This is a genomic window from Acidithiobacillus sp. HP-2, assembly GCF_015100155.1.
Taxonomy (GTDB): domain Bacteria; phylum Pseudomonadota; class Gammaproteobacteria; order Acidithiobacillales; family Acidithiobacillaceae; genus Acidithiobacillus.
In genome coordinates, this window is record NZ_JACKZA010000008.1 from 57,672 (window position 1) to 114,211 (window position 56,540).

The 56,540-nt window shown below is 53.3% G+C and carries 58 protein-coding genes and 5 pseudogenes (2 of these 63 cut by a window edge); 23 read left to right on the forward strand and 40 right to left on the reverse strand.

Going from position 1 to position 56,540, the window contains the following annotated elements:
- The 7 genes from H7F11_RS07770 to H7F11_RS07800 form a co-directional block, all read right to left on the reverse strand.
- A protein-coding gene (locus H7F11_RS07770; protein WP_227485346.1) for an efflux transporter outer membrane subunit crosses the window boundary here: on the reverse strand, positions 1-700 show its beginning. 767 nt of this gene lie to the left of the window's left edge; only the first 700 of its 1,467 coding nucleotides appear in the window; the start codon lies at positions 698-700; its stop codon lies beyond the left edge, outside the window.
- A complete protein-coding gene (locus tag H7F11_RS07775) occupies positions 690-2,312 on the reverse strand; it encodes an MFS transporter (protein ID WP_242947746.1) in 1,623 nt (540 codons plus the stop codon). Before H7F11_RS07775 ends, H7F11_RS07770 begins: the two co-directional genes overlap by 11 nt.
- Before the next feature lie 533 nt (positions 2,313-2,845).
- Complete coding sequence (locus tag H7F11_RS07780; RefSeq protein WP_075322794.1) at positions 2,846-3,073, reverse strand: protoglobin domain-containing protein; 228 nt, start codon at positions 3,071-3,073, stop codon at positions 2,846-2,848.
- A gap of 212 nt (positions 3,074-3,285) precedes the next feature.
- Entirely contained in the window at positions 3,286-3,654 is a 369-nt protein-coding gene (locus H7F11_RS07785; protein WP_075322795.1) for a hypothetical protein, read from the reverse strand.
- Positions 3,651-4,454, reverse strand: a complete 804-nt coding sequence (locus tag H7F11_RS07790) for an MBL fold metallo-hydrolase (protein ID WP_075322796.1) — start codon at positions 4,452-4,454, stop codon at positions 3,651-3,653. The genes H7F11_RS07785 and H7F11_RS07790 overlap by 4 nt, the downstream gene beginning before the upstream one ends.
- A 118-nt stretch (positions 4,455-4,572) precedes the next feature.
- Positions 4,573-5,103, reverse strand: a complete 531-nt coding sequence (locus H7F11_RS07795) for a protoglobin domain-containing protein (protein ID WP_075322797.1) — start codon at positions 5,101-5,103, stop codon at positions 4,573-4,575.
- Between the two features lie 48 nt (positions 5,104-5,151).
- Positions 5,152-5,514, reverse strand: coding sequence for a roadblock/LC7 domain-containing protein (locus tag H7F11_RS07800; protein ID WP_075322798.1), 363 nt, complete (start codon positions 5,512-5,514; stop codon positions 5,152-5,154).
- A gap of 320 nt (positions 5,515-5,834) precedes the next feature.
- Between H7F11_RS07800 and H7F11_RS07805 the strand changes: the two genes are divergently transcribed.
- A complete protein-coding gene (locus H7F11_RS07805; protein ID WP_075322799.1) occupies positions 5,835-7,151 on the forward strand; it encodes an MFS transporter in 1,317 nt (438 codons plus the stop codon).
- Here H7F11_RS07805 and H7F11_RS07810 read toward each other — a convergent pair.
- The 9 genes from H7F11_RS07810 to H7F11_RS07850 form a co-directional block, all read right to left on the reverse strand.
- A complete protein-coding gene (locus H7F11_RS07810; RefSeq protein WP_075323612.1) occupies positions 7,033-7,959 on the reverse strand; it encodes a LysR family transcriptional regulator in 927 nt (308 codons plus the stop codon). The genes H7F11_RS07805 and H7F11_RS07810 overlap by 119 nt on opposite strands.
- A 146-nt stretch (positions 7,960-8,105) precedes the next feature.
- Positions 8,106-8,879: a DUF2202 domain-containing protein gene (locus H7F11_RS07815; RefSeq protein ID WP_077218299.1), complete on the reverse strand. Its 774-nt coding sequence runs from the start codon at positions 8,877-8,879 to the stop codon at positions 8,106-8,108.
- A gap of 33 nt (positions 8,880-8,912) precedes the next feature.
- Positions 8,913-9,350 (reverse strand): PadR family transcriptional regulator, encoded by a 438-nt coding sequence (locus H7F11_RS07820; RefSeq protein WP_207650571.1) that lies wholly within the window; start codon positions 9,348-9,350, stop codon positions 8,913-8,915.
- Between the two features lie 502 nt (positions 9,351-9,852).
- The gene (locus H7F11_RS07825; protein ID WP_075322800.1) at positions 9,853-10,539 is read right to left on the reverse strand and encodes an MBL fold metallo-hydrolase; all 687 of its coding nucleotides are present in this window, start codon (positions 10,537-10,539) and stop codon (positions 9,853-9,855) included.
- A gap of 100 nt (positions 10,540-10,639) precedes the next feature.
- Positions 10,640-11,356, reverse strand: a complete 717-nt coding sequence (locus tag H7F11_RS07830; RefSeq protein ID WP_075322801.1) for a Crp/Fnr family transcriptional regulator — start codon at positions 11,354-11,356, stop codon at positions 10,640-10,642.
- A 12-nt stretch (positions 11,357-11,368) separates the two neighbouring features.
- Positions 11,369-11,584: a hypothetical protein gene (locus H7F11_RS07835; protein ID WP_010638922.1), complete on the reverse strand. Its 216-nt coding sequence runs from the start codon at positions 11,582-11,584 to the stop codon at positions 11,369-11,371.
- Positions 11,585-11,661: 77 nt separating this feature from the next.
- Positions 11,662-11,979 (reverse strand): hypothetical protein, encoded by a 318-nt coding sequence (locus H7F11_RS07840; RefSeq protein ID WP_075322802.1) that lies wholly within the window; start codon positions 11,977-11,979, stop codon positions 11,662-11,664.
- Positions 11,980-12,060: 81 nt separating this feature from the next.
- Positions 12,061-13,143: a cytochrome d ubiquinol oxidase subunit II gene (locus H7F11_RS07845; protein ID WP_193651283.1), complete on the reverse strand. Its 1,083-nt coding sequence runs from the start codon at positions 13,141-13,143 to the stop codon at positions 12,061-12,063.
- A gap of 89 nt (positions 13,144-13,232) precedes the next feature.
- Positions 13,233-14,687 (reverse strand): cytochrome ubiquinol oxidase subunit I, encoded by a 1,455-nt coding sequence (locus tag H7F11_RS07850; protein ID WP_193651282.1) that lies wholly within the window; start codon positions 14,685-14,687, stop codon positions 13,233-13,235.
- A 317-nt stretch (positions 14,688-15,004) separates the two neighbouring features.
- Between H7F11_RS07850 and H7F11_RS07855 the strand changes: the two genes are divergently transcribed.
- On the forward strand, positions 15,005-16,219 hold the full coding sequence (locus H7F11_RS07855) for an ISL3-like element ISAtc1 family transposase (protein WP_012387019.1): 1,215 nt from the start codon (positions 15,005-15,007) through the stop codon (positions 16,217-16,219).
- Between the two features lie 191 nt (positions 16,220-16,410).
- Positions 16,411-16,869: pseudogene (locus tag H7F11_RS07860) on the forward strand (ISAzo13-like element transposase-related protein); the annotation flags it as partial.
- Here the strand turns inward: H7F11_RS07860 and H7F11_RS07865 are convergent.
- The 4 genes and pseudogenes from H7F11_RS07865 to H7F11_RS07880 form a co-directional block, all read right to left on the reverse strand.
- Positions 16,863-17,165, reverse strand: a pseudogene (locus H7F11_RS07865) (transposase); the annotation flags it as partial. The pseudogenes H7F11_RS07860 and H7F11_RS07865 sit on opposite strands and share 7 nt — an antisense overlap.
- 133 nt (positions 17,166-17,298) lie before the next feature.
- Positions 17,299-18,300 (reverse strand): annotated as a pseudogene (locus H7F11_RS07870) (efflux RND transporter permease subunit); the annotation flags it as partial.
- Positions 18,293-19,672 carry an efflux RND transporter periplasmic adaptor subunit gene (locus H7F11_RS07875; protein WP_193658095.1) on the reverse strand — a complete coding sequence of 460 codons (1,380 nt, stop codon included), beginning with the start codon at positions 19,670-19,672 and terminating at the stop codon, positions 18,293-18,295. The pseudogene H7F11_RS07870 and the gene H7F11_RS07875, both read right to left, overlap by 8 nt.
- Positions 19,669-20,904, reverse strand: coding sequence for a TolC family protein (locus H7F11_RS07880; RefSeq protein ID WP_193650578.1), 1,236 nt, complete (start codon positions 20,902-20,904; stop codon positions 19,669-19,671). The genes H7F11_RS07875 and H7F11_RS07880 overlap by 4 nt, the downstream gene beginning before the upstream one ends.
- 346 nt (positions 20,905-21,250) lie before the next feature.
- Between H7F11_RS07880 and H7F11_RS07885 the strand changes: the two genes are divergently transcribed.
- The 5 genes from H7F11_RS07885 (at position 21,251) to H7F11_RS07905 (ending at position 25,254) form a co-directional block, all read left to right on the forward strand.
- Positions 21,251-21,421, forward strand: coding sequence for a hypothetical protein (locus H7F11_RS07885; protein WP_193649704.1), 171 nt, complete (start codon positions 21,251-21,253; stop codon positions 21,419-21,421).
- Between the two features lie 343 nt (positions 21,422-21,764).
- Positions 21,765-24,275, forward strand: coding sequence for a heavy metal translocating P-type ATPase (locus tag H7F11_RS07890; RefSeq protein WP_193650457.1), 2,511 nt, complete (start codon positions 21,765-21,767; stop codon positions 24,273-24,275).
- A gap of 27 nt (positions 24,276-24,302) precedes the next feature.
- Positions 24,303-24,698 carry a DUF302 domain-containing protein gene (locus H7F11_RS07895; RefSeq protein ID WP_193650456.1) on the forward strand — a complete coding sequence of 132 codons (396 nt, stop codon included), beginning with the start codon at positions 24,303-24,305 and terminating at the stop codon, positions 24,696-24,698.
- 61 nt (positions 24,699-24,759) lie between these two features.
- On the forward strand, positions 24,760-24,966 hold the full coding sequence (locus tag H7F11_RS07900) for a CopZ family metallochaperone (RefSeq protein ID WP_193650455.1): 207 nt from the start codon (positions 24,760-24,762) through the stop codon (positions 24,964-24,966).
- 21 nt (positions 24,967-24,987) lie between these two features.
- Positions 24,988-25,254, forward strand: a complete 267-nt coding sequence (locus H7F11_RS07905) for a glutaredoxin family protein (protein ID WP_193650454.1) — start codon at positions 24,988-24,990, stop codon at positions 25,252-25,254.
- Between the two features lie 144 nt (positions 25,255-25,398).
- Here the strand turns inward: H7F11_RS07905 and H7F11_RS07910 are convergent, their stop codons facing one another.
- The 10 genes and pseudogenes from H7F11_RS07910 to H7F11_RS07950 all read right to left on the reverse strand — a co-directional run bounded on the left by H7F11_RS07910 (position 25,399) and on the right by H7F11_RS07950 (position 34,351).
- On the reverse strand, positions 25,399-25,806 hold the full coding sequence (locus H7F11_RS07910) for a hypothetical protein (protein WP_193650453.1): 408 nt from the start codon (positions 25,804-25,806) through the stop codon (positions 25,399-25,401).
- A gap of 185 nt (positions 25,807-25,991) precedes the next feature.
- Complete coding sequence (locus tag H7F11_RS07915) at positions 25,992-29,105, reverse strand: ankyrin repeat domain-containing protein (RefSeq protein WP_193650452.1); 3,114 nt, start codon at positions 29,103-29,105, stop codon at positions 25,992-25,994.
- 149 nt (positions 29,106-29,254) lie between these two features.
- Complete coding sequence (locus tag H7F11_RS07920) at positions 29,255-29,716, reverse strand: RES family NAD+ phosphorylase (RefSeq protein WP_193651291.1); 462 nt, start codon at positions 29,714-29,716, stop codon at positions 29,255-29,257.
- Complete coding sequence (locus tag H7F11_RS07925; protein ID WP_193651292.1) at positions 29,716-30,135, reverse strand: antitoxin Xre/MbcA/ParS toxin-binding domain-containing protein; 420 nt, start codon at positions 30,133-30,135, stop codon at positions 29,716-29,718. Before H7F11_RS07925 ends, H7F11_RS07920 begins: the two co-directional genes overlap by 1 nt.
- Positions 30,136-30,788: 653 nt before the next feature.
- The gene (locus H7F11_RS07930) at positions 30,789-31,010 is read right to left on the reverse strand and encodes an antitoxin MazE family protein (protein ID WP_193651293.1); all 222 of its coding nucleotides are present in this window, start codon (positions 31,008-31,010) and stop codon (positions 30,789-30,791) included.
- Positions 31,011-31,664: 654 nt separating this feature from the next.
- Entirely contained in the window at positions 31,665-32,249 is a 585-nt protein-coding gene (locus tag H7F11_RS07935) for a beta-class carbonic anhydrase (RefSeq protein ID WP_193651294.1), read from the reverse strand.
- Positions 32,250-32,600: 351 nt separating this feature from the next.
- Positions 32,601-33,062, reverse strand: a pseudogene (locus H7F11_RS07940) (DUF29 domain-containing protein).
- 170 nt (positions 33,063-33,232) lie between these two features.
- The gene (locus H7F11_RS16950; protein ID WP_319803372.1) at positions 33,233-33,577 is read right to left on the reverse strand and encodes a SulP family inorganic anion transporter; all 345 of its coding nucleotides are present in this window, start codon (positions 33,575-33,577) and stop codon (positions 33,233-33,235) included.
- Positions 33,574-33,813: a SulP family inorganic anion transporter gene (locus H7F11_RS16955; RefSeq protein ID WP_264674710.1), complete on the reverse strand. Its 240-nt coding sequence runs from the start codon at positions 33,811-33,813 to the stop codon at positions 33,574-33,576. Before H7F11_RS16955 ends, H7F11_RS16950 begins: the two co-directional genes overlap by 4 nt.
- 223 nt (positions 33,814-34,036) lie before the next feature.
- Complete coding sequence (locus H7F11_RS07950; RefSeq protein WP_193651295.1) at positions 34,037-34,351, reverse strand: DUF167 domain-containing protein; 315 nt, start codon at positions 34,349-34,351, stop codon at positions 34,037-34,039.
- A gap of 93 nt (positions 34,352-34,444) precedes the next feature.
- Here H7F11_RS07950 and H7F11_RS07955 point away from each other — a divergent pair, with 93 nt between their 5' ends.
- Together H7F11_RS07955 and H7F11_RS07960 are read left to right on the forward strand one after the other, a co-directional pair.
- Positions 34,445-34,636, forward strand: coding sequence for a type II toxin-antitoxin system ParD family antitoxin (locus tag H7F11_RS07955; protein WP_193651296.1), 192 nt, complete (start codon positions 34,445-34,447; stop codon positions 34,634-34,636).
- A gap of 48 nt (positions 34,637-34,684) precedes the next feature.
- Entirely contained in the window at positions 34,685-35,473 is a 789-nt protein-coding gene (locus H7F11_RS07960) for a transferase (protein ID WP_193651297.1), read from the forward strand.
- 38 nt (positions 35,474-35,511) lie between these two features.
- Here the strand turns inward: H7F11_RS07960 and H7F11_RS07965 are convergent, their stop codons facing one another.
- Entirely contained in the window at positions 35,512-36,438 is a 927-nt protein-coding gene (locus tag H7F11_RS07965; RefSeq protein ID WP_193651298.1) for a LysR family transcriptional regulator, read from the reverse strand.
- Between the two features lie 138 nt (positions 36,439-36,576).
- Here H7F11_RS07965 and H7F11_RS07970 point away from each other — a divergent pair, with 138 nt between their 5' ends.
- The 10 genes from H7F11_RS07970 to H7F11_RS08015 all read left to right on the forward strand — a co-directional run bounded on the left by H7F11_RS07970 (position 36,577) and on the right by H7F11_RS08015 (position 49,110).
- Positions 36,577-37,956: a ribulose-bisphosphate carboxylase gene (locus H7F11_RS07970; protein WP_193651299.1), complete on the forward strand. Its 1,380-nt coding sequence runs from the start codon at positions 36,577-36,579 to the stop codon at positions 37,954-37,956.
- Positions 37,957-38,075: 119 nt separating this feature from the next.
- Positions 38,076-38,888: a CbbQ/NirQ/NorQ/GpvN family protein gene (locus tag H7F11_RS07975; RefSeq protein WP_193651300.1), complete on the forward strand. Its 813-nt coding sequence runs from the start codon at positions 38,076-38,078 to the stop codon at positions 38,886-38,888.
- Positions 38,872-41,151 (forward strand): nitric oxide reductase activation protein NorD, encoded by a 2,280-nt coding sequence (locus H7F11_RS07980; protein WP_193651301.1) that lies wholly within the window; start codon positions 38,872-38,874, stop codon positions 41,149-41,151. Before H7F11_RS07975 ends, H7F11_RS07980 begins: the two co-directional genes overlap by 17 nt.
- A gap of 259 nt (positions 41,152-41,410) precedes the next feature.
- Positions 41,411-41,956, forward strand: coding sequence for a helix-turn-helix domain-containing protein (locus tag H7F11_RS07985; RefSeq protein WP_193651302.1), 546 nt, complete (start codon positions 41,411-41,413; stop codon positions 41,954-41,956).
- Positions 41,953-43,944, forward strand: a complete 1,992-nt coding sequence (hyfB, locus tag H7F11_RS07990; protein ID WP_193651303.1) for a hydrogenase 4 subunit B — start codon at positions 41,953-41,955, stop codon at positions 43,942-43,944. The genes H7F11_RS07985 and hyfB overlap by 4 nt, the downstream gene beginning before the upstream one ends.
- Positions 43,945-43,965: 21 nt before the next feature.
- Positions 43,966-44,916 carry a respiratory chain complex I subunit 1 family protein gene (locus H7F11_RS07995; RefSeq protein WP_193651304.1) on the forward strand — a complete coding sequence of 317 codons (951 nt, stop codon included), beginning with the start codon at positions 43,966-43,968 and terminating at the stop codon, positions 44,914-44,916.
- Positions 44,917-44,918: 2 nt separating this feature from the next.
- A complete protein-coding gene (locus H7F11_RS08000) occupies positions 44,919-45,599 on the forward strand; it encodes a formate hydrogenlyase (RefSeq protein WP_142087602.1) in 681 nt (226 codons plus the stop codon).
- Positions 45,596-47,050 (forward strand): hydrogenase 4 subunit F, encoded by a 1,455-nt coding sequence (locus H7F11_RS08005; RefSeq protein ID WP_193651306.1) that lies wholly within the window; start codon positions 45,596-45,598, stop codon positions 47,048-47,050. The genes H7F11_RS08000 and H7F11_RS08005 overlap by 4 nt, the downstream gene beginning before the upstream one ends.
- The gene (locus H7F11_RS08010; RefSeq protein ID WP_193651307.1) at positions 47,047-48,606 is read left to right on the forward strand and encodes an NADH-quinone oxidoreductase subunit C; all 1,560 of its coding nucleotides are present in this window, start codon (positions 47,047-47,049) and stop codon (positions 48,604-48,606) included. The genes H7F11_RS08005 and H7F11_RS08010 overlap by 4 nt, the downstream gene beginning before the upstream one ends.
- A 27-nt stretch (positions 48,607-48,633) precedes the next feature.
- Complete coding sequence (locus H7F11_RS08015) at positions 48,634-49,110, forward strand: NADH-quinone oxidoreductase subunit B family protein (protein WP_193651308.1); 477 nt, start codon at positions 48,634-48,636, stop codon at positions 49,108-49,110.
- Positions 49,111-49,199: 89 nt separating this feature from the next.
- Here the strand turns inward: H7F11_RS08015 and H7F11_RS17235 are convergent.
- Positions 49,200-49,346, reverse strand: a pseudogene (locus H7F11_RS17235) (hypothetical protein); the annotation flags it as partial.
- A 54-nt stretch (positions 49,347-49,400) separates the two neighbouring features.
- Here H7F11_RS17235 and H7F11_RS17240 point away from each other — a divergent pair.
- Complete coding sequence (locus tag H7F11_RS17240; protein ID WP_413773191.1) at positions 49,401-49,520, forward strand: NrsF family protein; 120 nt, start codon at positions 49,401-49,403, stop codon at positions 49,518-49,520.
- 103 nt (positions 49,521-49,623) lie between these two features.
- Here H7F11_RS17240 and H7F11_RS08030 read toward each other — a convergent pair whose 3' ends face one another.
- The 7 genes from H7F11_RS08030 to glgA form a co-directional block, all read right to left on the reverse strand.
- Entirely contained in the window at positions 49,624-50,016 is a 393-nt protein-coding gene (locus H7F11_RS08030) for a type II toxin-antitoxin system VapC family toxin (protein ID WP_193658097.1), read from the reverse strand.
- Positions 50,016-50,306 (reverse strand): type II toxin-antitoxin system Phd/YefM family antitoxin, encoded by a 291-nt coding sequence (locus H7F11_RS08035; RefSeq protein ID WP_142087594.1) that lies wholly within the window; start codon positions 50,304-50,306, stop codon positions 50,016-50,018. Before H7F11_RS08035 ends, H7F11_RS08030 begins: the two co-directional genes overlap by 1 nt.
- A 229-nt stretch (positions 50,307-50,535) precedes the next feature.
- The gene (locus tag H7F11_RS08040) at positions 50,536-51,450 is read right to left on the reverse strand and encodes a L,D-transpeptidase family protein (RefSeq protein ID WP_193651309.1); all 915 of its coding nucleotides are present in this window, start codon (positions 51,448-51,450) and stop codon (positions 50,536-50,538) included.
- Positions 51,441-52,517 carry a histidine kinase gene (locus tag H7F11_RS08045; protein WP_193651310.1) on the reverse strand — a complete coding sequence of 359 codons (1,077 nt, stop codon included), beginning with the start codon at positions 52,515-52,517 and terminating at the stop codon, positions 51,441-51,443. Before H7F11_RS08045 ends, H7F11_RS08040 begins: the two co-directional genes overlap by 10 nt.
- Complete coding sequence (nth, locus tag H7F11_RS08050) at positions 52,496-53,146, reverse strand: endonuclease III (protein WP_193651311.1); 651 nt, start codon at positions 53,144-53,146, stop codon at positions 52,496-52,498. Before nth ends, H7F11_RS08045 begins: the two co-directional genes overlap by 22 nt.
- 54 nt (positions 53,147-53,200) lie before the next feature.
- Positions 53,201-53,617, reverse strand: a complete 417-nt coding sequence (locus tag H7F11_RS08055; protein WP_193651312.1) for a hypothetical protein — start codon at positions 53,615-53,617, stop codon at positions 53,201-53,203.
- A gap of 142 nt (positions 53,618-53,759) precedes the next feature.
- Complete coding sequence (gene glgA, locus H7F11_RS08060) at positions 53,760-55,223, reverse strand: glycogen synthase GlgA (protein WP_193651313.1); 1,464 nt, start codon at positions 55,221-55,223, stop codon at positions 53,760-53,762.
- Between the two features lie 123 nt (positions 55,224-55,346).
- Between glgA and H7F11_RS08065 the strand changes: the two genes are divergently transcribed.
- Positions 55,347-55,913 (forward strand): 3-deoxy-D-manno-octulosonic acid transferase, encoded by a 567-nt coding sequence (locus tag H7F11_RS08065; protein WP_193651314.1) that lies wholly within the window; start codon positions 55,347-55,349, stop codon positions 55,911-55,913.
- Between the two features lie 33 nt (positions 55,914-55,946).
- On the opposite strand, the gene H7F11_RS08070 is transcribed toward H7F11_RS08065, so the two are convergent.
- Positions 55,947-56,318, reverse strand: coding sequence for a hypothetical protein (locus H7F11_RS08070; protein WP_193651315.1), 372 nt, complete (start codon positions 56,316-56,318; stop codon positions 55,947-55,949).
- Positions 56,319-56,510: 192 nt separating this feature from the next.
- Here H7F11_RS08070 and H7F11_RS08075 point away from each other — a divergent pair, with 192 nt between their 5' ends.
- Positions 56,511-56,540 carry the beginning of a group I truncated hemoglobin gene (locus H7F11_RS08075; RefSeq protein WP_226856848.1) on the forward strand. 465 nt of this gene lie beyond the right edge of the window, so the window shows 30 of its 495 coding nt (coding positions 1-30); its start codon is at positions 56,511-56,513; the stop codon falls past the right edge of the window.

The window sequence follows — 56,540 nt, forward strand, 5'->3', positions numbered from 1 at the left end:
CTAGGCGTTGGCGGGTTTCGGCCAGTTGCAAACGCTTCTCCGCCAAACCCAGCAAACTTTCCGCCTGCGCATGTTGACGACTGCTCAGGCACCAATTCAGGTAGGTACGGACAATGGCCCCGGCCAGCAAACGGCGCGTGTCTGCCAGGCGAGCATTGGCGGCATGTTCTTCGCCCAAGGCAGCCTTCCACAAGTCTCGCCGCTTCCCCCAAAAATCTAGCGCCTGACTGAAGCCCAAGCCGATGTCACCACTATCGTATCTTTTATTTCCCAAGCCCAAAGCGCCAAAGGGTCCGTTGCCGCTGAACTGCATTGGGGCAATGCTGGCAGCGCCATTGATCTGCGGGCCCAGGGAAGCGCCGTGGAGACGGCTCATAGCGGCGGCCCAATCCAGCTCCGATTGGGCCGCCATGATCTGCGGGCTATGGATCAGGGCATGATGCAACAAGCCGTCGAGCAGGACCACGTGCAGACCTTTCCACCAATCCTGTTCTGGCCATGGCCCAGGATGCAGCGGATGAGCACCTTGTATCGTCTTCACCGTCTTTGCCATGGCCGGAGGTCGCACCCCATTGGGCGAGAGAGCGTGAATCGCCGGAGCACAAGCGCTCAAAAGGATAATCATCAAAGCCACAGCCATCCGAGTTGGTATTTTCTTAGCCCATAAAAACAGATGTAGGCGATCTTTATTACTGTTCATGAGGTCCATCCACTTCCAAATTTTCCTCAGTGAAACCGGCGCTTTCCATGATCTCCTCTTCAATGGTGATTCGCCCTGGACGATTGCGCCGGCGCCGATATGGACCCTTACTAAGCCAAAGAAGAGCGAGGACAACTAAGGCCATCCATCCCCATAGAGTCAGCATGGATTGCATGCTGAGGGACGCGCTCTGCAAGATTAGATGCTGGATGGAAAAGGCATGGGCCTGTTGCCCGGACATGTCCTTTCCCTGTAATTGCCGAGCCAGGTCAGTCAGGGGCTCGATGGGCGACTGCCAAGCTAGATGGGCGCGAAAGTAATCACTGTGACGCATCCATAGAGCTGAAAAAGTGCTCGATAGATAAGCCCCACCGAGGATGCGCACAAAATTCTGCAGAGTCGCAGCAGCGGGTAGTCGCTGCGCTGGCAAGCGTGAAAACATAATGAGACTCAGAGGAACCAGATAAAAACCCAGGGCCGCTCCCTCAAGAAAATGGCAGAGCAACAAGCTCTTAAGACTGCTGTTGGCATTGACCTGGGTCGTGAAGCCATAGACCGCGATCAAGAGATAGCAAATGGTGGCCAGCCACAATGGGTTGACGCGATGGGAGAGGGGGCCCATAACGGCAATAAGAGGTACACCGGCAAGGGCCATGGGTAAAAGCACCACGCCGGCCCAGAAGGCCGAATAACCCGCCTGGCCGATGAGTCCCGATACAAAGAGGCTGTTCCCCCCCAACAAGAGACCCCATCCAAAAATCAAGGCCGGTGTGGCGAGAACAAAATTGCGCCGCTTGAGCAAGCTAAGATCCAGGCATGGATGCGGATGCTCGCGCGCCCAGATCAAAAAGGCTGCCAGGAACACTGATCCTGCCGCCACCAGCCAGCGAATTCGCGGGGAATCCCACCAATTCCAGTCCTCGCCCCGATTGAGCACGACCTGAAAGGTGCTGCTCCACAACGCCAACAGGAACAAACCCACCCAGTCGAAGGGTTGCTGCAGCCGTTCACGGGGATCGTCGCGCAAGAGCAAGGCCACCACAGCCAGGGAGAGGAAACCCAAAGGGAAAGTCAACAAAGGAGCATCGCGCCAGTCCCAGGTATAGGCAATCCAACCCGCCAGTGAAGGTCCTGCCAACAAGGGGAACACTAGATTGATGATAGTCAGGTCTGCCACGCTCATCTGCCAATGCGCCGGCGCGTAACGGATGAGCATGCGTCGGGTCAAGGGTGTCAACAAACCTGCACAAAAGCCCTGTACCAACCTGCCGGCCAGAAACAGGCTGAAATGATTGCTCAACAGATCCGGCAAGGTAGCCAGCATGAGCAGCGCCAGGGAAAAGAGGTATGTCCGCACCTCACCAAAGCGCTGGTACACCCAGGTCGCCGGCACCACCCCCAAGGCCCAGGCGAGGAGATAAAAGGTCAGCGACCATACGGCATGATCCAGACTGGTGCTGTAGGCTCCGGCAATATACGGCAACATGGGGATCGACCAGGCCAGGCTCCATGCAGCAAGGAAAAGCCCACTGCTTAGCCCGATGATGAGGACCAACAATGGCAGGCCCCGAAACGGGGTTTGCGTCGCATTAGAAGAGGTCGAAATAGACACAGATGATCCCATATCCTGAAAACTGATGGAACTGCAGCTTAATACAAGACGGGAAAATGGATAATGAATTTTACGCTACCCATTGATAGCAAATGGCTATCAATGGGTAGCTGTTCGAGTGGATCTCTTCGCTGAAAGGGCTGCAAGGTAATAATAGAGAGATCGTATTCTGAATTCTGGGTGCGAGCTGGTGGATGAAATCACTTTGTCAGAGTGAATCAGTTGCTGAGTTTATAGCGAGTGGAGTCTTGTTGGGTGTTTATAGTCGCTACCTCTTTTATCAGAATAAATGCTCGTAGTTACGTTACCGAACCCATCCACTGCCTAAATACGATGGAGGGACGGATCCTCTATCGGTTGTTCTGAAAAACGACAATGATTATATCTGGAAGATTCATATTTTTATAAAAAAGTGCCGAGGTAAGCCTCGGCAGAATAAATCGCAAACAACCTATCGCATTGTGCAGCAGACCGGTGACTGATTCTAGTGCTAATATGCCAGAAAAAACGCGGAACCCTCTTATACAGAAAGGTTATTCCGCCGTTTCATGGTCACCTATTATGGCAGCAATTTCCTCAAATTCAGTTTGTTTCTTATAAAATTCGTCTACAATAGTATCCACATCATCTTCTATAGCTGCTTTGTTTCTTAATGATAAATCAAAATCTTCTTTTCCCAGACTCAGCAGGTTCATGCGGTTTAAAATTTCGCTATCATTTATTTTTATTTTTTCGAGAAGCGTTTGCTGGGGATATTTCAATTTTATATTCCCTTATAAATATAGTTTTGAAGTTCTGCCTAGAGACAAATTAAGTAAATCGACTCCGGCTGGAGTTTTATCCTACCAGATGGATCCCACCAACCTGTCTATTCTGACCAAGAGACTAGGCATAGTCTAGTTATTGGTTTGCTTTTTATAAGGTGTGCACAAAACTTCTGATGCGATCATTGTTCACCATATAACGCTTTAGATCATTTGTTTCCTGATCCATGGAGTGCTGCAATCCTGCTTGGGACAACCCCGGTTAACATCCGGATGTCCACTTCTGCCGGAAGAACCAGCATCAGAATCGAGTGTTCATCTGCCTGCACGAAAAATGCTGTATGCTGCTCGCAGCGAATACTGATTTCAGGTGTGGTACATTCTGAAAGTCCAGCACTGATGTGCTCAGCAAGACGCATCAATGCCGCTCCGGCAATCCCTATGATAGGTTCATCAGCAACCATTTCCCCCGTCTGAAGGAGTATAACCCCTTCATCGGCAATCCATGCGACGCCCAGTATTTCCGGGATCAACCCCAGCAACTGTGTGTAAAGATCAGCAAACAAATCCTGATTCAAGCAGCACCTCCTTCGTTTTCAGGAACAGGGAACTGGAAATCGTCCTGAGTTAACAGGTCTGGACCCGATTCCAGGGCTTCAAACCAGTCCAGAAATGCGGTGATAGTCTCCTTTCCCTTAAAGGAGGCCCCGTGCTGTGGCACAATCCAGTCAATATCCATACTGCGTATCATGTGGGTCCACAGCCTGCAGACTTTCTGGCCACCCATATAACGACGGTGGAAGCCGTTCATTGAAGACACAGCGCGATGCGCAGCAAACGCTTCTGCCCCTTCAATCACTTTGGAAGCATCCGGTCCACTGACCAGATTAGCACCCAAATCTCCCGAAAAAAGTATTTTGCTGAGAGGATCATACACCTGGAAATTTCCCACGGAATGCATGTAATGTGCGGGAATGAGGGAAAGTGCCTGACCTGCCAGATTAATCGGCATACCCCGTGCTGGAATGCCGATGACGCGTCCGGCAGTCATGCCCTTGGAACAGAAGTGCGGCAGAAAACGGGTCCACTCGTTGGCAATGAGGATTTTGGCATCGGTAATCAGCAACCATCCATTCGCGGAAGCCACAATATCCGGGTCCTCGTGGGAGGCAAATACATAATTCAGATGCGCCGGCAGGAAGTAGCTGGCCATCTCGGCCAACAGATTCTTGTAGGTGAGGTTGCCACCAGGATCCAGAAGCATGCCTTCACCGTTATGCACAATCAGGAACTGATTAGCCTGAATCCCTTCGCCTTCCACCAGGTCGGTGAATGCTATGCATTTATGGATACCATTATCGAAAAGTAGTGTGCTCAATTTTCTGAATCCTCTTTGCTTCCTTGAATGGCGCATTGTACTGCGATCGTCTGATCGCTTCGATTTTTTGTATGCTGTTAGTGAAAACGGCCATCTTCCCGTTCACTATCCGTCCAGATTACTTCAATGTCTGCAGCCGATTGAGCAAGGCCGGGCTGATGCCGAGATTGTTCATCAGCGTTTCACTGTACTTGCGATCAATCAGGTAGTGACAGAGATCAAGCAGTTGCAGCAGGGCTTTGGTAGCCTGGCCCGCCTTGGCACTGTCATCGACTTTACGCTGAATCAGTAGCGGCATGGCTGCGCGCAGGTGACTCATGCTGGAGGCCACAAAATGCGGTGGAATGCGCATTGTGACATGAACTTCGCCGATTTTTTCCTGACGGCTGATAAAGGCTGCGTCGTGAACTCCGCCGACGAGGTCGCGTATCCAGGTTAAGTGGGTTTGCTTCAAAGCCTCTATCCGGCCTTCCAGGTAAGGCGCTGTTTGTGCATCACCCAGCAACTGGCGATAGAACTCGTCGGTGAGTTGCGGAAGGTCTGCTTCGATCAGCAGAAATACTTCCGTGAGTGCGCGTTGCTCTTCTTGGCACAGTCCGCTGATATTGCAGAAGGTACTGAGGTTTGCGTCGTGGTTATCCAGCTGCATGTGGCTTTTCCTTGAATGATTTTAGAAAGGAAGGGCTGACTGCTTCAGTCAAAGCATCTTCTCAATGGCTTTTGCAGCCCGAGTCGCGTCCAGGAACACCAACCCCAGTTTGGCTTCTTTCCGAATAATGGTACTAAGAACGGCATCTGGCCCGGCATGTATCAACAGAACAAAGCCGTTGTCTCCCTTGATCATGACTTGCTCCAGATTGCCGCGTGCCAACTCCGTGGCTGTCCGTTCTCCCAAGGAGAGCATAGCCGCAGCCATGGCACCCACACGGTCTTCATCCATAGAAGCGGAAAGTAACGCAGCGATAGTCAGGCCGTCAGTGGAAATAATGGCGGAGGCCTCTATATCTGCGGAACTGCCATTGAGATCCGATAGCACCGACTTCATCATTTCTTCACGCACCAGGCACTACCCCTCTTTCATAATAAATAAAATAATAATATACGAATAATATAATAATAACACAGATTCCATAACGATATGAGCGGCACGACCATCGGGTAAAATTTTTGCTTAAGTTTTAGCGAACACATTATGTAAATGTCTTTATATGTGCCGATGATTTTTGATGTCTGCATGTAAATGCTGGCAGATTAACACCTGGCGATTGATATTTAATAGGTATGGAAGCAAACCCTAAACACACTGGTAGCTGAATTTACGAAGGACTAGGATTCTCCAAGTCCTCTTCAGCCTTATCATGAGTTCATGTTCCTGAGCCAATGCGCAAACAATCCCTGACTTCCAGCTCCCCGATTTCTGCAGCTTCCGCAAAAGACCCTATTCGTCACGGTACCCGCTCATTCCGAAAGATGATCCTGGCGCTCTTCGCTGCAGGATTCGCTACATTCAGTATGATTTATTGTGTACAACCTCTGATGCCGGCCTTCAGCAGAGAATATGGCGTGACCGCCACGGGGAGTGCGCTTTCCCTGTCGTTGACGACGGGGATTCTGGCTTTCTCGATGCTCCTGGTCGGGAACTGGTCGGATCGTCTGGGGCGCAAGTCTATCATGGTCTGGTCATTGTTCACGTCCGCATTTCTGGTGCTCGCCACCGGATTCGCGCCCAATTGGGAGGTTTTTTTGTTGGAGCGGGCTTTGCTGGGCATCAGCATCAGTGGCCTGCCAGCGGTAGCTATGACCTATCTCAATGAAGAAGTTCATGCGGACTCTATCGGCATAGGTATGGGGTTATATATCAGCGGTAGTGCAGTGGGTGGTATGTCAGGTCGGCTGATTGCCGGTGTTTTGGCCAATTATTGGGGTTGGCATGTTGCCCTGGCCAGCATCGGCGTCATCAGTCTGATTGCTGCCGTTCTATTTGTGCGCAGTTTGCCGGATTCCCAGCATTTTTCCCCGCAGCATGTGTCCTGGAACGGCAGGGTTCAGCAAATCGGTCGGCTGTTCAACGATCCGGGGCTTCCTTGGTTGTTTGTCGAAGGCTTTTTCCTGATGGGCATTTTCGTGACCTTTTATAATTATCTGACTTACCGGCTGATGGCCCCGCCTTACGACTTCAGCCAAGCTCAGGTGGGGCTGATTTTTAGCGTCTACGGAGTGGGTATTTTCAGCTCTCCGGTGATGGGACATATTGCCGGGCGGATAGGGCGTCGAAAGGTCCTATGGATGGCTTTTGCGTTGCTGACTGTAGGGGCCCTGCTCAGTTTTGCGGGGGCTGTCTGGGCGATTCTGCTCGGCACCACATTGTTGACCTTTGGTTTTTTTGGGGGACATTCCATTGCCAGCAGTTGGGTGGGTCGCCGGGCACCTGGAGCCAAAGCGCAGGCCGCCTCATTGTATCTCTTTTTTTATTATCTGGGTTCGGCGGTGCTGGGCAGTTCCGGGGGATATTTCTATTCGGGTTGGGGTTGGGAGGGTGTGGCGGAACTGCTGACTTTTCTGGCAGTCTCCGGACTACTCATCGCCTGGAAACTGCGTGTGCTGCCGCCTCTGACTGCAATATCGCCAATAGCTGTCGGAGCAGCGGTGAATGGTCCATACAGCGGTAAACCACATGGACATCAGAACGCGCACTAGGGGAAGACAGCGGTAGGTAACACACGCTACCCTGCTGCAGGTGTGAATAGGAAACCGGAAGAATGGTAATCCCCAAGCCTACGGCTACCAATCCTATCATGGTCGATGCCTCCTGCACTTCCTGAACAATTTTGGGATTAAACCCGGCATCATGGCAAAGCTGATAAAACTGGTTGCGTATGCCAGTGCCAGCCGAGTCGGTAAAGATAATGAACGACTCGTGGGCCAGTTGCAGCGGATCAAGTGGTACAGACAGATTGGGGGAAGCCGGACAGAGCGGATGTTTGGCAGGTAGAACGGCTACGAGAGGGTCAGCGTAGAGCATATGGGATTGCAGCATTGCCGGTAAATGCTGAACCCGCATAATACCTACCTGTATTTTTCCATGGATCAATGCATCTATTTGTTCGAGAGAGTTTAACTCTTCCAGATTCAGATGCACGGACGGAAATTGTGTTCGAAACTGGTATATGGCTCTGGGGACCTGTTCAGCCAACATGGTTGAGCGGGTCATACCGATGTGCAGTTCACCTTTCTCTCCGCGCTCCACACTGCGCACATGGTCGACGGCACGATCTACCTGGAGAAGAATGGCACGGGCCTCTTTGAGAAAAGCATCCCCTGCATCGGTGAGGGCCACCCGGCGGTTAGTGCGTACGAACAGCCGGGCTCCCAACATTTCTTCAAGCGTATGAATCTGATGACTGAGGGGCGGTTGGGAAATGCCCAAACGCTCTGCAGCGCGGCTGAAATGCAGCTCTTCAGCCACCGCGATGAAGTAACGAAGATGACGAAGTTCAAGTGACACGGATAACGTAACGCCAAGCACAAATCGAAAAAACAATAAGTTTCGGATTATATTATCTTGATGCCGGCACCTGCCAAGTTATATGGACTCACCGTATCGGTGATGTTCATCATGCGATGACCATCACCGACCAACTGCTCCTGTTTTCAATGGCACATTTCGTGTGCAGACAGACCTGTACGTTCGAATTCAGCAGAAGACAGATGCTGCGGAACATAGTCGACACTAAGCTTTTGTTTCCACCGGTAAAATGCCCGTAAGTGATTGCGTGAGCCCCGCTCTAATTCTGCATAGACCGCAAGGATTTCCGGTTTATTGGTGCGTCGGGCCACTTTTTGTAGGTCGGCTATATCGAGTTCTTCAATCAATAACCCAACGCGAACGGCGTCTGCCTCGCTCCGTAGTCCCTGATTAATCAGATCATCATACAATGCTTGCAAATCGGCACGATAGAATTGTCCAACCGCCAACCCCCGAACCGGATCAGATTCCCCATAATGCTCAAGCAAAGCCAGCATCGCGTCCATGTGCACTTGTTCCGAACCGGTAATATTTTGGAAAGGACGGATACCCCAGCGCTCGTATAAGCGAATATAAACGTCTCGCGCAATTTTTTCCTCCTCTCGCATCAACAGCAAGTCGGAGCGTTCTTCGCTCGTCAATAGGCCACGCGGTGAAGCAGCAATATCGGCACGAATTTGTGCAAGGTGCACTGGGCGCTGCTCCGCATGTTCATTTTCCATGAATTCAGACTCAGTAGATGTGTTTGTGCTCGCATTAAACCCGCGTTGATCCATTCGGCGGCCATTTCCACGGCCACCATTTCCACGACTGCCATTTCCACAGCCGCTTGACCTCATCCGGCTTTCACCAGAACGCTGATCGCCGAACTGTGAACAAGACTTTTTATTTGTATTCATTATGTTACTCCTTTAAACATCTTCAGACCTAATTCAGAGGGTCTGAATCTCTGTGAGTGCCTCTTCAAGAATCTTCTTGATCCTTTGGAACTGTTCCGAGACCAAAGGAGAGGCTTGTATTCGTTGACTAACGGCATCACGCAATAAATGGAGATGTTCGCGTATCTGTCGCGCGTCTTCACTGCATCGGGTCGCGATCCGTTCTTCGATTGCCACGACCATCGCGCGATTCTGTTCAAGAAACGCTTGCCCTTGTTCAGTGATGACGTAAAGTTTCTTGTTTCCCTCAAGAATTACAGAAACATGACCGAGATCTTCGAGCATTGCGAGCATCGGATAAATCATCCCGGGACTCGGACTGTAGATCCCCCCGGATTGTTGCTCTAACAGCTTGATCAGTTCGTATCCGTGGCGTGGGTGCTGGGCAATATGCTGCAGGACGATGTAACGCAGCATGCCCGGATCAAGCATACGGGATCTCCGTCGGCCTTGCCCTGATCTGTGGCAAGGTCCGGAACATTTTCCCTCTGGGTCATTGGATAGTTTCATGGGAACCGCCTTTTAGATATATCTAATTATGATATATCTTATAGGATGCCGTGAAAAATACAAGATCATCACTTGGTTTTTTTGACCTGATTTTTTTGAGTCAGGAAATTATGGAAAGAGAACCTTCCAAACAGGATTTCGTTGTAGAGTCGGATCAGCGATACCCGGCAATAGCTGGGCGCAAAAACCATGCGTTCCGAAGTAAATGTGATGCTGATCTTCCAACACAGCCTCCGCCCATGTGGTCGCCCCACAGAACGGACGCACGAGTCCTCTGATGTTGCCCGGAGTAGGCAGCAAAGGTATACAGGTTTCACGCAATAGAGTAGCCTGACATTATCCCAGACAAAATATCCTCATGATTATGGATAGTGCTGATTGGTCCAAAAATCACAATCTCCAGTGTCAGAATATCTGGGCTACATCAAGGGTTGGCACCACAAAGACGATTAGCCGGGACGGAGACATCTATCAATTTCGGAAGCGGCAGATTGAGTGCGGCCATGATAGCGATGAATTCCTCTCGCGATTTGTTGGCGAGGCGCGGGTTGCTCTGTTTTTCCTCGCCAATACAGCTCACCCGGCGACCACGATAGTCGTGACCGGGATAAACCAACGTCTCGTCAGGTAAGGTGAAAAGTTTTGTGGTAATGCTGTCGTATAAGGTACCAGCATCGCCGCTCTGAAAGTCAGTGCGCCCACAGCCGCCAATGAGCAGAGCGTCACCGGTAAAAACCCGATCATGCCAGCGAAAGCTTAGAGATTCAGGAGTATGCCCAGGGGTAGCAAGTACGCGAATAACATCGTCTCCCAAGACCAGGAAATCGCCGTCATCCACCGCAATGTCGGCACAGTCGGCTTGAGCTCGGACACTGAGGACTACCTGTGCTCCTGTCTGCTTGCGGAGTTTGTGGGCAGCGCTGATATGATCGGCGTGCAAATGGGTTTCCAGAATATGAGTCAGGTGCAGGCCTTCATTACGCAAAATCTGCAAAACTTCGGCACTGTTCTCGGCCACCGCATCGATGACCACGGCATCGCGCCAGGTATTATCCGCGAGAATGTAGGTGTAGGTACTGCTCTCGATATGAAACAGTTGCCGAAAATACATGACGTTATTCCTTTACCCGGAGGCTGCAGTGAATTCCGAATATGGCCTAGCGTGTCACAGCCAGGCTAGGGTCGCATTGAGAAAAATCATTTAGAACCCATCAATTCATGCCGCTGGCAATTTTTCGTAGCGACGCGCGCTGAACCATAATGCGCTGACCGGATTCACGCAGGTATCCCTGTCTCTTGAAATCCGCCATGACTCTCGAAACATGTGCAGAAGAAAGCCCGAGATAACCGGCAATTTCTTTACGCGCCATCGGGAAAGGGACCCAGGCGCCATCGGGGAACACTCCGCACCAGTGGTATAAAAATGCCGCCAGGCAGGCATCGGCCTTCCCTGCCCCCACTTCCACAATATGGAATTCAGACTCTTCCAGGGCTCTCTGCCATCGCTCCAGCAATGCGCGTCGCACATGGGGGAGGTCTTCTGATAAACGGTTTAATTCCGATATATCCAGCAAACATAAATCAGCGGCATCTAATGTTGTGGCGGTATGCGGATAACGGGGATGTGCATGATTCAAGCCCTCAAATCCCAACAGATCGCCATGACGCAATAGCCGAACAATTTTTTCCACCCCATGAAGCGGTGATTCCAGACTGAGTTTGATGACACCAGACCGCAAGGTAAACGCATGGCGGGCGCTTTCGCCCTGATGGTAAAGCACTTCTCCAGCAGGCAGATGAATATCCTGTACGGTCATCCCCAGATTGTCTAATTCTTGCACAGTGAGTCCTGCAAAGATGCTTAACTGGCGCATGGGACAAAGCTGACAATCTGACTGGCCCGTCAGATTCCATGACGCTGAATGCATGAGATACTCCTGTTAGGCGATGCTGTCGGCATCCTCCAATTCCCAGAGCGGGATCTGGTTATCAGAGGCATCGGTTACCCAACGTCGCGCATAAATGCTGCGTTGGGCAGCCAACTCATTCAGAATACTCTGAATACGGTTCATCGTCAGGTGCAGGGTACAAGCCATCTCTATGCTGGTCATCGGCCCGCCACGCAGGCAGTTCAGAATACGATTCGTGTCTTGCATTATGAGGATATCTCCCGATGTCGTGTCAGGTTGTGCGCCATCCTGTATGCGCTGGTATGAAAGTCCCTCCATGGCATTCAGCTCGTGTACAGCACGGGATAAGCTGCCCGGTTTGCCTTTTTGTGCAGCAGATTTTGCCGAAAAATGCGAAAGAAGCGCTGATAACGCGATAATTCCTGCTCCATCAGCAAGCTATGATCGGACACCTTTTTTTGCGACTGGTTATCCAGCACCTGCTCTTCATTCAGGGTGGAGAGTTCTGCGCGTAGCGCATACCATTGTTCATTGACCAGATCGTGGCGTGTTTCCAGTACATCGAGAATATCCAGAATGGCACGGTCATCCAGCTGTGCTTCGGGTTCGCCCTGAACCGTTAAAGAAGATCTGATTTTCATAAATCACTCCATGAATAGTTTCCGTCTGTTACACAGGAACTGGGGAAAGGACAGCGAAAAGTCTGCCCTTCCCTTCAGGTTTTAATGACCGCCGTAACTGGCCATTTTTGTGGTGCGACCCCGGAACACCCAGATTTGATAAGCGTTGTACATGATCATGATGGGTACAAACCCGGTCATGAACAAGGTAAACACGGCAATGGAGTTGGCCGGATTGGCGGCCGCCTGGATGGTCCAGGTTTCCGGAACAATGTAGGGAAACATCGTGGCCCACATGGCAAACCACAGGAGAACCACCACCCCTTCACCCCACAGCAGGGCGGCGAAGTCTTTTTGCATGGAGTGGTTCATCATGGATTTAAAGGCAAAGAACAAGACCACTAAGAGCCAGATGGCCCATACCCACCAATAAGGACCGGTCCATTTTGCCGCTGCCCAGGGGAATATGGCATAGGACCATACCAGGGTGACGACGATTGCTGTCAAGGCCAGGTAGGAAAAAAGGGTGGTCCAGCGCTGTGCTTTGACATTGATCGGATCCCCCTTTTCAAAGCGTGCACTCAGGTAAAGACCGCCTGCCAGTCCGGCCGCAATGACCGCGCCAAAACCGGTGAAGATACTGAAAGGGGTCAGAAAAGTGAGGGCCGTCCCGGTAAAATGGGGAATGGGCGAATTCACAAACAGGCCCGGAGCCCCTTTGGCCATGGCCTCACCGGCCTTCATGGGGAAGCCCTGCAAGGTCGCCCCCAAAGCCACGCCCGCCCCGAAAGGCGCCATAAAACTCCCGACGGCAAAGGCCCAACCCCAAAAGCGCTTGCTTCCGGTTGCATGGACATGAAACTCAAAGGCTACAGCCCGCGAAATGACGCCCCATAAAGCGAACATCAAAGGAATCATCAGATAGTTGAAGGCCGATCCATACACCAGCGGAAAAGCGCCAAACAGCACGCCGCCGGCAACGACCAGCCAGGTTTCATTGCCATCCCACATACCGGCCATGGAAGCCATAATGGCGCCCCGCTCCTGCTCCTCCGGAGAAAAAAGGGCAAACACCCCGGCGCCGAGATCGGCACCGTCCAGGGCAATGAAGAAAAGAAACAGTAGACTGAGTAACAGCCACCACCACGTCGTTAGAGTGGTAGCGATTCTGGCGAGATCAAACATATTGTATTACTCCTTGAATCAAAATCCCGGGAAACCACTCCTGGCCTCCGGGCCATACCCCGCAGCGCGCTGCGGGGTATGGATAACGCTTAATGGGTTTTCCCAAAGGTTGGTTTGGCAAAGGTCGGTTTGGCCAATCCACCACCGGCGTGTTCCTGGTCAGCAGACTGCTCTGGCGCCCCGGGTAAAGGACTTTCCAGATCCGGTCCCTTGCGGATCACGCGGGAGAAGAAATACCAGGCACCGGCCCAGACGGTCAGTTCAAAAACGCCATAGCCGAGAAACCAGACGATTTCCTGGCCAATCCCCATATGACTGGTGCCCTCATAGGTACGCATGAGGTTGTAAACCACCCAGGGTTGACGCCCTACTTCACGGGTCCACCAGCCGGTCCAGATGGCCAGATACGGTAAAAAAGCACTAAAGACCATGGCCCGCAAAAACCAGGGGCGCTTACGCAATCCTTTTACAGTCATTTGGCCGCGCAGGATGAGCATGGTGCCCCACAACGCCATAAAGAACAGGAAGAAACCAATGGCGACCATAACCCGGAAGGAATAGAAAGGGACCCATACGTCGGGGCGATCGTTCGCCGGGAACTGGTCCAGACCGGAAACCACGCCATTCAGGGTGTGGGTTTCCAGGAGACTCAACACATAGGGGATCTTGATGGAAAACACACTCGCATTATTCGCGGCATTGGGAATGGTAATCAGGTTCCAGGCACTGTTGACCTGACCGTTAGGCAAGTAGGTATGGTAATGCCCTTCCATGGCGGCCAGCGAGGTCGGTTCACTATGGGCCACATCGACCCCCAGACTATCCCCTAACCAGATTTGTATCGGCGTCGCAATCAATAAAGCCAGAATGGCCGGCTTCAACATCTTCACGAACAGGTCCGCATGACGATTTTTGAGAATAAACCAGGCACTGGTCCCGGCCAGTACAAAAAAGCCCAGGATCATGGTAGCCATCCACATATGGGGAAAGCCCCAGTCCGCGTTCGCGTTGAAAATGGCACTCCACCAATTCGTCACCTGAAACAGACCGTCTTTCAGCACGACACCATCGGGAGTCTGCATCCAACTGTTGGCCACCAGAATCCAGTAGGCCGATAAGCTGGAGGCGATCGCCACGTTAAAGGTAGAAAACAAATGCATCCCTTTGCCGACTTTGTTCCAGCCAAACACCATGAGGCCAATGAAACCGGCTTCATACATAAAGGCGGTAATGGTTTCAAAGCCGAGAATATTGCCGAAGAAGGGACCCACGGCCTGAGAGAACGGGCCATAGAGAATGCCGAAGGCCATTTCCATGGTGACACCGGTAGCCACACCAGCTCCGAAATTAATAATAAAGATTTTTTCAAAGAAGCGGTTCAAGCGATACCATCGTTCGTCTCCGGAACGCAGCCAGGCTACTTCCAGCCCGAAAAGGATCCAGGACACCCCGATGGTTAATGGGGTCCAGAGGATATGCATGGAGGTAATCCAGGCAAAATCCAGCCGACTCAGAAGAATCGGCAAAGTGTTTTCCATGAGCATGATAAACTCCTCGCTTCAAAAGCGGCGTTAAAAATTGCAGATATACTAGCGAAGATGAATATGCAATAAATATGCCTATTATCCACTCTAAAATTAATCAGTAAGTTACATTATAAAAATGATTTTTCGCAAAAAAATAATGGGGGATATAGCCCGTTAATATGGTTTATATCACCCGATTTATACGCACAAGGATCAAAAAATGACAAAACGCATTTTTATCTCATACTCACCGTCTAAAAGTGGCTCTTCGTCAGATTGAGTGGGTAGGGGGTAGAATGCTGTGGAGCGGTCGTGCCCTGAATAGGAGTTAGCTGATGGTCCCTGAAGAGCTGTTTTCTCTCGCGTTAGGATTGGTTCCGCCGTGGTTGGTGGATCATGTGACTTTCACGGTGGAGGAGAAACGCCTGGATCTGCACATCAACTTTCCCAAAGGTAGTCGCTTTGCTTGCTCCGTCTGTGGTGAGGAGTGTCCGGTACATGATACCCGTGACCATACCTGGCGGCACATGGATTTCTTCCAGCATGAAGCCTATCTCCATGCCCGTGTACCTCGTGTGAAGTGCCAGGAGCATGGAGTGCATCAGATATCTGTTCCCTGGGCGCGGGAAGGCTCGCGTTTCACCCTGCTCTTTGAAGCGCTGATCATGACCCTGGTGCGGGAGATGCCGGTATTGACGGCAGCTCGCATGGTCGGTGAGACCGACAAGCTCCTGTGGCGAGTGATTGACCATTATGTGCCCGAAGCTCGTGCTGCGGTGGATATGGCCAATGTCCATGCCGTCGGCGTCGATGAAACCAGCAGTCGGCATGGACATGACTACATCACGCTCTTCGTGGATCTGAATGCCCGGCGACTCTTGTTCGCTACTCCCGGCAAGGATGCCAAGACCTTTGAGAAATTCTCCGCAGATCTACAGGCCCATGGTGGTAGCGCGGAAGCGATCACCGATGTGAGCATGGACCTCTCGCCGGCCTTCCAGAAAGGGGCTGCCGAGCACCTGCCCAATGCGGAGATCACTTTCGATCGTTTTCACCTCATGAAGCTCGTCAACGAGGCCGTAGACGACGTGCGCAAGGGGGAAGTCCTCACCCAGCCAAATCTCAAAAAGACCCGCTGGCTTTGGCTCAAGAACGATTGCAACCTCAAAATGAAGCAGAAAGAAAAGCTGCAGGAATTGCTCAAAGACCAGAACCTCAAGACGGCGCAGGCCTACCAGTTCCGCCTGACCTTTCAGGACATCTTCACGATCAAGAATCGCCACCAGGGGGCTACCCTCTTGAAAGCCTGGTTGGAAAACGCCAGAACCAGCGATCTGCCGCCTATCGTCAGGGTCGCCTACACCATCATGAATCACTGGGATGGCGTGCTCCGATGGTTCGAGAGCCAGATCACCAATGGAATTCTGGAAGGTTTCAACAGCCTCATTCAATCCGCCAAGGCCAAGGCTCGGGGTTACCGCACGCACAAGAACTTTATCAACATGGCCTACCTGATCCTGGGCAAGCTGGATCTCAGGCTACCCACTTGAAATGACGAGGAACCAAACTGGCTTTCATGACGAATGTCAGCCCCAAAAATCAGGATTCAGGGCATCTCCCCTTTTATTTTGTAGTAAGCAGCGTTTTTTAAGGCCATATTTCGATGATTTTTCATATTACGGGCATACTAAGTATTCATAAATAAATTGTACTCACTATATAGCGGGTATAGTCTTGCGGCATGGAAGCAGACGCACTGATAGCCGCTCGACACCAAGCGCTCGAAGGGATACTGGATGAGCGGTAGAGACGGCTATATGCGGCAGTAGAAGCGAAGGTGCTGGGTCATGGCGGTGTCAAGCGGGTGAGTGAGGCCACCGGAGTCGCGCGGGGGTCCATCATGGCGGGTCTCAAAGAGCTCAAGGATCCGGAGAACAGGCTCCCGCAAGGCCGAGTTCGTCGATCGGGTGGCGGGAGAAAAAGGCTGGTGGATCGCGATCCGGACTTGCTGGTGGCCTTGGAGGGTTTGGTGGATCCTGCGGCACGCGGTGATCCCCAGTCACCGCTGCGCTGGACTTGCAAGAGCCTCAAGCAATTGGCACGGGAACTGGGCGAACAGGGGCACCGCATCAGCCATGTTTCTGTGGGCATTCTGCTCAAGGAATTAGGGTACAGCTTGCAAGGCAATCGCAAGACTGTAGTGGCTACCGTTCGTGATTTGCATACATACGGAGGCGCCAGTACCGAATTGAATTTGATCCCCGATCCTGAGCGGTCCCGCACCTTGGGTACTTTGACGGGTACCGGACCCAGAGCGGTCATGATCTCGCGCTCCGGCAGATGCCCATTACGCACGACCGCCTGACGCCCATCAACCATCCGCACCGTCGCAAATTCTTCCAGCAATACCGCCACCTCTGCCTCTATGGCCTGCTCAATCAGAGAGCGTGCCGCGCGTCGAAGTATCCCTTCAATGCCCAGACCCAACTCTCCCATCCCACCTGCTATTACGGTATTCTTTTCCACGGCGTACTCCTTATGTTGCTCTTTGAGTCGGAAACCCTTTGTAGCAACAGTACGCCACCTCATTCAAGCCAGTTGTAACGCGCCCGTACACCACTTTCGAGCATAGCTCGCGTTGAATCAGGGGGCGCTGGCTGTAAGTGGTCACTACCTTCACTCCAGCCGGCAGCGAGGCCTGCAAGCTTTTAAGTTTTTGTTGAATCTTTTGTATCAGGGCATTGGCGTTTCCCCCCTGATTCATCATGACAATGCCACCGACCACTTGACCCTGACCATTCAGTTCGGCAATACCACTGGGTAGAACCGGGCCTAATTGTACCCGTGCCACTTGCTGCAGCGTCACGGGCACGCCGTCGCGCACACCAAGCGGGGTCTGTTGTAAATCTTTCAATGAGTGAATGTAGCCGGAGGTGCGCACTATGTAGCGCGACTCTCCCATGTCCACGACGGAACCACTGGTTTCGCCATTGGCCGCACGAATAGCCGCTTCGACCTGTGGCAGGGTGAGGTTGTAGGCCAGCAGACGATTAGGGAAGACAACCACCTGATACTCCTGCTCCATCCCGCCCACCGTCGCGACCTGGGCTACACCGGGAATACCTTGCAAGGCAAATTTCAGAAACCAGTTTTGCAGGGTAGTAAGTTGTGCAAGGTTCAGTGAACCACCGGGATCTGTGAGGGCATATTCATAAATCCAATCCACCCCCGAGCTATTCGGCCCCAGAGCCGGGGTTACCCCGGCTGGTAACTGACCCTGGGCCTGGTTGAGATATTGCAGGACCAGATTCCGTGCCTGATAAATCGGAGTACCTCCTTTGAACAGCACGTAAACATAGGAATCCCCGAACATGGAATAGCCACGTACGGCTTTGGCACCGGGTACTTCCTGCAAAGTCGTTTCGAGGGGATAGGTGATTTGATCCTGAATGATTTGTGGAGCCTGTCCCGGATAAGAGGTTTTGACAATGACCTGGGTCGGCGAAATATCAGGAAGCGCTTCCAGTGGAATGCTCAGGATGGAGAGGACGCCTGCAACGATCACGACCAAGCTGGCAATGACCACCAACAATGGGTTGTTGAGACACCAACGCATCACGGCCTTAATCATGGCTTTTGCCTCCCATATTCATGTTGGCCATGGACGCTGGAGTAGATTTTTTGGGTTTTTTCGATACAGGCGTTGACCGGTTCTTTGCCACAACGGGCGACGCAGAATCCACTCGGGCAGTATTAGCGCCCAACATGCGCGCCCGTACGGATTGGAATTGAGATTCGGAATAGAGCAGGAACTGCGCACTTTCCACAACCCGATCGCCTGGCCGGAGGCCCTTTGGGATAGCTACCCATCCCCGGTACGCTGGCCCTAAGCGGACTTGTACCGGTAGGAAATGCCCATGGCCCTCGCCGAGCATCACGAAATCGCCCTGAGAGCCATGCAGTACGGCGCTGCTTGGTACGGCCAGCGACTTCTCAGGGCGGGCTAAAATAGTGGCATCCGCGTAGGTGCCGGGACGGAGTTTCCCCTCCGGATTGGGAACGCTCAGGCGTGCTGTAACCGTCCGGTTTTGGGCATTCAGCGTCGGATACAGGAAGCTCAAAGACCCTTTCCAGCGCACCTCCGGGTAAGCAGGTAAATGCAGGCGGGCAGAGTCACCCGTGTGTATCCAGGGTAACTGATAGGTGTAGAGCGCCACGTTCACCCAAACCCGGTCGAGATTGGCAATTTGATAAAGTTCGGTCTGCGGTGCGATATAGCTGCCCTGATGCACGTTGAGCGTCTCGATGACGCCAGAAGCCGGCGCCCTTAATGCGACATCCCGCTCAGCATGACCGTGCAGGGCGAGTGCAGTAATCTCGTTTCTGGACATCCCGAGTAATTGCAATTTCGTCTGAGCAGCCGCCAGCAGGGCGGGATCTGCCGTTCGTCCCTGTTGGCGCCGCGCAATGAGATACTCCTGCTGGGCACTGTATAATGCCGGAGAATAAATCTCGGCAAGCACCTGGCCGCGTTGCACCGTGTCCCCCACCGCCCTGACACGCAACTGTTCCACCCAACCGGAGAAGCGCGGGTTCACTGAATATACCCGGTTTTCGTCCACGGCCACGGTTCCTACGGTGTGAATGGAATGACCCATCTGCCGTTCCTGAACCTGTACAAGACGGACCCCCAGGTTTTGCGCCATCTGTGAATTGATATGCAATCCCGAGGGCTTTTGTGCATTGGTACCGGGAGCGTAGACCGGGGTATAGGCCATGCCCATGTTGTCTTTCATCGGGTGATTCGAATGAATCTTGGGATTCATGGGGGAAGCCCAATAGAGAATATGGCGCTGGTCGCTGCTGTTGTTCGGGGAAGGCCGTTGGCTTTTGGTGAGATTCGGCACGGCACTGGGCGTTCGTAACCACCAAGCCCCGCCGGCACCCAAGGCTACACCCAGCGCAAGGAGACCCACAGGGAGGGTCCATTGACGGAATTTCATGACGTTGTCCTCCCTTGCGTGGTGAGGAAATCCAGCTCCGCGACACTGAGAGCGAGATCACGGCGATACTGCAGACGGGTCAGCGCATAGCGCAATACCACATTTTGGGTGCGCAACACCGCATCCATGTGGGCCTGTCCCGAGGTATAAGCAGCGAGTGTCGCAGAAAATGCCTGCTGTGCCTTGGGTACTAGACGCTCATCGGTCCGTGTCCATTCTTTTTTCAGCGCAGTATAACGGGCGAATGTGCTGCGCAGCTCCTGGATCAGCGCTAAATGCTGGTCGTCAAAACGATATTGGGCCTGCAGCGCCCGCGCTCGGGCGGCATCCACATTCTGATCCTGCCGGTCTTCCGGAAAGATGGGCAGGCTCAGGTTGACGCCTACAGACAACCAGTTCGGACTGCCCGGATAGAAATCCTGACCATAGGCAGCACTGACGGTAACATTGGGCCAATAGCTCCGTTGAGCGACTTGTACCCCGATTTGCGCAGCGCGCGATTGCGCCTGTGCAGAGCGCAAGAGAGGCTGCCCCAAAAGACGGGTTTCTGCGGTTCGCAAGGTTTTGGGCGACGGGAGATGCGGCCATCGGTTTTGTATGGAAGGTGGCTGCGATAGATTCAGGATCTGGGCAATTTGTGCAAGATAGCGCGTTCGTTCGGCTTGTAATTTGCTGATGTCATTCGCAAGATCGTCTCGTGCCAGTTGGGCCCGGAGTACATTGGCCTCCGATCCCTGTGCAGATCGATAGAGCGCCAGTGCGGCCTGCACGCTCTCGGCTTGCAACTGTTCCTGATGCCGGACCGTCATTATGGCTTTGTCGGTATAGAGCGCTTGCAGCCAGGCGCGGCGTAACAACAACACTAATTCGGCGGACTGGCCTTGCAGGGTGTCCGTAGCTGCTGCAGCTTCCACGCGCGTTTGTCGACCTTCCAGCCCCAGTTTACCGAAGGAGGGAAAAGTCTGACTCAGCCCCACACTCAGCATACTCATCTGCTGCTGATTCATGGAGAAACTGTTGAGGGGTAAATCTTCAGCACCCAGAGACAAATGCGGATCAGGCAACTGGGCTACGGATACGGCCTGATGTTTTAATTCTACTATTTTCTGGGTCAGCGCGCCGAGCCCCGGGTTTTGACGCAAGGCAATGGCTTGCGCGTCCTGCAAACTTAACGGATCAGCGCATGCTGCGGCCGTTGAAAAGCACAGTAACATCCCGGCCAAGAGCCGCATGCTGTTCTTGGCTGATAATCGTTCCAATAGATTGGCATCCATGAAAATCTCCATAGCAAATCAATGACATTTCTCCTTTGAAAAAAGGAGTGCCTACTTGCTGAGGAGAACTTAAATGGTCAATCGTATGTGAAGCAGCGGAGGTGGATGGTAAGAGGGTTCAGGGGAAAAAAGACCGGGACGATCCTTCGCAACGAACTGAGAGTAGGTCCATGTCACGGATCCAATCCACACGGGAGTCGGGACAGAAATTCCAGAAAAGCGCAATCCGCCAGGCGCATGCGTCTGTGCACAGATGGCCATACACTGACTACTCATTGCTTCGGAATGGGGATCCATCATCCGCATGTCCATGCCGGGGTTATCCCGGCAACAGGGCATGTTCGCCATGGACATTCCCATCATGGACATCCCGTGCATTTCAACACAGGATATGCCCTGTGGCATCGCCACCGCAGCATTGCTCATCCAGGTTCCAATAAGGAACAAGGACAACATTGCCAGCGAACGAAAGTAGCGGCGAAGCTTTAACATAATTCGACCAGAAGATCTCAATCAGAGTAATTACTCTGACAACATTTTTGAAAAATGTAAAACAGAGCGCATGGAGGGTGTTGGTATTCGCTATGCAAAAATGGTCAAACTAACCTCATCTTCGTTCCACGGCGAAGACGTTTTCAGGGCTGTATCGGTGAGTCTGTGACAGAACGTGCAGTCCTAACACAAAAACCACGCTTGACCTTGCAGTGGGCCTTAATGTTTATCATGGACTGATGGTGGTGGTAGCAGGCTTTTACAGAAATCGTCTGTGAGAGGTAATCCACTGGACATAGCGGATATCACCGTGAGGGGGCATGTTTATGGATGAAAAAACTCGTGGACAGCTTGAGATTGGCATAGACGGGATGACCTGCGCCTCTTGTAGCGCTAGGGTGGAGAGGGCATTGGGAAAGCTGCACGGAGTCACCTCGGCCAGTGTAAACCTGGCGACCGAGCGAGCCGAAGTATTTTTCGACCCACAGCAACTCGATGCCGCCCGCATTGCCGGAGCGATCCGCGAGACCGGCTACACACCGGTGACCGATGAGATTGATCTTGTGGTGGAGGGCATGACCTGCGCTTCCTGTGTGGGTCGCGTAGAGCGTGCACTCAGAAAGCAATCTGCCGTGCTGGAGGCTGTGGTGAATCTGGCTACCGAGCGTGCGCATGTACGCTACATTCCAGCCATGATCAGTACGAACGAGTTGGCCAGCATTGTAAGCGCGGCGGGTTACGCCGCGCATCCTGTTCAGGAAGACGAGGGACAGGATGGCAATGAGACAGACCAGCGCCGTGCGAGTTTGCGCGCCATGGGCCGTGATGTCATCGTCGCTGCAGTGCTGGCTATGGCGATTCTGGTGTTGTCCATGGGTGCCTCCTTCTTCCCCGCTTTTGACCGCGCCCTAATGATCACCAGCCCTTTTGCACATTTCTGGGAGTGGGTGCAGTTTGTGCTTGCCAGTATCGTGTTGTTCGGTCCCGGTAGGCGGTTTTTTAAGCCGGGACTGATCGCCTACCGTCACCTTTCGCCAGACATGAACTCCCTGGTGGCCACCGGCACGGGTGCCGCGTGGGCTTACAGCGCATTGGTGTTAGTAGCACCCGCGTGGTTTCCGCTCAATGCACGACATGTGTATTTCGATTCAGCCGCAGTCGTTATCGCAGCCGTACTCGCTGGCAAGTACTTGGAGGGGTTAGCCAAGGGCCGCACCTCATCGGCCATTCGCAAGTTGGTCGGTTTGCAGGCAAAGACCGCGCATAGGCTGGATGCAAACAGTATCGAGCACGAGGTACCGGTATCGCGACTGCGCACTGGCGAGCGCATCGTAGTGCGCCCTGGTGAACGCATTCCAGTGGACGGACGCGTAGTCGAAGGGCGCGCGCATGTAGACGAGGCTATGCTGATCGGCGAACCACTGCCTTCGGTCAAGACCATGGATGACAACGTAGTGGGTGGCACCATCTGCCATGATGGGCGATTGGTCGTAGAGGCCACCTCCGTCGGCCATGATACGGTTCTGGCCCATATCATCCATCTGGTTGAGAGCGCCCAGACTGGCAAACTTCCAATTCAGGGGCTGACCGATCGTGCGGTACGGGTATTCACCCCAGTCGTACTGGTCATCGCGTTGACAACCTTCGGCGTCTGGATTGCCTTGACGGGCAATGTCAGCATCGCACTGGTCGCGGCAGTCGCCGTGCTGGTGGTGGCTTGCCCCTGTGCCATGGGATTGGCAACACCAGCGGCGATCATGGTGGGCACCGGACGTGCGGCGGAGCTCGGCGTGCTGTTTCGCAAAGGCGAGGCACTGGAGACGCTATCGCATGTCGACACCGTGCTATTCGACAAGACCGGCACATTGACTGAAGGCCGTCCTGCCCTTGTTGATCAGGGTGGCCCCGATCCCGCTGAAGCACTACGTCTGGCTGCAGCGTTGGAATGGGCTTCCGAACATCCGCTCGGGCGGGCCATTGTCTCCGCAGCAGATGAGCGCGGTATGCACTTGCCTATGGTCAAAAATTTCCACTCTATTGCCGGCTATGGGATCGAAGGCGAAGTGGAAGGTCGTATGGTGCGTGTTGGTGCCCGACGTTTGATGGAGCGCGAAAATATACCTTTGGGAGATAGCGTCAAGACTACGGCACAAATAGAGAGTGACGGGCGCACCGTGGTATTCGTCGCGGTCGACGCAACGCTGATCGGATGGCTCGCCATAGCCGATCGCATCAAACCGGAGGCGTACGCGGTTGTACAGGCTTTACGCGCGCGTGGACTGCAGGTGGGCATGGTCACTGGTGATGGACGGGCTACCGCCGAATCGGTTGCCAGGCAATTACATATTGAGCAGGTGCATGCCGAGGTCCTGCCCCAGGATAAGGCGAAAGTAGTCACCCAGTTGCAGGCGCAGGGCCGCCGGGTCGCCTTCGTCGGCGATGGTATCAACGACGCTCCAGCGCTTGCACAGGCCCATGTTGGTATTGCACTGGCTTCAGGCACGGACATCGCCATCGAAGCCGCAGACGTGACCCTCACGCGCGGGCAACTCGGCGAAGTGGTCACGGCGCTGACGGCCGCACGACGCACCCTGAGTAATATCCGTGGCAATCTGTTCTGGGCCTTTTTCTATAATATTCTACTGATCCCTGTTGCGGCTGGCGTGGCCGTGCCGATCGGCATCCATCTGAATCCGATGGTGGCTGGGGTAGCCATGGGGCTGTCCTCCGTCTTCGTGCTCAGCAACAGCTTGCGTCTTAAACGGCTCAAGGCTTATGTACCAACGTTAACGCCGGGTGCTGTACAGAATACCGCACTCAAACCTGCTCATTCCTGAGCGATTGTTCAAACGAGGAGAATCCATATGAGCCAGTTCGTTTTCAGCGTATCCGCCAAGGGCGATTTTGATGCCACTGTAGGGCAGGTCACCGAGGCCCTCAAGGTGGAAGGATTTGGTGTGCTTACCACGATTGATGTGGCCGCGACGCTCAAGGCCAAACTGGGCATTGAAGGGAGGCCTTATGTCATTCTCGGTGCTTGCAACCCGTCCTACGCTCATCAGGCGTTGGAGGTCGATCCTGACATTGGTGCCTTGCTGCCCTGCAACGTGGTGGTACGCACCGAAGCCGATGGCAGCGTGAGTGTAGTATTCATGGATCCCGCCGCAGTGCTTGGCATGGTGGACAAGCCGCAAATTACCACGCTCGGCATTGAGGTGCGCGATAAACTCCAGAGGGTGGCTGACGCCATGCGCGGTTGAATAATATCTATACGAGCTTATTAAATAGCCCTTTTACTACATTCGCAACAGGAGTGAACCCATGAGTGAGATCCATCTGAAGATTACTGGCATGACTTGTGAGCATTGCGTTCGTGCCGTGACGAAGGCACTGGAAAGCGTGCCCGGCGTGGAACATACGGATGTCACGCTGGAACCTGGAGAAGCCGTAGTGCGCGGTAAGGCCGAGATTTCCGCATTGATCGCGGCGGTCAAGGAAGAAGGTTATGAGGCGGAGGTGCGGGGCTGAAGCCCTGCACGCCGATCCGCTATGTATGATCCTGTGCTGCTTTACACGAGTCCCGGCTGCCCCGACTGCGCTGCTGTGCGCCGTTACCTTGAAGAACACCATATCGCATATGCGGAACGTGACGTAACAGCTCCCGGCGTGGCTGAGGATGCTAAATCACGCTATGGGGTACGGGTCGCGCCGATCACTGTGATCGCTGGCGAAGCGTTATGGGGAACGCTTGCCCATCAAAAGCCACGGCTTGATGAACTGCTGGCCAGGGCTCAAGGAGATGGGTGCGAGAGTTGAAAATAAGTAGGGTTTGAAGGGGATTGGCGTAAATGCGTATCGATCGGGATATCGTACAAAACCGTCTGCGCCGGGTTGCTGCCCCGTTAAGAGATAAAGTAGGAGGCATATCCCCACACTAAGGATGCATTCTGTCCATTATGTTCAGCGGATCGCCTCGTTCTGATCTTGGAGGCGATTCTGCATTTGTTGATCCTGTAATTGTTGCTGTAACTGTTCATTCTGAATCTGCTCCTGATTTTCCTGCATCTGTGCTCTTTCTTTTTCTTGTTGTAATTGATCTTGTTCCTGTTGCTGATTAAGACGAAGCTGATTTTGTTGTAGCTGTTCAGCATTCTGATCATTTTGAAGGAGTTGATTTTGTTGTGACTGCTCAGTATTCCGATTATTTTGAAGTTGTTGCTGAATGCTTTGCTCAGTACTATTTATCGGTGGATTTAGTAGCGGATTTTCGCTCGCGATCACTGATCCGGCAGCCGAGCATGTGCATACACTGATATAGAGGCCCATCGCAGCAATAATCTGTCCTGATATCCTGGTTATCTGATGCATAATCCTTCTCCCCAATCATTGTCTTGAATAAAGGCGTCAAGAGAGTTCGCCCTAGACCAGATCCATATCCGGAGATTTTTACTGCTACTATTCAGCTGATCCAAGTCAGATTTCATAGCGCGCAGCGGTGAAACCGTGGTGCATGATGCTGCCTCAGGCGACCTTGTTCGTGAAGTGGCATTTTTTTAGCCACTGCTATCGTCACCTTCTTCAAAGAGAGGCAACTGTTCTGAATCTGGTGAGGCTGGTTTCTTTGTCTTCCTTTTTGCTTGAGTGCCAGCGTGTTGGGTGTTGATTGAAGTCTTCTGCGGATGCGCATCGTCCTGCACCTGATTGACCATCTTGATGAGGCGTTGCATGACCTTTTCCTCGGATGTCTTGGTCATGTTCCGACCCCGGGTTTCTGGTATCGTTTTTTGCGAGGCACCGCCAGGGTTGGCCCGTGAGGTCCTGGTAGGTTTCCGATTTTTTATCGGACGCATGGAGGCGGGCGAGTCATCCAGCGGAGCTTGAGCGATGGTAAGCACTCTGTTGAGCACCGCCTTGCCGATCGGGAAGTGCTGTTCCAGAAAAGGCAGGTTATGGGCGAGGGTCCAATGCTGCCATTGCCCATCCTGCTCAGGATCGCGGAGAAACAGGTCAGGCTGCAAAAGATACACTCCAGAGGCCACGCGCAAGAAAAGGTGGCGGTTATAAGCGTAGTCCCGCTGCACTTCATTGCGGGCCAGAATGGCCGAAATGTAGTTTCTTTTTTTACGAAAAGTTGGCAGTACCGCTTCAGGCAGGAATTCCCAGGCATGTTCAACGACCTCCCGGTTAAATCCCAGCACCAGAAGGTCCTCCACCGGAGTAATGGGAATCAGCGCCCAGATGCTCTGTACCAGAAAATACTCGGCTTGATGCCGCTCCAGACGCACCAGGCGATCCCCGATGCGCAAATCCAGACTCAGGGGCGCAAGAACGGTCCAGAGGGCCGGTAAGGCATTCTGGGCAAATTGTGGATGGGCAAAGGCCTCACGCAGGGCGAGATGGGCGGCATTGCGACCCAGATGATCCGTAGCATCACGCCGTGCCCCCTTCTCCAAAAGGGCCTCCACCAGAGGGACATTTCCGGCCCGGGCGGCGGCCATCAGCGGGGTCTGATTCATGGGCGTGCGATGTTCCAGTCCATAACGATCACAATCTGCCCATACCTCATGAAACTGGCGACGGCTGTAAGCCGCCAAGCGATTGGTGACTATTCTGGGGCGTTGGGCCAGAAAATGTCCGGCAGGTTTGAAACGTCCTTCCACGGCCAGACGTTCACTCAATTCGGGCGCATCATAGAAGGCGGCATACTCAAATAACTGTTGCCGCCATTTGTTCCCAACGACCTGATCGATGAAGATCTTCCGGGTCAGTTCCTCAACGCCCCGCGCATTAAATACCGGCCAGGGTGGCGTTTGATCTTGCAGGATACGGCTACGGATGGCCTCCGCCTGTTCGGCTTTGCCCTGCAGTTCCAGCTTGCGCGCTTCCTTTTGCCAGTCTTCCCGGGAAGAGGCTTGTACCTGCACGCCCTCTTCTCCGCCGCTGCGAATATCCAGCAAATCCAATAGCGGGTGCTGGTCATCTGATTCCACCAGCAACACACTCTCCACCGCTCTGGTGATGGCCACATAGAGCGCGTTCACAAAGAACTTGTAGACCTCCAGGGACTTGTCTCCCTTATCCTTGGCACGACGAAAAGTCAGTGTCTCCGCCCCCAGCCCTGCCTTACTGACCCCCTCACAGAGCGTAGCGAAAGGCGCACGGTGATCCGAGAGAAAGCGATACAGGACGATGTGCGGATATTCCAGCCCCTTGGCCTCCTGGACCGAAAAAAGCAATGGGGTGGAAAATACCGCCCGTGCTGCGGCCTTGTCTTCTTCGCGGAGAACCAGCACCGCATATTGGGTGGATTGGGAAATCTGCCGATTCAAGGCTTGCAACGCTGACGGTTTTGCGTCCAGCAAACGGATCTGTCCGGCGCTATCGCCTACCGGGTCCACCAGAAAATTGCTTTCCCGATCAATAGAACCAAAACGCTGCTGTTTGATCTCCAATAGACGATTGGCCATCCCGGTCACTTTACGGCCATTGCGAAAGTTATGGGTGAGCACCTGCAAGTCCTGCCCGCTGGTCATACGTGGGTCGGCCCAGAAAAGACTTTTGATCTGCGCCCAGGAGAAAAAATTGGGGTGGACAATCTGGTTGGCGTCGCCGCCCAACACAAAGGCCCCCGGTGTGCGCAATGCCGCGAGGATGAGGGACAGTTGCACAGGCGTGAGATCCTGTACCTCATCAATGACCACAAAATCATAGCGGGGGGACACCAGAGGCTTCCAGGCCTGGGCCACGAGATTCAGATCATACAATCCGGTACGACTCAGCCAGTCCTGATAACGGACGAACAGTTCATAGACTTGATCGCGCTGCCCGGGGGTAAAAATGGACTGGCGGATGCCCAATTGCCGATAGGTGGCCACATCCATAATGCCTTCGGCCCGGGACGCGATGACCCCGCGAATTTCCTCAAAGGCCTGGTGGGCCTCAATCCCTTTGTAGTTCTGGCGGATGCGGGCGAACCACTGGGCAAAATCACGCCATTGCGCCTCACGGCCGCTGGGAATACGCCAGGTTTCGAGATACTCACGATAGGACAGGAAAGCCACTTCCTGGTCCTCGCGCACGAAGTCGTGGGCGTAAAAGAGTTCCTTGGCATGTTCAGCCAGATAGGCCGAGTGGGTAATGTAGAGCACGTCCTCCGGAATGGTCTTGAGCTTTTCCAGCAGAAGGGCGGTTTTACCACTCCCTGCACCACCCACCAGAATCAGAGGTGCGGGCGCAGCAAAGAGCGCCGCCTGGGTATCATCGAAAGAAAGCGGTTTATCGAGGATATGAATGGCGGTCCGGGATTCTGGCAGATAGCGTAATGGCGCGGCGTCCTTTCGGGCCTCATTCAGATCGGCATCCTGCATTTTTTCAGAGAGGACTTCCGCACCCCGCAAAAAGCGGGATCCCGCATAGTTATGCTGACGAATGACCTCCAGCATCAGCAGGGCGGTTTCCTCCTCGTGACGCACCAGCGAGAACAGCAGGCGGTCAGCATCATTCAGGCGTGCCCGGTAGAGTTTGCCATAGGTGACGTGCTGCAGTTTTTTGACCTGCGCCGCACGAAAATCCCCCTGTGCCAGGGCTTCGGCCACCTTGGCGTAAGAGCGCTCCACACCGTGGGCGCTAAATCCGGTATAGGTGAGAATGCGTAGGGGGCGGTTCATGGTTTCCTCGCTGCGGTGAACCGATACATGGTACCGACAGTTAAGCTGGGGCGTCTAATGCGGTGGTGGGGGATCGTCTGGCATCCCTTCAGACAATCTGTTAGTGCACCCGCCCCATGAGTCACGTATCACAGCATTGATACGGCATGTCAGCGTAAGCGCGCATCCCAGCGGAAGGGTTCTGGAAAACCAATTTCCAGCCGAGAAAAGTCTGGGTGCCCTGGGTGGATCAATATATTATGTTCTTGCGGAATCACTAACGACGGCACGCGAAGTAAGGCAGAGGTGTTTCCGTGTGCCCAGTCACTGCCGACATCCTGGGTACTGGATGGGGGAGGCTCTCGCCGCCAGTCGGGTGGTAAGGCCCAAGTCGGCGTCGGCAGCGCGACCTCATCTGGCACGCTCGCCCGAAAGAAGACATAGCCTTGACTCAAATCCTCAGGTTGGAGATGGACCAGCGTTTCCAGCACTGCCAACGCGAGAGTCTCGCTGGTATAGACCATTGGTACGCCTGGGCGATTCCAGCGTCCGCCGAAGCGTTTGGCCCCTTCCCCCGAGAAAGCCTTGTCGGCATGCTGTTCAGGAACCAGGCGCCACAGAGTGTGGGGCATCAGGAATAAACGCCGTAAGCGATTCGCCCCAACAGATCTTGGACCGCCTGGCTGCCCACTTCCGTGCGCAGCAGATGCAAAGGCAATTCTCCGCCCAAGCCGAACTGAGGCTCCCGTAACCAGCAGCGGATCCGATCAGAATCCGAAAAGGTCTCTTCCGCCTGCTCCAGGACTCGGGCCAGACGATAGAGCCGATCGCCGACCGACAAGGAAAGCTGTCCAGAAGGTTGTTTGGAAAGTCGGTGCAGGGTCCGGGGGCTAAGATCCAGCAGTGCCGCCAACTCGTAATCTGTGAGTCCCAAAGTCGCCTTAATCGCTGTCAAGGCACTATTGGGTAAACCGGCCTCGATGCGTGCGGCAAGTTCCAGCGGGTTCACCGCACTTTCGGGAGCTAGGCCCATCAGGGTGGTATTCAGCATGGGAAGTCTCCACTATCTGCCATTTGTCTGCAAAGTATAGGCTATTTGTCCGTGTCGGGCGATACCTTTTCCTGAGGATGAAGATCACAGGGATAGCGGCTGGTCTGAAGGCAACTGCTTCCCGTGCGTGTTAATCAAAGTCATTTGTTAGCCATCTGTCAGCAGTAGGTTTTGCCCCATATCGCAGAATATGAAATATTGGCTCATTGAATGTTTTGTGTGTTAAAAAATGCTGATGTTTTCAAGAAGGTGGCCAATCCAGACGGCATCTTAATTTCTGCTGAATATCGGACAATCACCACCGCTCTTCGACCCCTATAAATCACAAGATAGTGCGGCTAATGGTCAGAATCTTAAAATTTACATTTTCTCATTGGATCCTGTCAATTGACTGTATTATGTAACCTTAAGTGGCGATAATGGTGCCGGACAACCTGTGCAAAACAATTATAACACGCTGATTAATATTTATTAATGTGTATTAAAGCAGATCAATGCTGACTATAGTATATGCCCTCCGAAGCCGAAGGTCACTGGTTCGAATCCAGTACTGCGCACCATATTCATTCAAAAGATTAGACTGCACAATGACGGCGGAACGGGGTTTTCCATAGTCACCGTGCAGGGACACTGTGACCAAGTCCCCCGTTGCATTATACCCATCCATCCATCTGCGCAGCGGATTCTTCGGTAAACTGTAAAATATCCGCTTCGGTTGGATCATTGTTGAGTTTCAGGCACTGATGGCGAACTTGTGCAACAAATTCAGGGGAGCGGGTGTCTGGCACCCAGAACTGAACAGGGCGTAAACCTGCAGCCTTCATTCTTTCGCGATGACGGGTAGTCTTGTCGGTTGAGGTGTGAAGAGATGACATGATACCTCCACTGGTTGCATGTATAGTGACATGTTACCTTGCGCGCAGGTGCCCGACAAAAGGCATTTGGGGTTAGCTTTCAGTCGCAAATGAAGCCATCGACTTTTGCGATGGAGAGTTCACTTTTTTCCGTCGAGATACGTCCTCCAATCGCTTGCCCTTGGTAACCTCACTAGTCCACCATAGGTCGCGTGTTTGTGGTACCATTCACCAGCAATGCCGGCCGCCAATATCCGGGAGGGGCGCTGGTCATACTGTCCGGTAAGCCTGGCTTCATAATTGAACAATGTTACTGCGTAACGTAGTTTTATCGTGATGAGTCGCCCAGGGTATTTGAGGCTTCACTTGGGCATTATTTGGGCAAAGCGCCTTTCGGCACGCTGCCCGATGAACCTACTGTGTTTACTGGATATCTAGTGGTCAGGCCAGCGGATTGTCGATCCGCGTGTCTCAAAAACAAGCCGTTACCGTAACGCAACAATGCGGCTGGTCACGCAATCTCAAAACCCGCTATTCGGGGTATGAAACCGAGAACCTGAATCGATGACGATTTTTGAGAACGGCAACCAGATCAATGGTGGGCACAACGGCCCACCATTCGCAGCTAATCCGAGCCGAAAAAACTCATTGATCGCGAACCGTTACCACATTTAGTTAATTTTTTGCGCGTCCAGCCCCAGTCGCCTCTGGCACCTCAACTAACTTCCCATTGTGCACGTCAAAGATGTATCCGTAGATTGGAATATCTGAAGGTACCAGCGGATGATGACGAATGCGTCGCACATCTTCCAGAACACTTGGCTCCTGTTTATCAATGGTGAGCCACTTAATGTAATCGCCTTCAGTAGAGCCGCCACCACCACCGGCATCATGCCAGCCACTTGCGTCAATACTTGCCGGGTTAAGACTGCTGTGCAAAAGGTCACACATAATCTTGTCTGTGAAGGTTTGCATGCCACAATCCGTATGGTGGATAACGAACCATTCTCGCGTGCCTAATAGTTTGTAGGAGATCACTAAAGAACGGATGGCATCATCACTTGCTCTCCCCCCAGCATTACGGATGACATGGGCGTCACCTTCGGCTAGACCCGCATACTTTGCCGGGTCCAAGCGGGCATCCATACAAGTCAAAATGGCAAACCTACGACCAGGAGGCATGGGAAGATTGGCCTTGTCTCCAAAATTGTTGGCATATGCACTATTCGCTGATAAAACCTCATCATTGATTTTGCTCATGATTAATAACCTCCGTATCAAGTGCGAAACTACATTTGATTGTTTTAATATTTCTGTTTTCTTATAACACGATGACACATGGAGTATAGATCAAGAATTTTAAAATTGTTTTATGCAGCTTTATTGCATAAAAAACTAATGAAAAAAGCAGTTAATTAAATAATAATTAAATAAAACTGACGAAAGGATTAACGTGAGCAGTTTTTGAGGAGGTATGGAGGTATATTTAATTAAGACGGAATGCGCTATTCTGTCTCGTTGGCAGCAAACTCTGAACGACAGATCGCCCAGTATTACTCAGTTCTTTTGTCACCCAGGAGGACCGATTATGGGACATTACGGCAACCGTACTTATTCTGGCCACCAGTTAGCCAGGATTTGCGTGTCGATATCCCAAGGGCACGACTCTGGAAAAGTGGAGATCGGTAGATCAGTTTCAAAAGCAGATTCGTCAGTAGCACTATCCCAAGCGTCCGGCAGCATTTCAGGAATCAGCCTCTTGAGACTTGGTGAATCCTTGAGGAGATACTTGAGATCAAGCCGTTGGTTTCTTATGGTGGTCGCCCAGCTCTTGCTCTGTTTTTGGGGCTGCCATTGCTATTTTATCAAGTGCATGAGCAATACGCGTAGATGGATTCTGAGGGCGTTTTTTTCACTTCTGCCCATGCTCTCCAATTCCTCCAGAATGTTGTCCCAATCCAGGCTGTTTGCCTTTCGGGTACGCAAGGCCTGAGCCTGGTCTTCTATCCATGCCAGAAAGTCCTTTTCGTATAGACCGGTTATTGGCTGCTCAAACTGTCTTGCCGTAGTCATGAGGCACCCCCTTGTAAGACTATTCTGCGAGAATATGCGAACTAATTGATTATGAAAAGTAAAATCCTTCTATCATGTCAGTATTTCTTTGCGGATCACCCGTCGCAACACACGTTCCAGAGTCCTATCCTGCGCGGACATCTGTTCCCGTAAGGCGGCGTTAATATCCGTTAGCTGATTTTATCATCAGCCACATGATAATGTGGATCTTCTGCCGGAAAGGCTTTGGTCAAGCGAGGAAACAGATAAATCACCAGCATGGTCAAGGCCACCAGACCAATCATGGTGTAAAGCTGCGTACCCTGCATCCAGTGCTCAGCACCTGTGGCGGAGGGGACTTTGAAATGATCCAGCTGTGCCAGAAAAATCACAATGGCCAGACCATTAATGAATCCCAGATTGACCTGGTGGGGAATCATTCTTGCGTACTTGCTCAGTTTGGCGAGGGCAAAAATAATTTGCAGCAGCCCCATAAGAACCACAGCGGCAAACAGATACTCAAAGCCATGGGTCACCACCAGCGCCACCACATCACTACTGCCGTGGCACCACTGGCACCGGACACCATGCCTGGTCGACCGCCCATGATGGAAGTAATCAAGACGAGAATAAAGGCAGCATATAATCCGGTTAGCGGCGGAACATGGGCGACAAAAGCAAAGGCAATGGCTTCAGGAACCAATGCCAAAGCGACGACTATTCCACTCAGGATATTGGTTTTGTTTTCTTCAAATCGTGACATAGCACGCATAGATGTCTTCTCCAAGGCGAGAATGCGTATTCTGTATGTGGCAATCGGAGTTCAGCCCCGATTACACCAGCAAGAAGCAGCAAAACTTAAAAGATAACTACACAGATGAGATTTATGGAAGCTTCTTCATTACATAATATCCTAATGGTTTCAAGGGCGGGCAACCCGAACGATCATGGGATAAGCAACGAACGATGAGGAAGGTTCAGAGCATATGCCATGATCATTCCAACAGGGAAGTCTGAATCTGAAAAACCGATGGTAAACGTTTAGGGCAGGGTATCCTGAGCTGTTTGTTCACATTCATTCGACCAAATACGACTTCGATGGAAGAAGGGGGAACATCAAACTCCCGGGCTAAAAAACGCAGCATATGATCGGTGGCTCGACCATCCTGGGGTTTTGCGGTGACGCTGACCTTGAGCTGGTTACCCTTGGGTTTGCCAATGACATCGCGGGAGGCGTTGGGTTTCCCCAAAATGTTGACCACCAGGACATCGCCTTCCCACCAAAAAAAATTTTGTGCTGATTCGGACATCGGTTTCCTGTTTCCTCATCCGGGGTACGCAAAACGGTGAGTACATGGTAGGATTATATCCTACTCAATACCAGCAGGAAGAGGCCCCTGACCATGCGATCCACGCAGCAGATGAGCATTACCTTACCTCTGGAGATGGTTCGTTTCATCAAGGACAAGGTTGCTTCCGGTGAGTATGCCAGTGAAAGTGAAGTCATTCGCGATGGTTTGCGCACGCTCCAGACCAGGGATCGCATTATTGAAGAATGGCTACGTTCGCAGATTCACGTTGCCAGCCAGCGCTAGAAACGAAAACATGCCCACTGATCATCAATCGCTACCCATCATCACCCCATGAACCATCCCGCACAGTCCCAATATCCTACGGCTAAAAATTCAGAGGATAGCCATCAGAACGAGCCCATCGTCCAGGAAGATTATCGGCTGGTAACGCTCGGGTTCGACTATTCAGCAACGCAAAGCATGATGTATAAGCGCGATCCGGATTGTCTCGTTCTGGGCTATACCCGAACCATGATGGGATTTCTGCTGTTTCACCCCAAACCCAAATACATTGCCATGATTGGTCTGGGGGGTGGGTCGATTGCCAAATATTGCCGGCGTTATCTACCCGACGCGCAGTTTACGGCGGTGGAAATTAATCCGGAGGTGATTGCATTGCGTGACCGCTTTCACATTCCACCGGATGGTCCCGGTTTTCAGGTGCTCTGCGCTGACGGTGCCGAGTATGTCAGAAAAAATCTAAAAACCAATGATGTTCTTTTGCTAGACGGTTTCAATCGTGATGGTCAAGCCGAAGAATTATGTACTACCAGCTTCTATGACCATTGCTATGCCAACCTGCGCAATTACGGTGTACTGGTGGTCAATTTGCTCAATAGTGATACGCGGATGGATGCCTATATCAGTCGTATTCAGACCAGCTTTGATGATCAGGTCATCGTCGTGGATGCCGAAAAATCCGGCAACAAGATTCTCTTTGCATACAAGGGGGATCAATTTCCACGGCTAGCCAGGAAAATATCCGAAAGGGCGCGGAGGATGAGTGCATTGCATGATGTTTCCCTGAATAGTACGGCCCACAAAATGATCCAAAAATTCAGTCGGCTATACGTGTTGTGATGGCATCAGAGCAGCACGGCCAGCATCACCAGCCACAATCAGTTGATAATTTGTCCCTGCTCTTCGATGGTTCTGACATATTGATGCTGCAGTAGAAACTCTTTAAATGCCTGCGGTGCAGGGGCCAGATGCTTGCCTTTGCGGTGCACCAGATGCCAGGCTCTCTGCAAAGGAAACCCCTCCACAGAAAGTTCGCGCAGATAACCTGCTGCTATTTTTACCACGACACTGTGGCGCGCGAGAAAACCAATCCCCATACCAACGGTCACAGCCTGTTTGATGGATTCATTACTGTCCATGATCACCCCTTCCTTGATATGCAATCCCTGTTCGGAAAAATAGCGCAATACGGTCTCCCGCGTTCCCGATCCAGGCTCCCGCAACACAAAGGGTTCCTTAACAATTTCAGCTTGCGGGATGTTTTTTTGCCAAGCCATGGGATGATTGGACGAAGCAACCAGAATCAGATAATTACGATGAAAGGGCAGGGCAACCAGGTCCAGCGCCGGAGACGGCTCGCCCATGATGGCCATGTCTACGTCATTGCGTTCGAGCCCCGCGAGGACGTCTTTGCGGTTGGCAATGTTTAAATGGATTTTGACCCGGGGATGTTTATTCAAAAATCGGGAAAGCAATTCCACGGCAAAAGCATTAGCGGTGGAGGTCACGGAAATGCGTAGTAGTCCGTCTTCTATATCCCGTAAATGCTCCAGAGAGCGTTTCAGGTTTTCCAGTTCTGTACCGATTAGTGCGCCGGTGCGGAGAACCTGTGCTCCGGCATCGGTCAGATAGACTTTTTTGCCGACCTGCTCGGTTACGGGTAAACCAATTTCCTGTTCGAGTTTGCGCACTTGCAGATAAACCGCAGATTGGGTGAGATGCAACTGGTTGGCGGCTTTCGTGTAGGATCCAGTCGCTTCTACCATGCCCAGAATCTCCAGTTGGCGCAAGGTCATGTTTCTCATGGGTGGATCTCCAAAGTGCAGAGGCTGTGCCCTGAATAATATATTTCATCTATTATGTGTATATGAATTAATCGTTTTTTATAATGATTTTTGTAGTGTACAGTCTGTTGACTTATCAATCAATTTAAGGAACGGAGCATGGACCAGTCCTCACGTTATGCCGATCTCTCTTTGCGCGAAGAAGATCTGATCGCCGGTGGCAAGCACATACTGGTTGCCTACAAAATGAAACCCAAAGCAGGATATGGCTATCTTGCATCAGCTGCGCACTTTGCGGCGGAATCCTCAACCGGAACCAATGTGGAAGTATCGACTACAGATGATTTCACCAAGGGCGTGGATGCTCTGGTTTATCACATTGACGAGGCCACTGAGGATATGCGTATTGCCTATCCTATGGAACTGTTTGACCGCAACATTCTCGACGGGCGCATGATGATTGTGTCCTTTCTCACGCTGGCTATCGGTAATAACCAGGGCATGGGGGATATTGCGCATGCCAAAATGATCGATATCTTTTTCCCGCCCCGGGCGATACAACTCTTTGATGGTCCTGCCAGGGATATTTCTGATTTATGGCGGATTCTGGGTCGGCCCATCAAAGATGGCGGTTATATTGCCGGCACCATCATCAAGCCGAAACTCGGCCTGCGGCCGGAACCCTTTGCGGAAGCCGCTTATCAGTTCTGGTTGGGCGGTGATTTCATCAAGAACGATGAGCCTCAGGGAAACCAGGTGTTTTCTCCCTTGAAAAAAACCATTCCGCTGGTTGCCGATGCGATGAAGCGTGCCATGGACAAGACCGGGCAGCCCAAGCTGTTTTCCGCCAATATCACGGCCGATGATCATTATGAAATGTGTGCCCGTGCTGACTATATTCTCGGTATTTTTGGTCCTGACGCTGATAAAGTGGCCTTTCTCGTGGACGGTTTTGTCGGTGGTCCCGGCATGATCACGACCGCACGTCGCCAATATCCCGGCCAATATCTCCATTATCACCGGGCCGGACATGGCATGATCACCTCACCCTCAGCCCTGCGTGGATACACCGCTTTCGTGCTGGCTAAAATTTCCCGTCTGCAGGGGGCATCCGGCATCCACGTCGGTACCATGGGGTACGGCAAGATGGAAGGCGAAAATGACGATCGCAACATCGCTTACATGATTGAACGCGATGAGTGTCAGGGTCCGGTGTACTACCAGAAGTGGTATGGCATGAAACCCACTACACCGATCATTTCTGGTGGCATGAACGCACTGCGCCTGCCCGGATTTTTCGAGAATCTGGGCCACGGTAACGTGATCAATACTGCCGGCGGTGGTGCTTATGGTCACATCGACAGCCCGGCGGCCGGAGCCATCTCCCTGCGTCAGGCCTATGAATGCTGGAAAGCCAAAGCGGATCCTATTGAATGGGCCAAGGAGCACAAGGAGTTTGCGGGTGCTTTTGCGTCCTTCCCGCAAGATGCGGATCAACTTTACCCGGGTTGGCGGGATAAAGTCGGTGTGCATCGATAAGGTATTGTTGTAGCGGTGAGTCATCACCCAATGCCGTAGGCCGAAATCTCGCCGTTCGCAGATTTCGGCCTGTTTTCTTTTTGCGTGGTTCCAGCTACCGCTGGAATGGAGATCTGCACATGAATCCTGGTAATCCGGTATACGATTACATGGTCAACAAGGAACCTTATTATCATCCTCAAGGGGATGAGATTGTCCTGTTTACCGCAGCCTATGCCCGGCGCTTGCCGGTCATGATCAAAGGCCCCACGGGCTGCGGCAAATCCCGATTCGTGGAATACATGGCCTGGAAACTGGGCAAGCCCCTGATCACGGTGGCTTGCAATGAAGATATGACCGCTGCAGATCTGGTGGGCCGCTGGCTCCTGGATGCAGAGGGGACCCGCTGGCAGGATGGTCCCCTCACGGTGGCGGCTCGCTATGGTGCCATCTGCTATCTGGATGAAATTGTCGAAGCCCGACAGGATAGTACCGTGGTCATCCACCCCCTGACTGACCATCGTCGCCAGCTCCCGCTGGACAAAAAAGGGGAACTGATTCAGGCGCACGCCGATTTCCAGCTGGTGATTTCCTACAATCCGGGATATCAGTCCTTGATGAAGGACCTCAAACAGTCCACCAAGCAGCGTTTCGCCGCTTTTCGCTTTGATTATCCGGAAACAAAGGTGGAAACAGAAATCCTGGTCCGTGAAGTGGGTATTCCTGAACAGACTGCGGAACAACTGGTTGCCCTGGCCAAAAGTTCCCGTAACCTGAAAGGACATGGCATGGATGAAGGAATATCGACACGCTTGCTGGTTTACGCAGCATCTCTCATTGCCGATGGGGTGCCCGCAACACGCGCCTGCCGGATGGCGCTGATGGACCCGATTACGGATGATGAGGACATACGCAGCACACTGGAGCATGCCATCGATGCCACCTTCAACTGACGCAGAAACCGGGTCAGCGATTCCGCCCGACGAGGACTACTGGCGGCGTCATCTGGACTGTGCTTTTAGCTCAGTGCAGGCGGTTTTTGCGGACTGCTTCACGATTGCCGGTGCGCAGTGGCAGGAGCAGGAATTGTTCGCTTATGTAGATGCTGCCCGCTTTTTGTGCAAATTGGGGCGGGGTGCCGAGCCGGTGATGGCCTTTCTGGAAGGCTGGCCGGAAGTGGTCGCTGCTGCCGGTCACGACTGTATCGATCCGGTTTTGCAGTGGGTGGCGAAAATCCAGCGTTCGCCCAATGGTGATGTTATCGGATTGTTTTTCCAGACGCTTCCTGCCGTTACCCGGGCTTTGCCCAACCAGACGCTGCTTCGCGACTATCTCGATTTGCTGACGGATATTGCCGAGCGCAGCAGCACCTCCATCCATGGCCGCCACGCCATTCTCCCCAGCCGTGCCTTGCCTGAATTCATTCGCCTGGCGGCCGAACTCCTGCAAAAGGTGAATCTGGAGGGACTGCAGACCTGGGCAGAATACGGGTTGCGCTATTATGCCAGTAACCCCGAACGTCAGGCGGATTATTTTGCCCTGCAAAGTGCAGACAGTCGGGCCATTTTTCAGGAACAGCGCGACGGTACCCTGCTGCGCACCCACGAGCGTGAGATGGACCTCTATCTGCGCGCCCTCTGGGATGAACCCGCCATGCTGGTTCCTTATTCGGAAGCTTTTGATCATCTGCGTCGGCCCCAGCCTTACCTGGATTCCCTGGGTATGCATCTGCCGGACCTGTACCATGATCGGGAGGGTATATCGGGCCTGGATCAATACCGTCTGGCCCTCGCCCATCTTGCCGCCCATCGCCGCTACAGTCAGGCGCTTCTTGCCGATAACTGGAGTCCCTTTCAGCGCTTATACATCGAATATTTTGAAGATGCGCGCGTGGACACCCTGATTTTGCGGCGTTTTCCAGGTCTGCGGGCGCTGATGCTGCAATTACATCCCCATCCTCAGGAAGAGGCCTGCGATTCCGGACAGGAATCCTGCGTACGTCATCGTCTGACCCTGTTTTCCCGGGCCATTCTCGATCCTGAGCATGGTTACCAGAACCCCGTTCTCCGGCAATTTGTGCAGCGCTTTCACGAGCAAATGCTGAACAGCTCGGGCAGTACCCGCAGCATTGCGGAACTCGCCCTGGAATATCTCATTCAGACACGCCTGCCGAGTGACAGTTTTGCCAGGGTTCATTTTACCGATACGGAAGTGTCCTACCGGGATGACAACCGCCACCTCTGGCAGTTCATTGATGGAGATCAGGAAAGCGAGGAGGAAAGCAGCCGGGCCGAAGCGGTATCGGAAAACGAATTGACGCTGGTCCGGCACTATCCCGAGTGGGATTACCGATCGCAACATTACCTACCGGATTGGGTCAGTCTCTACGAGCATCTGCATCCACAAGGTTCTGCCAGCGATATCCTGCAGATATTGCAGAAACACGCTGCTTTGGCCAAGCGTCTTGAACGGCTGCTGGATATGCTGAAACCGCAGGATCGCGAACGCCTGCGCCGTCAGGAAGAAGGATCCGACCTGGATCTGGACTGGGCGCTGCGTTCCTGGGTAGATTATCGCTGCCGACAGAATGTCGATCCGCGCATCAACGAAAGTTTCCGCCACGCCCGAAGGAACCTTTCGGTGAGTCTGCTGCTGGATCTTTCCGAATCGCTGAATGATCCGGTTGAGGGTACAGGCTCAGGACCTACCATCCTTTCCCTGGCCCAGGAAGCCGTTACACTGCTAGCCTGGGCGATTGACCGCCTGGGTGACCCCTTTGCCATTTCCGGCTTTTATTCCAACACCCGTCATGAGTTGCGCTACTGGCATATCAAGGGATTTTCTGAACCTTGGCAGGATGCAGTCTACGCACGGCTCGCAGCGCTCCGTGCCGCCTATTCTACGCGCATGGGTGCGGCCTTGCGTCACGCCGGACACTATCTGTCCGGTCAATCTGCCGACAAGCGCCTGCTGCTGATCCTGACCGATGGACAACCGGCCGACATCGATGTGGATGATCCGGATTACCTGCTGGCAGATACCCGTCGCGCCGTTCTGGAGCTGGAGGAGAAGGGCATTTTTTGCCATTGCATCAGCCTTGATCCGCATGCAGACGAATACGTACGAAAAATTTTTGGCAATCGATTCAGCATTATTGATCGGGTTGAATCGTTGCCGGAAAGATTGCCGGAGATTTTTTTAAGCCTGACACGGTGAATGCCTTCATCCTAAAAACGGCAGTTGCCGTGGGTGCTTTTTGCTCCGTTGTTCCTCGCCTGTTGTTCTAGGGCTCATCCTGCTGTCAGGGGAGAACTCGCCCTGCGGGCTCAGACAGCTCTCCTGACGGGCGCAGGATTTCGCCAATAACAACAACGGCTCAAAACAAAAGTCGCTGCAAAGCACCCACGGCAACTGCCGTTTTTAGCTTCATACGTTAATATGGACACGCCGTCCATTTTAACGGACAATCCGGGGCATGAAACAGCTTGCTCAACGTTTGCGTCAGCTTCGCGAAGACCGACAACTTTCCCTGCGTGCCCTGGGAGAAATGGCCGGGGTCTCTTCCAGTGCGCTATCCCAGATTGAAGCTGAGCAGGTTTCCCCCTCCATTGCCACGCTTGAGAAAATTTGCACCGCATTGGGGCTCAGGATTGCCGCACTCCTGGATGAACCGGATAGTGAAGCATCCCCGCTCATTCTCCGTGCCGGACAAAGACGTCGGGTCTATAGTTCAGGGTCGCATGCCACGATTGAACCACTGGCACGAGGATTTTCCCAAAAAAAAATGCAACCGCTGCTGGTCACGCTGGATGCAGGTGGAGAATGTGGAGACCACCCTTACAGCAGTGCCGATGGGGAAGAGTTCGCCATGCTCATCAAGGGAAGCGCGCGCTTTGAACAGCAAGGTTCCAGCTTTGATCTGGATGAGGGGGATGCCGTCTACTATGACCCGCGTCTTTCCCATAACTGGCATAATTTGCATGAATTGCCATCCGTGCTTTTGATTGTGGTGGCGCAATGAACTCCGGCGACTGTCTGCTTTGGGTCTTGTATGCGTCACTGTTGGCTCTGTTGCCGACAGTGCTGGTAGCGATTCCCGCATTGCCAATCCGCTGGAAACGTTCCCTGGGTTTTCTGCTGACCGTTGCATTTTGCCTGCTACTCATCGTGGTCGGCATACATGCGCTGGCAAGCCCTGCGCTCCATGCAAGTATCCCGGGGCCACTCACCGATCTTGCCTGGCAATTTACCCTCGACCCGCTCTCCGGTTTTTTTCTGTTGGTGCTGGGATCCGTAGGTTTTGCAGCGTCCTTGCATGCTATCGGCTATTTCTATCATGGCAGCCAGAGCAAGCTGAAACAGGTGCTATTGCCTTATCCGGTTTTTGTGACGGCCATGGTTTGGGTATTGCTGGCAGCCAATGCCTACACATTCCTTGTGGCCTGGGAACTGATGGCCCTGAGTTCAACATTTCTTATCCTGGTCGAAGGCCAGGACCAGCGTCGGCAACAAGCCGCCTATCTGTATTTACTGATCGCGCATATCGGTGCCCTGGCCCTTTTTGTCGCTTTTGCCTTGCTGAGTCATGGTGATCTGATCAGCAATGGGAATTTTCAGCGCATGGCACAATCGCCCTATTCTCCTGTGGTCGCCAATGCGGTTTTTGGCCTCACCTTGCTGGGCTTTGGTGCAAAACTGGGGCTTCTGCCACTTCATGCCTGGCTTCCAGAGGCGCATCCGGCGGCGCCATCGCCGGTTTCGGCACTGATGAGTGGGGCCATGTTGCCCGTTGCGGTCTATGGCCTGCTGCGGATTGACTGGCAAATTCTTCCGGCGGGCGCGGGGTGGTGGGGTCCGCTTTGGCTGGGACTGGGTTTAAGCTCTGCACTTTTTGCCGTTTTGTATTCGGCATTGCAAACCGACATGAAGCGGCTGCTGGCTTATTCCTCCATGGAAAATATGGGACTCATCCTGATCGCTCTCGGTCTTTCCCGAATTTTTGCGGAGCAGGCACTATGGTCCCTGGCCGCTCTTGCGTTGGTAGCGGGTTTATTTCAAGTGCTGAATCACGCTTTTTTCAAGAGCTTGCTTTTTCTGGGAAGCGGCAGCGTTCTGCACGCTACAGGCACCCTGGAAATGTCCCATTTGGGTGGCCTGATTCGTTCCATGCCGCAGACGGCTTTTCTGGTGCTCATTGGCATTTTTGCCCTTGCCGGATTGCCGCCGTTGAATGGTTTTGCTTCGGAATGGCTGTTACTTCAGGCCTTCCTGTTGGCCCCCAGCTTGCCATCAGGAATGCTGCGGGCCATTCTTCCCCTGGCCGCCGCAGGCGTGGTGCTGGTTACTGCTGTGGCGGCTTTTGCCATCGTCAAATTTTACGGGATCGCTTTTCTGGGGCGGGCGCGTAGTGCGGTCGCCAAACAAGAGGCAGGAATCTGGGAGCGCGCCAGCATGGCCTTTTTGGCCCTGTTCTGCGTCCTGCTCGGTGTGTTTCCGGGCCGCGTAGTAGACAGTTTGTCGCACATAACGGCTCTGTTGTTACATGGCAGCCAGATAGCCCACCAAAGCGCGCTGGCGCTCACGCCGATTTCGGCGCAGCGGGCCAGTTATCTCCCCGGCGTTTTTCTTTTGGGAATCGCACTGTCCATTGCGGTCGTTTTTGTACTGGTTTGGTGGCGTTTCGGTCGCTCCCTGCGCCGTGCCCCCGTATGGTCCTGTGGTTTTGCAGCAGATTATAGTGCCCAAACACAAGACAGTCCGACCGGTTTCAGCCAGCCTCTGCTTAGAATTTTTGGCGTTTCCTTAAGCACGCTCAGAAACCGCCAGGGCGGGAGAAACACCCTCCCGGTGCAAATTCCTGATCCTTTCTGGAAAGGTTTTTACCTGCCCTGGGGTCGTGTCACCCTGTGGATTGCCGAAGGGATCAGCAGATTACAGCATGGTCGCATCACCTCTTATCTGCTGTATTCTTTTCTGACCCTGATTGTCCTTCTGGTGTTTTTTCGGTGAATACAAGAGGGCGAGGCTTCAATGACTAGTCTGATTGGCTGGCGGGATCAATGCTTCCAGATCCTTTTTGTCGTCGCGGCGGCTCCACTTCTGGCGGGTTGGCTGCAGACGGTCCGGGCACTTTTGCAAAATCGGCGTTCTGCAGGGATTCTCCAGCCCTATCGTGATCTTTTTCGACTGTTTCATAAGGAAACCCTGATCCCTGAACAATCTTCCTGGCTGTTTCAGTTTTCACCCTATGTCATGTTCGGAGCCAAGATCATGGCGGTGGCCATCGTGCCCATCATTGCCAATGGCTTGCCTCTGGCCAGTGCCGCCGATGTCATTGCGCTGGTGGGTCTGCTGGCCGTGGCGCGCATTTTTCAGGTGCTGGCGGCCATGGATACGGGAACAGCTTTTGGCAGTTATGGGGCGCATCGTGAAATGCTGATTTCCGCATTGGCAGAACCGGCCTTACTGGCGGCACTGTTTACCGCCTCTTTATTGGCCCGATCCACATCGCTTGTGCAGATTGTTCATCTGAGTCAAATACAGTTATTTTCCATTCATCCCAGCATGGTTTTTGCCGCCATCGCATTTGGCTTTGTTCTGCTCGTAGAAAACGCCAGAATTCCGGTGGACAATCCGGCAACGCACCTCGAACTGACCATGATTCACGAAGCGATGGTGCTGGAGTATTCAGGGCGGCACCTGGCACTGCTCGAATGGGCGGCACAACTCAAGCTGTTTTTATATATGACCATTGGTTTCGCCCTGTTCCTGCCCTGGGGAATTGCTGCAAAACCGTCGCTGACAAGCCTGGTCATTGCTGCAGGACTGGTTCTCGTCAAACTTTTTTTTGCGGTTGTGGTTCTGGCGCTGATTGAAACCTTACTGGCAAAAAAACGGCTTTTTCGGGTCCCTGAGTTCGCCATCACCGGCTTTCTTTTCGGGGTCATCGGGCTATTGAGTCACTTCATGCTGGGGTCATGATCATGCATTCCATTCTTGCCCATAGCGCGATTATCAGCCCCGTGTTGAGAATTCTCGCGGCCTGGATGTTGGTACTCAGTTTCGCCCTGCTTGCGCAAAGACGGCTGCTGAGTCTTATTCGCCTGCTTGCCTGGCAGGGGGTCACCCTGGCGGTGGGTACGGCCCTCGTCGGGCAGTTGACGGGTGATCCCGTCCTCTGGGTTTCGGCAGTGTTGACCTTGTCCATCAAGGGGATTCTCATGCCCTATGTGTTGCATTACCTGTTGCGCCGTCTGCAGGTGCGCGGTGATGTCGAGATGACGCTCAATGTCCCTAGTACGCAACTGCTGGGTATTTTGCTGGTGGTATTTGCATTTTCCATTGCTGCCCCTCTGGATGGATATTTGCCTGCCGCGACGCATGGCATGCTGGGGATTGCCCTGGCCGCATTTTTGCTGTCGTTCCTGATGATGATTACCCGCCGCAAGGCAATCTCCCAGATCGTGGGCTTTCTGGCCATGGATAACGCCCTGTTTTTCGCCGCCACCAGTGCAACACTGGGGATGCCGCTGATCGTCGAATTGGGTATTGCCCTGGATACCCTGATCGGGTTGGTGGTGATTGGCGTCTTTTTCTTTCAGATCCGCGACACTTTCGACAGTCTCGATCTGCATTATCTGGAACATATCCGGGAGGATAAATGATCATCTTCTGGGTGCTGGTTCTGGCTGGTGCCGGAGTTCCCTTACTGGCGTTTTTGGGCAGCGGGCGACGCGGAGCCAGACTGTTTCTGCTGCTTAATTTTCTGGTGTTGATCGCCTGTGTGGTTATGTCCGTGCAGGTGGCTACCCAGGGCATCATCCGGGCAGGCGGCGATGAATTCCGGGTGGACGCCTTTTCCCTGTTACTGGCACTGGTCAACAGTACGGTCGGCTTTTCCATTGCCTGGTTTTCACACAGCTACTTTCTGAAAGAAGTACAGCATCATGGCTTGTCCGCAGGGCAACAAAAGCTGTACCACAGTATGTTCCAGCTTTTTCTATTTACCATGTTGCTCGCTGTGCTCACCAACAACATGGGGATTCTCTGGGTGGCTCTGGAAGGGGCGACCCTGTCCAGTGTGCTGCTGGTCAGTCTGATGCGTAAGCCGCAAGGTCTGGAGGCCGCATGGAAATACTTCATTCTCTGTGGCGTCGGACTCGCCATGGCGCTGTTGGGAACGGTGTTACTGTATTTTGCGGCGGAACCCGCGCTGGGTGCAGGCAGTGATGCCTTACTTTGGTCACAACTGCATGCCCATTCTGCCGCGCTCAATTCCGGGGTGCTGACCATTGCCTTTATTTTTGTGCTCGTGGGCTTTGGAACCAAGGTTGGTCTGGCCCCCCTGCACAGCTGGTTGCCGGATGCCCATGCGGCGGGTCCGAGCACCGCATCCGCCGCTTTATCTGCCTTGCTGCTGAACGTGGCGCTGTATGCCATCCTGCGTTTTAAAAGTCTCCTGTCCGGCCCTGTGGCCGGGCCTTTCGCGGCGCATCTGCTGATGGGCTTCGGTCTTCTGACCCTGTTGCTTGCTGCCTTTTCCATGTTTCGGCAACAGGACGTCAAACGTCTTTTTGCCTACTCTTCCATGGAGCACATGGCACTGATCACTTTTGCTTTTGGTTTGGGCGGTCCGCTGGCGATATTTGCGGGTATGCTCCACATGCTGGGACATAGTCTGGCAAAGTCCTCGGTATTTTTTGCTACCGGGCAGGCCAGCCAGGAAGCCGGCACTCAGGACATTTCCGCACTGAACGGCTTGCTGCATTCCCGGCCCGTCCTGGGCTGGAGTGTGCTCCTGTCGGTGCTGGCGATTCTGGGTATGCCTCCGGGTTCTCTGTTTTTTAGTGAAATTCTGATTCTTGCCAGTGCGGTACAACAATCCTGGCAAAGCGTGCCTTTTCTGCTCGTCGGCCTGGGTACCGTATTTGCGGCAATATACCCGCGCCTGCAGGCCATGCTCCTGGCCCCCGCCAATTCCCTCCCCAACCGGCAAAGCGGGGTAGGCGGGCTTTTGCCGGTTTTTTTTCAAATATCCCTGGTGGTGATTCTGGGGGTGGCGATCCCCGGGCAAATAGAGCTATGGCTGCATGACGTTGCAGGAATTGTCCAATGACTGCACCTGACTCTGAAGCTTTATCATCTATGGGCCAGTGGCAACAAATTCTGACTGCGCCACCCGTCTGGCGGGTCAAGGTGCAGGCTGCATCCTGGACAAGCGCTGCGCTGGCGCTACGCGATCAGGGCGGGCGTTTGCTGGGATTGTGGGGAGAGGCGGGCCACGAGAACGCATTCTTTTACATACATGCGCTGGGCCTTGGTTCAACCGGATATGTGTGGATCACTCTGACGGTGCAATCCGGCGAGGGACAATTTCCCTCGCTGGCCGACATTTTTCCCGCTGCTTCGCGGATGGAGCGGGCCCTGTACGATCTTACGGGAATCAGAGCGACGGGGAATGCGGATACCCGGCCATGGCTCCGCCATCAGTGCTGGCCAGCAGGGATTTTTCCACTGCGGGAAGGTCAACTGGATGGCAGATCCTTCGGCGTGGATGGCGATGCCGATTATCCTTTTCAATTGATTGATAGCGTGGATGTCCACCAGATTCCAGTGGGGCCGGTACACGCGGGCACCATTGAACCCGGACACTTTCGTTTTTCGTGTATCGGTGAACAAATCCTCCGTCTTGAAGAACGATTGGGGTACACCCACAAGGGCGTCGAGCGCCTTTTCCAAGATCGGGATGTATTTGCGGGTGCGCGTCTGGCAGGACGCATCAGTGGTGACACCACAGTGGGTTATGCCTGGGCCTACAGCATGGCGGTGGAATCCATTGCCCGATGCGAAATCCCGCCTCGTGCAGCCGCCTTGCGTGCTGTTTGCCTGGAACGGGAGCGCATGGCCAACCATCTGGGTGATCTTGCCGCTCTGGGAAATGACGCTGGCTTCGCCTTCTGTCAGTCACAATTTCTGTTTATCAGGGAAAGCCTGCTGCGCGAAAACCAGGAAATTTTCGGACACCGCTATTTGATGGACTGCATTATTCCCGGTGGTGTCGCTTTTGACTTGAACTCGGCGCAAATAGCCGCGATTCAGCGTAACAGTGAATCCTGGCAACGCACAGTGCAACGCCTGGATCTCCTCTTGCAGGAGCATTCCGGTCTGCGGGATCGCCTGGTGGGTACAGGAAAAATTGTGCCACCCCGTGCTGCAGCACTCGGTATGGCGGGGCTTGCCGGCCGCGCCAGTGGTCAGGCCTGGGATTTGCGGGTCCAGTTTCCCCACACTCCTTATCAGAATCTGGACGTTTCCATCCAGCTTTCCCAAGAGGGCGATGTGGCCGCACGCTGGCAATTACGCTTTCGGGAATTCTATGAGTCTCTGCGTCTGCAGACCCGGTTGCTGATGGAACTGCCCGAGGGAGCAGTCAGCACAACCATTCCGGAAAGCATCCCCGATGGCGAAGGCTTGGGCATCGTCGAAGCCTGGCGCGGCGAGGTGTTTGTCGCACTGTCTGTGGAAAACGCCCGTATTAAACGCTGCCATCCCCACGATCCATCGTGGACCCTGTGGCCGGTTCTTGAGGAGGCCGTGCTGAACGATATTGTTGCTGATTTTCCCCTGATCAATAAATCGTTCAATTTGAGTTACAGCGGACATGATTTATAGCGCTTCAGCACCCGGAGGATATTGGCAATGTATCGCATACTGAAAGAAATCTGGCGACTGGGGATACCGGGCAAAAAAATCATTCCCGCCAAAGGGCAGGGACCATTCCGCCGGAGTGCCGCCATTCGCCATGTGGATGCAGGATCCTGCAATGCTTGTGAGCTGGAAATTCAGGCACTTTCCGGTCCACATTACGGCTTGGAGCAAGTCGGGTTGAACCTGACCGCGTCGCCGCGCCATGCTGATTTATTGATGGTAACCGGCCCGGTTAGCCGACATATGGCGACGGCGCTGCAAGACACATTTTCAGCCATGCCAAATCCCAAAAAGGTGGTAGCCATAGGGGATTGCGCCTGTACGGGAGGCATATTCGCCGGGAGTTATGCCGTTGTGGGCGCTGTAGAAAAGGTGCTCCCCGTGGCTGGGCAATGTCCGGGCTGCCCACCTACACCCGAAGCGATTCGGCAAACATTGGTTCAGGTAGCCCGGCAGACACGATCCTGACGGGATTGGTGGTACAAGTGGTCCATCTTGTCTTTGCTCATGTCATCAATAAGGCACCGTGCCTTGCTTCAGCTCAATCAGAACACGTTCTAACTGCCACCAAACCAGTTATACCCTTGGTTTTCCCAATAACCACCGGGGTAAATATTTGTGATTTGAATAGCCTGCACATGCTTCGGGTTCTTGTAACCGAGCTTGGTGGGGATTCGTATCTTTAAGGGGAATCCGTATCGCGCCGGTAACGGTTGCCATCAAAACCCAGTGTCAGTTGGATTTGTGGGTGCAGTGCCGTGGCCAGTCTGCTCTGCCCTGAAATGGGCGCGCCGTTTATCGGCACCTGGTATTTACTCGGGATTTTGATTCCCACCGTGCTCGGTGCACTACTCGGGGAAACATTGTTGCGTTGGTAATGCGCCTGTTGCCGCACAACCCCCAGGGGGCGGTATTGGGTAGCTTAATGGTGTCAGGCGTTTCCGTTCGGAAGCTTCTGGCCAGAAAAGTATGCACCACACCTCACAGCCAAAGTGTACGAATGGGATACTGCCTGATAGCGGGGTCAGGGGTGACCAAGGTCAGTCCACGTTCGATGGCCTGACAAATCAGCATGCGGTCGAAAGGATCCCGATGAATGGGCGGTAGTTGCGGAAGATGACGCAGGTCGGTATCCGACAGCGCTATGCGTCGAAAATCCACTGCCTCGATTTGGCGGAGCATATAGTCAAAAACCGATTCGGAACCGCTTTCGATAATCAGCTTGCCGCTCGTGTGCTTCACCAGAATTTCCCAAATGGTGACCACGCTTATACAAACCTCCATATCCTCGGCGATATGGCTGCGCGCAGTAGCCAGAATCTTTTCTGTCTGTGCCAACCACCAGATCAGGGTACAAGTATCCAGCAGCAGCATCAGGTTTTGTCCGGTGTTGTCCCGAGCTGCAGCGGATCATTTCGATGGGTGTCATACCAATCGGCCAGCTCCGCGTCGGACAAGGGAGCAAAGGCATCTTCGGCCCAATGTATTTTACCTTTAGCCAAGCCCATGGGCCGACTTTTCTTGGCCGGGATGGTTGCCGAAATCGGTCGCAACTCGGCAATCGCCTTGTTACGACGGGCAATAATCACGGTCTCGCCTCGCTCTACCTTGCCGAGGTATACGGATAGCTGGGCTTTCACTACATGAATATTCACCACTTCCATTGTTCTCGGACCTTATATCTGACCAACTCACAATGATTCTAGACCATGTTCGAAAAAAAAGCTGCTGTTTTCCTCTACGCGGTCAGCCCTGTCCATTTGGGCGCCGGCCAAGCTATCGGAGTTATTGACAACTTCATTCAGCGCGAATGAGGTATCTTGAGTCTCGAGATGTGACCGGGAACGCTCGAAGCCGACCAGTCGCAACGGGTTACTTGCGCTGCGCTATTTTTTACAGCGGTTCCGGTATTCCCGTCGCGGCCTTCAGCCAGCGCCTGGCTATGTTCGAATCAATGGCTTTGCCGGCGGGCAAATGTTGGTTGAGCCAGTCTGTAAAGGAGCCCTGGACCTGCTCGAAAGGGCGATCGGTCATTTGCCCGTAAATCTGCAGGTAATCATGTCCGCCATCATGGCCCAGTAACCAGGGTTGATCGACAATCAGGACCGGGGTTCCTGCTGGAACGCGCGCAAATAGTGCTTCGATATTTTCTGGATAGAGGCGGATGCAGCCGTGACTGACGCGCATGCCGACCCCCCAGGGCTTGTTGGTGCCGTGCAGCAGGTAACCGGGAATAGCCAGGCGCAGGGCAAACAGTCCCAGTGGATTGTCTGGACCGGCAGGAACCACTGCTGGCAAAGGATCTCCGTTTTCTGCATGTTCCTTGCGAATGCTTTCCGGTGGTGTCCAGCTGGGATTTGCCACTTTGGCGGTAATGCGGGTCTTGCCCAGGGGTGTCCCCCAACCTTCGCGACCTATGCCGATGGGATAAGTGATTACTTCCGGGGCCTGTCCAGCGACAGTGGGCGGATAATAAAATAACCGCATGGCCGCCAGATTGATCACTATGCCCTGACGCGGGGCATCGGGCAGCACATATTCGCTGGGAAGAATGATGCGGGTGCCAGCTCCCGGTAACCAGGGGTCCACCTGTGGATTTGCGGCAGTAATCTGGTCATAGCCCAGGTCATATTTACGGGCAATGTCGGAAAGTGTGTCTTCATGTCGGGCGCTGATGCTCTGGATGGCGCCGACGATATTGTCTCCAGGGGGTGGCAGCAGATACGTGCTGCTCCAGGCGGGAGCACTCAAGACTGTCAGCATTAAACCCAAAAAAGACCGGATAACTGCGGAACGATTTATGGGCATATGTCTGTCCTTGAAAACAGGGTGTAAATTTTACCATAGCGCAAAAAATGACTGCGATGCTGATGTGGAAACAGTTCGCCCATGCCGTAGGCCCCCAGCATGGGCAAATCGGGATATTGCTCGCGCCAGATACACAGATCTTGATCTTCCTGACCAAAAAATGCCGCATCCCGACCAATGGAGCTGGAAATCCAGGCAAAGGTGGGCTCTTGGGTGCTGGCGGATAATTGTTCCAGAGCAATGCGGGTGTCACGCTCGGCAATGGCCGGATCGCGCAGGCTGAGAAAGGCCCGTGAGTGTTCCGCCAGTGGTCTTTCCAGCCAGAGCCCGCTTCGATTCAGGTCGGTGGCGCTAATGTGCAGTAATTCCGGCGGAGCTCCAGGGGCAGCATCGGCGCGAATCTCCCCCATGAGCAGGCGCTCCAGGGGCAGGCGACTGTCCTTGCGGATACTGACCGGAATATTCTGGGCCAGCAGGGGGAGCGCCAGATAACGTTCCAGCTGCAGCAGCAAGCTGCCCTCCTGAAGATGGACCGGGAGTGGGGCACTCAGGGTGCGCAGTCCTGCGGACCAGACGCTTTGGGATGGCTGGATGCCCTGAAAGGCAATTTCCAGAATATTCCGTGGGCTGGCTTGATACCAGAAGCGCCCGCTGCGACTGCTGAGACTGCCAAAGCGCGGTGATTGCTGCAACCATTCGCCCTGGAGCTGCTCCAGTCTTCCCCAACTGAATGTCACCAAGTCGGGGTCGGGAATCTGGGGGGTAAAACCCAGCGGCGCGCTCAGGAGGAGAACGGCACAGGCATTTTCCCCCAACGCCGCATCTCTTTCGGTAAATATCCCCGGAAAAGTCCCTGTCGCAATTTGCAGGCAGGACAATGCACGCATCTGGGACTGCAGTAATGCTGGACTCACCGGAGCAAGGGTGGGGCTGAACAAGAACAAAGCGGCAGTGATGGCTTCACCGGAGAGTTTTTCGCGGGCTTCGGCAATGGCCGATTGAAGCAGTTCTCCGGCGCGCCGATTACCGCGCGCGAAGCCGCTGGCTACTGGCTTTGATGGGCCCACAGTAGCTTGTCAGGCCAGGCGCAGCAACTGAACAGCGCGCAGCGTTCACAATGAGGACGACGTGCCGTACAGGTATAGCGGCCATGCAGAATGAGCAGATGGTGAGCATCCTGAATATATTCAGCGGGGACCTTTTTGAGTAGAGCCTGTTCTACGGCGAGGGGAGTTTTACCCGGAGCAATGCCAATCCGATTTCCCACCCGGAATATATGGGTATCCACAGCGATGGTGGGTTGTCCAAATTGGGTATTGAGTACCACATTGGCGGTTTTGCGGCCCACGCCGGGGAGTGCTTCCAGAGCGTGACGATCTGGGGGTACTTCGCCGTGATGCTGAGCAATCAGCTGCTCGGACAGGCCATGCACATGACGGGCCTTGGCATTGAAAAGTCCGAGGCGACGAATATGATTTTTAATGCCCCCTTCACCGAGTGCGGCCATGCTGAAGGCATCGGGCGCCTCTGCAAATAAAGTCGCCGTACACAAATTGACCACCTTGTCGGTGCTTTGGGCGGAAAGAACTACGGCTACCAGCAACTGAAAGGCGCTGGCGTACTGCAATTCGGTTTTGGGTTCGGGGATGCTGGCGCGGAGCGCGACAAAGCACTGCCTGATGTGTTTGGCATCCATAGCTAATTTGAAAACCGGGGGCTGAACCGGTGATCCGGCCCCCGATTATTGGGCTCAGACGTGACGATAACGACCGATTTCGGGCGCTTCGGCACGGGGATGGTTGGCTGCTACGGCATTGGCTGCGGCAATCCATTCTTCATGATCGTGTTCCAGAGCGTGCAGCATATCATGGTCCAACTTGGGTAAAATGCTGCCTTTGATGAGTTCACCCAGATCCAGCATGCGCGTGGCAATGGCATAACCATGCAGGTGGAAGTCATGATCGGCGTGGGTACCGAAATGATCACTAGCGAAAAGCACACCCTTGGCGGCGTTGAGGTCGGCGTCGTTCATGACGTAATCCTTGGCCCACTTATACCATTCTTCAAAGTATTTTTCCTGGGCTTCAAGACTCCAGTTGTGGGCTTCAAAAAAGGCAAACACAGAAACGCGGTTGGCTTTGCCGGAAAAGGGAAAATGACCTGACATCGTGCGACTCCTCATGCATGTGGGAAAAAAGCCATCTGGTCATTGTAGCGGTTTATGGCTACGGTGCAACGCAAAAGCTTTTTTGTGGGGATAATGATCTCCAATGACCCCTTGATTCTTCTCAAAATGAATAAGCCGGAATTTACTGCGCAGATTTGCGGCGCTCCATAATCCGGTGATAAAACTCCAGGTAGGACAGTGCGGCGTGTTCCCAACTATGGTTCGCGGCCATGGCCTGTTTCTGGAGATGTCGCCATGCGGCTTTTTCCCGATGCAGCGCTGCAGCCCGGAGGACTGCATGGTGAAGATCATCACTATGGGCAAAGCTGAATACGAAGCCGTTGCGTTCTTCATCCCGGGCAAAGTCGCCGGCATCGACGACGGTGTCGGCCAGTCCGCCGGTATGATGGACGATGGGTAGCGTCCCATAACGCAAGCTGTACATTTGGTTGAGGCCACAGGGCTCAAAGCGCGAGGGCATGAGAAAAGCATCCACACCCGCTTCAATCCGGTGTGACAACCCTTCGTCAAAGGCGATGCGCACGGCGAGACGACCCGGATGAACAGCAGCCAGTTCCTGGAGCCGCTCTTCAAAGTATTTCTCGCCACTGCCCAGAATAATCACCTGCATCCCACGCTGGAGTAAATCGGGCAAAATATCCAGAACCATATCGACGCCTTTTTGCTCTACCAGCCGACTGATCATGCCCAGCAGAAAAACATCGGGCTGGGCTTCAAGCTCGAGACTTTGCTGCAGTTGGGCTTTGCATTGACTTTTTCCGACCAGGCTGCGGGCATTGTAGTGCGCCGGAAGATAAGGATCAGCCCGGGGGTTCCAGTGGACTTCATCTATTCCGTTAAGAATGCCGGTGAGTTGCGCGGAGCGCTGCTGCAGGAGACCTTGCAGTCCCATGCCAAAGGCCTCAGTCTGAATTTCCCGGGCGTAGGTAGGGCTCACTGTGCTGATCTGGTCGCTGTAGATCAAGCCCGCCTTGATGAAGGAAAAAGCCCCGTACAGTTCAGTTCCCTGCCAATGAAAATCTTCGGCGGGAAGATGTAATTCTGCCATGATGGCGGGATCAAAACGGCCCTGATAGGCGAGGTTGTGAATAGTGAACAGTGTGGCCGGTCGCGGGCTTCCTATCCGGGTTTCAAGATTCAGCAAATAAGGGACGAGGCCGGTCTGCCAGTCATTCAGATGGACCAGATCGGGCTGCCAGTCGAGACCGGATACGCGACCTTGCGCCATTTCTACGGCTACTCGATTCAGTAAAGCGAAGCGGCGCGGATTGTCCGGCCAATCCTGACCCTGCGCATTTTGATAGGGCCCGCCATCCCGTTCGTAATAGTCGGAATAACGCAGAAAAAAAATACCTGGCCGGTCCGGCATTATCCAGAGTTCGGCAGCTTCCTGGCTATAAGGCGTATTCACCGAACAGAACCAGTGCATTTCATTCATATCCGGACGGCCATACCAGGGGACCAGTATCCGTACATCAACGCCCAGTTGCTGCAAAGCCAGTGGCAAAGCGCCTCCGACGTCGGCCAGACCGCCAGTTTTGGAGTAGGGAACCATTTCGGAGAGCACGAACAGGACTTGCAACATAGAGGTTTCAGGTTCTTCAGTGAGTGACTTGTTGCTAACATATCACAAAACACTTTTTGAATGATGGCTTCAGGTCGCCTATGATCCGTGAATACATAAATCCGCAGGTAAGGAGTGCGTAGTATGGAATGGTGCGAACGCTTTAAGGAATATCGGGATCGGGGACGCTGTGTGGTGTACTTTCCCAACTTGCACGAAGGCGAGGACGCCGAAGCCTACGGAGTTTTTCTGTCCCTGATGCGGGTGAAAATGGGCATCATGATTCTTGCCCCAGATCGTGAAGAGCGTTATGAACCGGTATACCGCGACGCGATCAAGTATCATCTCCAGACTATTCGCCACAGCCGCCTGTTTACCAGTTATGTCCCGTTGAAGACGCGGGTGTATTTCGTAGAAACAGTCGATGTTCGCGATGCCTTTTATCCCTGCGCCGATTTTTGTGTGCCTGGAGGTACGCTGATGGGTGGAGCTGTGGACCTTACCAGACCCATTGCCGATGGCTGCCCGCTGATTCTGGGTCCAAAAATGCCGGATAATGCTTTACGTCAAGGATTGCTGGCCGCAGGTGGAGCCGTTTGGGCGCAGGATAATAATCAGTTGATTGACCTTGCCAAGGCGTGGCTGACTGATCCCGCTGCGGCAAAAACGGCGGCTGAAAAAGCGCGGGAGTGGTGGCAGCAGCACGGTTAAGTATATTTCAGGATGGCTGCCTGCTTATCACTGCTAGTGAAGACGCCATCTTATATCGCTGGACCAACTGATCATCCACAAAAAAATGAGTTGAAAAACGAGCCGGGCGTTGAGTATCCAGGGAGCTATATCTGGATATTTTGATGCATGCATTGCCATATAAACATTGGCCGGCGTCACGGCAATGGTTAAACAAAAAAGACCAAACCCGGCATAAGGCCTGGTCTTTTTTGATAGCAACCCCAAGGCTCCGAGCATTTCAAGAAAACCGCTCACATAAACGTCGGCCATATGCCAGGGGATGTAGTCCGGAATTATTTTTGCTTCGCTGCCTGTAAAGATAAAATGTGCCAGGCTACCGATAAAAAACCATATGAATACAAAACTCAAAATTATCTTTTTCACCAATGCTCCCTGCTCTGGCGATTTTTTCAGGCCAGATAGTCATATTTCTGTCATGGCAATGATTACGTGGAATATGCTGACCTGGATGCAAAAAATCCTGCTGCATCCGTCTGCGCAAAAAATACGTATTCATTATATGTTGAGGCTGTTGCCTCCCTGTATGAAGCTGAAAACGGTGTTAAGGAGAATTTAATGAAATATTTTAGATCAGGAATTGCGGTG

What these genes read in the sequence shown, in the direction of transcription:
- H7F11_RS07925 (WP_193651292.1), bottom strand. Translation starts at nt 30,135, where the DNA reads ATGCTGAATACCACCCTGATGGGCCTAGCTCCCGAAAGTGCGGTGAAC.
- H7F11_RS07920 (WP_193651291.1), bottom strand. Translation starts at nt 29,716, where the DNA reads ATGCCCCACACTCTGTGGCGCCTGGTTCCTGAACAGCATGCCGACAAG.
- nth (WP_193651311.1), bottom strand. Translation starts at nt 53,146, where the DNA reads ATGGATGCCAAACACATCAGGCAGTGCTTTGTCGCGCTCCGCGCCAGC.
- H7F11_RS07850 (WP_193651282.1), bottom strand. Translation starts at nt 14,687, where the DNA reads ATGCTCATGGAAAACACTTTGCCGATTCTTCTGAGTCGGCTGGATTTT.
- H7F11_RS07900 (WP_193650455.1), top strand. Translation starts at nt 24,760, where the DNA reads ATGAGTGAGATCCATCTGAAGATTACTGGCATGACTTGTGAGCATTGC.
- H7F11_RS07820 (WP_207650571.1), bottom strand. Translation starts at nt 9,350, where the DNA reads ATGCTTGATCCGGGCATGCTGCGTTACATCGTCCTGCAGCATATTGCC.
- H7F11_RS07805 (WP_075322799.1), top strand. Translation starts at nt 5,835, where the DNA reads ATGCGCAAACAATCCCTGACTTCCAGCTCCCCGATTTCTGCAGCTTCC.
- H7F11_RS07965 (WP_193651298.1), bottom strand. Translation starts at nt 36,438, where the DNA reads ATGAGAAACATGACCTTGCGCCAACTGGAGATTCTGGGCATGGTAGAA.
- H7F11_RS07905 (WP_193650454.1), top strand. Translation starts at nt 24,988, where the DNA reads ATGTATGATCCTGTGCTGCTTTACACGAGTCCCGGCTGCCCCGACTGC.
- H7F11_RS08005 (WP_193651306.1), top strand. Translation starts at nt 45,596, where the DNA reads ATGATCATCTTCTGGGTGCTGGTTCTGGCTGGTGCCGGAGTTCCCTTA.
- H7F11_RS07835 (WP_010638922.1), bottom strand. Translation starts at nt 11,584, where the DNA reads ATGCAAGACACGAATCGTATTCTGAACTGCCTGCGTGGCGGGCCGATG.
- H7F11_RS07875 (WP_193658095.1), bottom strand. Translation starts at nt 19,672, where the DNA reads ATGAAATTCCGTCAATGGACCCTCCCTGTGGGTCTCCTTGCGCTGGGT.
- H7F11_RS07930 (WP_193651293.1), bottom strand. Translation starts at nt 31,010, where the DNA reads ATGTCATCTCTTCACACCTCAACCGACAAGACTACCCGTCATCGCGAA.
- H7F11_RS08010 (WP_193651307.1), top strand. Translation starts at nt 47,047, where the DNA reads ATGACTGCACCTGACTCTGAAGCTTTATCATCTATGGGCCAGTGGCAA.
- H7F11_RS07935 (WP_193651294.1), bottom strand. Translation starts at nt 32,249, where the DNA reads ATGAGCAAAATCAATGATGAGGTTTTATCAGCGAATAGTGCATATGCC.
- H7F11_RS07975 (WP_193651300.1), top strand. Translation starts at nt 38,076, where the DNA reads ATGAATCCTGGTAATCCGGTATACGATTACATGGTCAACAAGGAACCT.
- H7F11_RS08015 (WP_193651308.1), top strand. Translation starts at nt 48,634, where the DNA reads ATGTATCGCATACTGAAAGAAATCTGGCGACTGGGGATACCGGGCAAA.
- H7F11_RS07955 (WP_193651296.1), top strand. Translation starts at nt 34,445, where the DNA reads ATGCGATCCACGCAGCAGATGAGCATTACCTTACCTCTGGAGATGGTT.
- H7F11_RS07915 (WP_193650452.1), bottom strand. Translation starts at nt 29,105, where the DNA reads ATGAACCGCCCCCTACGCATTCTCACCTATACCGGATTTAGCGCCCAC.
- H7F11_RS08030 (WP_193658097.1), bottom strand. Translation starts at nt 50,016, where the DNA reads ATGCTGCTGCTGGATACTTGTACCCTGATCTGGTGGTTGGCACAGACA.
- H7F11_RS07880 (WP_193650578.1), bottom strand. Translation starts at nt 20,904, where the DNA reads ATGCGGCTCTTGGCCGGGATGTTACTGTGCTTTTCAACGGCCGCAGCA.
- H7F11_RS07825 (WP_075322800.1), bottom strand. Translation starts at nt 10,539, where the DNA reads ATGTATTTTCGGCAACTGTTTCATATCGAGAGCAGTACCTACACCTAC.
- H7F11_RS07815 (WP_077218299.1), bottom strand. Translation starts at nt 8,879, where the DNA reads ATGAATACAAATAAAAAGTCTTGTTCACAGTTCGGCGATCAGCGTTCT.
- H7F11_RS07795 (WP_075322797.1), bottom strand. Translation starts at nt 5,103, where the DNA reads ATGCAGCTGGATAACCACGACGCAAACCTCAGTACCTTCTGCAATATC.
- H7F11_RS07980 (WP_193651301.1), top strand. Translation starts at nt 38,872, where the DNA reads ATGCCACCTTCAACTGACGCAGAAACCGGGTCAGCGATTCCGCCCGAC.
- H7F11_RS07985 (WP_193651302.1), top strand. Translation starts at nt 41,411, where the DNA reads ATGAAACAGCTTGCTCAACGTTTGCGTCAGCTTCGCGAAGACCGACAA.
- H7F11_RS07950 (WP_193651295.1), bottom strand. Translation starts at nt 34,351, where the DNA reads ATGTCCGAATCAGCACAAAATTTTTTTTGGTGGGAAGGCGATGTCCTG.
- H7F11_RS07895 (WP_193650456.1), top strand. Translation starts at nt 24,303, where the DNA reads ATGAGCCAGTTCGTTTTCAGCGTATCCGCCAAGGGCGATTTTGATGCC.
- H7F11_RS07840 (WP_075322802.1), bottom strand. Translation starts at nt 11,979, where the DNA reads ATGAAAATCAGATCTTCTTTAACGGTTCAGGGCGAACCCGAAGCACAG.
- H7F11_RS07845 (WP_193651283.1), bottom strand. Translation starts at nt 13,143, where the DNA reads ATGTTTGATCTCGCCAGAATCGCTACCACTCTAACGACGTGGTGGTGG.
- H7F11_RS07910 (WP_193650453.1), bottom strand. Translation starts at nt 25,806, where the DNA reads ATGCATCAGATAACCAGGATATCAGGACAGATTATTGCTGCGATGGGC.
- H7F11_RS07970 (WP_193651299.1), top strand. Translation starts at nt 36,577, where the DNA reads ATGGACCAGTCCTCACGTTATGCCGATCTCTCTTTGCGCGAAGAAGAT.
- hyfB (WP_193651303.1), top strand. Translation starts at nt 41,953, where the DNA reads ATGAACTCCGGCGACTGTCTGCTTTGGGTCTTGTATGCGTCACTGTTG.
- H7F11_RS08035 (WP_142087594.1), bottom strand. Translation starts at nt 50,306, where the DNA reads ATGGAAGTGGTGAATATTCATGTAGTGAAAGCCCAGCTATCCGTATAC.
- H7F11_RS07960 (WP_193651297.1), top strand. Translation starts at nt 34,685, where the DNA reads ATGAACCATCCCGCACAGTCCCAATATCCTACGGCTAAAAATTCAGAG.
- H7F11_RS07855 (WP_012387019.1), top strand. Translation starts at nt 15,005, where the DNA reads ATGGTCCCTGAAGAGCTGTTTTCTCTCGCGTTAGGATTGGTTCCGCCG.
- H7F11_RS16955 (WP_264674710.1), bottom strand. Translation starts at nt 33,813, where the DNA reads ATGCGTGCTATGTCACGATTTGAAGAAAACAAAACCAATATCCTGAGT.
- H7F11_RS08040 (WP_193651309.1), bottom strand. Translation starts at nt 51,450, where the DNA reads ATGCCCATAAATCGTTCCGCAGTTATCCGGTCTTTTTTGGGTTTAATG.
- H7F11_RS07830 (WP_075322801.1), bottom strand. Translation starts at nt 11,356, where the DNA reads ATGCATTCAGCGTCATGGAATCTGACGGGCCAGTCAGATTGTCAGCTT.
- H7F11_RS07890 (WP_193650457.1), top strand. Translation starts at nt 21,765, where the DNA reads ATGGATGAAAAAACTCGTGGACAGCTTGAGATTGGCATAGACGGGATG.
- H7F11_RS08065 (WP_193651314.1), top strand. Translation starts at nt 55,347, where the DNA reads ATGGAATGGTGCGAACGCTTTAAGGAATATCGGGATCGGGGACGCTGT.
- H7F11_RS07885 (WP_193649704.1), top strand. Translation starts at nt 21,251, where the DNA reads ATGTCCATGCCGGGGTTATCCCGGCAACAGGGCATGTTCGCCATGGAC.
- glgA (WP_193651313.1), bottom strand. Translation starts at nt 55,223, where the DNA reads ATGTTGCAAGTCCTGTTCGTGCTCTCCGAAATGGTTCCCTACTCCAAA.
- H7F11_RS08055 (WP_193651312.1), bottom strand. Translation starts at nt 53,617, where the DNA reads ATGTCAGGTCATTTTCCCTTTTCCGGCAAAGCCAACCGCGTTTCTGTG.
- H7F11_RS08000 (WP_142087602.1), top strand. Translation starts at nt 44,919, where the DNA reads ATGCATTCCATTCTTGCCCATAGCGCGATTATCAGCCCCGTGTTGAGA.
- H7F11_RS07995 (WP_193651304.1), top strand. Translation starts at nt 43,966, where the DNA reads ATGACTAGTCTGATTGGCTGGCGGGATCAATGCTTCCAGATCCTTTTT.